Source organism: Acinetobacter sp. V89_7 (assembly GCF_029967895.1).
Lineage (GTDB): Bacteria > Pseudomonadota > Gammaproteobacteria > Pseudomonadales > Moraxellaceae > Acinetobacter > Acinetobacter soli.
On sequence record NZ_JASCAJ010000001.1, the window covers coordinates 1 to 52315 of the forward strand.

At 44.5% G+C, this 52315-nt stretch carries 45 protein-coding genes; 24 read left to right on the forward strand and 21 right to left on the reverse strand.

Features of this window, described 5'->3' with window-relative positions; translation table 11 throughout:
• Positions 1-242: 242 nt before the first annotated feature.
• From QLG00_RS00005 to tyrS, 3 genes are all read right to left on the reverse strand, one after another.
• Positions 243-2177: a 5'-nucleotidase C-terminal domain-containing protein gene (locus QLG00_RS00005; protein WP_282470309.1), complete on the reverse strand. Its 1935-nt coding sequence runs from the start codon at positions 2175-2177 to the stop codon at positions 243-245.
• 230 nt (positions 2178-2407) lie between these two features.
• Positions 2408-2662: a hypothetical protein gene (locus QLG00_RS00010; RefSeq protein WP_004933535.1), complete on the reverse strand. Its 255-nt coding sequence runs from the start codon at positions 2660-2662 to the stop codon at positions 2408-2410.
• Positions 2663-3171: 509 nt separating this feature from the next.
• Positions 3172-4404 carry a tyrosine--tRNA ligase gene (tyrS, locus tag QLG00_RS00015; protein WP_025095821.1) on the reverse strand — a complete coding sequence of 411 codons (1233 nt, stop codon included), beginning with the start codon at positions 4402-4404 and terminating at the stop codon, positions 3172-3174.
• A 61-nt stretch (positions 4405-4465) separates the two neighbouring features.
• On the opposite strand from tyrS, the gene QLG00_RS00020 reads away from it, so the two are divergent.
• Positions 4466-5596, forward strand: a complete 1131-nt coding sequence (locus QLG00_RS00020; protein WP_282470310.1) for an anhydro-N-acetylmuramic acid kinase — start codon at positions 4466-4468, stop codon at positions 5594-5596.
• 60 nt (positions 5597-5656) lie between these two features.
• Here the strand turns inward: QLG00_RS00020 and erpA are convergent, their stop codons facing one another.
• From erpA to QLG00_RS00035, 3 genes are all read right to left on the reverse strand, one after another.
• Positions 5657-5992, reverse strand: coding sequence for an iron-sulfur cluster insertion protein ErpA (erpA, locus tag QLG00_RS00025; RefSeq protein WP_004933526.1), 336 nt, complete (start codon positions 5990-5992; stop codon positions 5657-5659).
• 130 nt (positions 5993-6122) lie between these two features.
• Positions 6123-7130, reverse strand: a complete 1008-nt coding sequence (locus tag QLG00_RS00030; RefSeq protein WP_119025914.1) for a putative solute-binding protein — start codon at positions 7128-7130, stop codon at positions 6123-6125.
• Positions 7131-7375: 245 nt separating this feature from the next.
• Positions 7376-8386 (reverse strand): putative solute-binding protein, encoded by a 1011-nt coding sequence (locus QLG00_RS00035; RefSeq protein WP_004933520.1) that lies wholly within the window; start codon positions 8384-8386, stop codon positions 7376-7378.
• Positions 8387-8764: 378 nt separating this feature from the next.
• Between QLG00_RS00035 and QLG00_RS00040 the strand changes: the two genes are divergently transcribed.
• Entirely contained in the window at positions 8765-10699 is a 1935-nt protein-coding gene (locus tag QLG00_RS00040; RefSeq protein WP_282470311.1) for an ATP-binding cassette domain-containing protein, read from the forward strand.
• Between the two features lie 55 nt (positions 10700-10754).
• Here QLG00_RS00040 and gyrB read toward each other — a convergent pair whose 3' ends face one another.
• The 4 genes from gyrB to dnaA all read right to left on the reverse strand — a co-directional run bounded on the left by gyrB (position 10755) and on the right by dnaA (position 17074).
• Positions 10755-13223, reverse strand: coding sequence for a DNA topoisomerase (ATP-hydrolyzing) subunit B (gene gyrB / locus QLG00_RS00045; protein ID WP_282470312.1), 2469 nt, complete (start codon positions 13221-13223; stop codon positions 10755-10757).
• Positions 13224-13270: 47 nt separating this feature from the next.
• Positions 13271-14353, reverse strand: coding sequence for a DNA replication/repair protein RecF (recF, locus tag QLG00_RS00050; RefSeq protein WP_004944545.1), 1083 nt, complete (start codon positions 14351-14353; stop codon positions 13271-13273).
• Positions 14354-14368: 15 nt separating this feature from the next.
• The gene (dnaN, locus tag QLG00_RS00055; RefSeq protein ID WP_004933506.1) at positions 14369-15517 is read right to left on the reverse strand and encodes a DNA polymerase III subunit beta; all 1149 of its coding nucleotides are present in this window, start codon (positions 15515-15517) and stop codon (positions 14369-14371) included.
• A 162-nt stretch (positions 15518-15679) separates the two neighbouring features.
• Positions 15680-17074: a chromosomal replication initiator protein DnaA gene (gene dnaA, locus QLG00_RS00060; protein WP_048763243.1), complete on the reverse strand. Its 1395-nt coding sequence runs from the start codon at positions 17072-17074 to the stop codon at positions 15680-15682.
• A gap of 662 nt (positions 17075-17736) precedes the next feature.
• Between dnaA and rpmH the strand changes: the two genes are divergently transcribed.
• From rpmH to QLG00_RS00120, 12 genes are all read left to right on the forward strand, one after another.
• On the forward strand, positions 17737-17871 hold the full coding sequence (gene rpmH / locus QLG00_RS00065) for a 50S ribosomal protein L34 (protein ID WP_000831329.1): 135 nt from the start codon (positions 17737-17739) through the stop codon (positions 17869-17871).
• A 23-nt stretch (positions 17872-17894) separates the two neighbouring features.
• Positions 17895-18290, forward strand: a complete 396-nt coding sequence (gene rnpA, locus QLG00_RS00070; RefSeq protein WP_171076850.1) for a ribonuclease P protein component — start codon at positions 17895-17897, stop codon at positions 18288-18290.
• A gap of 10 nt (positions 18291-18300) precedes the next feature.
• Positions 18301-18621: a membrane protein insertion efficiency factor YidD gene (gene yidD, locus QLG00_RS00075; protein WP_004933497.1), complete on the forward strand. Its 321-nt coding sequence runs from the start codon at positions 18301-18303 to the stop codon at positions 18619-18621.
• Positions 18622-18626: 5 nt separating this feature from the next.
• The gene (yidC, locus tag QLG00_RS00080) at positions 18627-20375 is read left to right on the forward strand and encodes a membrane protein insertase YidC (protein ID WP_004933491.1); all 1749 of its coding nucleotides are present in this window, start codon (positions 18627-18629) and stop codon (positions 20373-20375) included.
• A gap of 96 nt (positions 20376-20471) precedes the next feature.
• Positions 20472-21827 carry a tRNA uridine-5-carboxymethylaminomethyl(34) synthesis GTPase MnmE gene (gene mnmE, locus QLG00_RS00085; protein ID WP_004944540.1) on the forward strand — a complete coding sequence of 452 codons (1356 nt, stop codon included), beginning with the start codon at positions 20472-20474 and terminating at the stop codon, positions 21825-21827.
• Between the two features lie 477 nt (positions 21828-22304).
• Positions 22305-23372, forward strand: coding sequence for an HlyD family secretion protein (locus QLG00_RS00090; protein ID WP_282470313.1), 1068 nt, complete (start codon positions 22305-22307; stop codon positions 23370-23372).
• A gap of 36 nt (positions 23373-23408) precedes the next feature.
• A complete protein-coding gene (locus tag QLG00_RS00095) occupies positions 23409-24959 on the forward strand; it encodes a DHA2 family efflux MFS transporter permease subunit (RefSeq protein WP_119690693.1) in 1551 nt (516 codons plus the stop codon).
• Between the two features lie 222 nt (positions 24960-25181).
• Complete coding sequence (locus tag QLG00_RS00100; RefSeq protein WP_227265873.1) at positions 25182-25940, forward strand: hypothetical protein; 759 nt, start codon at positions 25182-25184, stop codon at positions 25938-25940.
• Positions 25937-27541, forward strand: coding sequence for a GH3 auxin-responsive promoter family protein (locus QLG00_RS00105; RefSeq protein WP_282470314.1), 1605 nt, complete (start codon positions 25937-25939; stop codon positions 27539-27541). Before QLG00_RS00100 ends, QLG00_RS00105 begins: the two co-directional genes overlap by 4 nt.
• 21 nt (positions 27542-27562) lie before the next feature.
• On the forward strand, positions 27563-28864 hold the full coding sequence (locus tag QLG00_RS00110; protein ID WP_104125291.1) for a TolC family protein: 1302 nt from the start codon (positions 27563-27565) through the stop codon (positions 28862-28864).
• Between the two features lie 12 nt (positions 28865-28876).
• Positions 28877-30040, forward strand: coding sequence for a hypothetical protein (locus tag QLG00_RS00115; protein ID WP_282470315.1), 1164 nt, complete (start codon positions 28877-28879; stop codon positions 30038-30040).
• A 173-nt stretch (positions 30041-30213) separates the two neighbouring features.
• Complete coding sequence (locus QLG00_RS00120) at positions 30214-30909, forward strand: DsbC family protein (RefSeq protein WP_004944519.1); 696 nt, start codon at positions 30214-30216, stop codon at positions 30907-30909.
• A 33-nt stretch (positions 30910-30942) separates the two neighbouring features.
• Here QLG00_RS00120 and QLG00_RS00125 read toward each other — a convergent pair whose 3' ends face one another.
• The 3 genes from QLG00_RS00125 to guaD form a co-directional block, all read right to left on the reverse strand.
• On the reverse strand, positions 30943-31200 hold the full coding sequence (locus QLG00_RS00125; protein ID WP_004933462.1) for a GlsB/YeaQ/YmgE family stress response membrane protein: 258 nt from the start codon (positions 31198-31200) through the stop codon (positions 30943-30945).
• A gap of 156 nt (positions 31201-31356) precedes the next feature.
• On the reverse strand, positions 31357-31884 hold the full coding sequence (gene hpt, locus QLG00_RS00130; RefSeq protein ID WP_004933458.1) for a hypoxanthine phosphoribosyltransferase: 528 nt from the start codon (positions 31882-31884) through the stop codon (positions 31357-31359).
• 209 nt (positions 31885-32093) lie between these two features.
• Entirely contained in the window at positions 32094-33419 is a 1326-nt protein-coding gene (gene guaD / locus QLG00_RS00135) for a guanine deaminase (RefSeq protein ID WP_282470316.1), read from the reverse strand.
• A 296-nt stretch (positions 33420-33715) separates the two neighbouring features.
• On the opposite strand from guaD, the gene QLG00_RS00140 reads away from it, so the two are divergent.
• Positions 33716-34099 (forward strand): DoxX-like family protein, encoded by a 384-nt coding sequence (locus QLG00_RS00140; RefSeq protein WP_111813015.1) that lies wholly within the window; start codon positions 33716-33718, stop codon positions 34097-34099.
• A gap of 65 nt (positions 34100-34164) precedes the next feature.
• On the opposite strand, the gene QLG00_RS00145 is transcribed toward QLG00_RS00140, so the two are convergent.
• The 3 genes from QLG00_RS00145 to mpl form a co-directional block, all read right to left on the reverse strand.
• The gene (locus QLG00_RS00145) at positions 34165-35130 is read right to left on the reverse strand and encodes a TerC family protein (RefSeq protein ID WP_004933450.1); all 966 of its coding nucleotides are present in this window, start codon (positions 35128-35130) and stop codon (positions 34165-34167) included.
• A gap of 295 nt (positions 35131-35425) precedes the next feature.
• Positions 35426-36022, reverse strand: a complete 597-nt coding sequence (locus QLG00_RS00150; RefSeq protein WP_104125288.1) for an undecaprenyl-diphosphatase — start codon at positions 36020-36022, stop codon at positions 35426-35428.
• 168 nt (positions 36023-36190) lie between these two features.
• Complete coding sequence (gene mpl, locus QLG00_RS00155) at positions 36191-37552, reverse strand: UDP-N-acetylmuramate:L-alanyl-gamma-D-glutamyl-meso-diaminopimelate ligase (RefSeq protein WP_004933445.1); 1362 nt, start codon at positions 37550-37552, stop codon at positions 36191-36193.
• Positions 37553-37750: 198 nt separating this feature from the next.
• Here mpl and QLG00_RS00160 point away from each other — a divergent pair, with 198 nt between their 5' ends.
• From QLG00_RS00160 to QLG00_RS00180, 5 genes are all read left to right on the forward strand, one after another.
• Complete coding sequence (locus QLG00_RS00160) at positions 37751-38332, forward strand: hypothetical protein (protein WP_282470317.1); 582 nt, start codon at positions 37751-37753, stop codon at positions 38330-38332.
• 59 nt (positions 38333-38391) lie between these two features.
• Positions 38392-38736 carry a DMT family protein gene (locus tag QLG00_RS00165; protein ID WP_004933440.1) on the forward strand — a complete coding sequence of 115 codons (345 nt, stop codon included), beginning with the start codon at positions 38392-38394 and terminating at the stop codon, positions 38734-38736.
• 350 nt (positions 38737-39086) lie between these two features.
• Positions 39087-39602, forward strand: coding sequence for a 5-(carboxyamino)imidazole ribonucleotide mutase (gene purE / locus QLG00_RS00170; RefSeq protein WP_004933436.1), 516 nt, complete (start codon positions 39087-39089; stop codon positions 39600-39602).
• Between the two features lie 10 nt (positions 39603-39612).
• Positions 39613-40737 carry a 5-(carboxyamino)imidazole ribonucleotide synthase gene (locus tag QLG00_RS00175; protein WP_282470318.1) on the forward strand — a complete coding sequence of 375 codons (1125 nt, stop codon included), beginning with the start codon at positions 39613-39615 and terminating at the stop codon, positions 40735-40737.
• 534 nt (positions 40738-41271) lie between these two features.
• Positions 41272-42567: a lytic murein transglycosylase gene (locus tag QLG00_RS00180; protein ID WP_004933431.1), complete on the forward strand. Its 1296-nt coding sequence runs from the start codon at positions 41272-41274 to the stop codon at positions 42565-42567.
• Between the two features lie 57 nt (positions 42568-42624).
• On the opposite strand, the gene QLG00_RS00185 is transcribed toward QLG00_RS00180, so the two are convergent.
• The 5 genes from QLG00_RS00185 to QLG00_RS00205 form a co-directional block, all read right to left on the reverse strand.
• A complete protein-coding gene (locus QLG00_RS00185) occupies positions 42625-43029 on the reverse strand; it encodes a hypothetical protein (RefSeq protein ID WP_282470319.1) in 405 nt (134 codons plus the stop codon).
• Positions 43030-43213: 184 nt separating this feature from the next.
• Entirely contained in the window at positions 43214-44434 is a 1221-nt protein-coding gene (locus tag QLG00_RS00190; protein ID WP_282470320.1) for a lactonase family protein, read from the reverse strand.
• 95 nt (positions 44435-44529) lie between these two features.
• Positions 44530-46476: a molecular chaperone DnaK gene (gene dnaK, locus QLG00_RS00195; RefSeq protein ID WP_004933419.1), complete on the reverse strand. Its 1947-nt coding sequence runs from the start codon at positions 46474-46476 to the stop codon at positions 44530-44532.
• Between the two features lie 119 nt (positions 46477-46595).
• Positions 46596-47150, reverse strand: coding sequence for a nucleotide exchange factor GrpE (gene grpE / locus QLG00_RS00200; protein ID WP_004933414.1), 555 nt, complete (start codon positions 47148-47150; stop codon positions 46596-46598).
• Positions 47151-47314: 164 nt separating this feature from the next.
• The gene (locus QLG00_RS00205; protein ID WP_040053956.1) at positions 47315-48208 is read right to left on the reverse strand and encodes a LysR family transcriptional regulator; all 894 of its coding nucleotides are present in this window, start codon (positions 48206-48208) and stop codon (positions 47315-47317) included.
• 107 nt (positions 48209-48315) lie between these two features.
• Between QLG00_RS00205 and QLG00_RS00210 the strand changes: the two genes are divergently transcribed.
• The 4 genes from QLG00_RS00210 to QLG00_RS00225 all read left to right on the forward strand — a co-directional run bounded on the left by QLG00_RS00210 (position 48316) and on the right by QLG00_RS00225 (position 52067).
• On the forward strand, positions 48316-49179 hold the full coding sequence (locus tag QLG00_RS00210) for an MBL fold metallo-hydrolase (RefSeq protein ID WP_004944495.1): 864 nt from the start codon (positions 48316-48318) through the stop codon (positions 49177-49179).
• A gap of 392 nt (positions 49180-49571) precedes the next feature.
• Positions 49572-49808, forward strand: a complete 237-nt coding sequence (locus QLG00_RS00215) for a hypothetical protein (protein ID WP_004933398.1) — start codon at positions 49572-49574, stop codon at positions 49806-49808.
• Between the two features lie 513 nt (positions 49809-50321).
• On the forward strand, positions 50322-51392 hold the full coding sequence (locus tag QLG00_RS00220; protein WP_282470321.1) for an alpha/beta hydrolase: 1071 nt from the start codon (positions 50322-50324) through the stop codon (positions 51390-51392).
• 114 nt (positions 51393-51506) lie between these two features.
• Positions 51507-52067, forward strand: a complete 561-nt coding sequence (locus QLG00_RS00225; protein ID WP_004933392.1) for a peptidylprolyl isomerase A — start codon at positions 51507-51509, stop codon at positions 52065-52067.
• Positions 52068-52315: the final 248 nt, after the last annotated feature.

A 52315-nucleotide genomic window follows, 5' to 3' on the forward strand; every position in this document is an offset into this window, starting at 1 on the left:
ACCACTCAAGCCAAGTTACTGTTTTTCAACAAGTTTCTATCTGCATCACCGCCGATGGATGTGCATTCTACACCATCCCCATTCCTTTACAACCCCTTTTTTAAATTATTTGCCATGATCGTTTGTTTTTAAAACAAAATTGGCTTTTTTGAACAAACAGCAGGCGATTTTAATCATCTGCTGCTGTTTATGTGTGCATGAACACATACTGAATATGTGGATCGAAGCGATAAATATTGGATTTAAAGCGGACGATCTATAAATTGCTGTGTACTGTATTGCGCTGTCGCCAATTTATTTAGGGTTGGGCGTACATCATGGTTGCGTTGTAAATACTGTAAAAATGCATCGGCATATTCAAGCCCCACATCAATTCGATGTTCGCCTTTAATCGTAGCCAGTGTGTGGTAATAATCTGAACCATTGGCGAGAAAGTCTAAAGTAACTACACGATAGCGCTGCTCCATGTGTAATGGCGTATAGTGCCCTGACGGCGTTTGTAATTCTAGATTACCAATACGTTCGCCTTTGTTCTGATTCATATCGACTGTCCAGCGTAGGCCAGCACTATATGGATAGCTTCCTGTGTTGTTAAGGCGAATAACTGCATCTAGTGCATCTTCTAGTGCCGCCTTGATTTCACTTCCGCGCATATTGAGCTGTACTAAAGTGCTGTTATAGGGCAGAACCTGATAGACCCTTGCCACGCTTATTTCGCCTCGATCAAGATCGGTTCGTACTCCGCCACCATTTAATAAAGACAGGTCTGCAGCAAAATAGCTTTTACCTTGCTGTAAAAATGCTTCTGCAACCAGTTGTTGAATATCCCCCCCATATTGGTTCACGTGCGCATCTTGGTTACAGACATCTCCAAGTCCTGAGCGGTTGATATCACGCTGTGTTCCCGGCACACGGCGCAGGCAAAAAATCTCATCGGCATAAGCCACCAAGCTTTGGCTAAATTGAGTTTTCCTTTCGCGATAGGGCTTTAAAATAGACAGCGCCATCGCATCGGGCTGTATCACACGAAAGGCTGGAGCACGCTGCATTAACGTCTCACCGAGTTGCGTTTGTTGCTGTGTCGTCAGTGGAGCAAGACCACGCTGTTTGGGCTGAAAATCATTGCCGATCAGTATATGCGGCGTACCTTGGCAGGATTTAACCCGCCCCTGCGCATCAAAGTTGACGTTCAGTTCCCCAACCACATAGCTATATTGCCACGCCTGTACGATACAAACCGGATCACCATCACCATTGCGAAGCTGCGTTGGATAGGAGGCCTCTGGTGTAATGCCATAGCGACTCAGTTCACTTGGCCCCAATAGGGTATGCGAATCTCCTCCTACGATCACATCGACGCCGCGTAACTGTGTCGCCAGCACTTTATCCATTTCAAAGCCAACATGGCTTTGTAAAACAATCTTATTAATACCCGTTTGCCGTAAATGGTCTATTTCCTGCTGTGCGCTGCTGAGCTCATCTAGAAATAACGTGTCGGCATTGGGCTGCGATGCATTCTTGGTTTTTTGTGCAATGGTGAGTCCAACAAGGCCAATTTTTTGCCCCTGTGTTTCAATTACAGTCGATTTCTGTACACGACTGCTTTGGTACAACACCGAAGAAGGACCAAACTGAACATTTGCAGACAAAACGGCTGTTGGCTTAGCACATTGACCCCGATCCAACGCATCGATAAACGTTTTCAGGCCTTCATCTTTACCATCAAACTCATGATTGCCAATGGTGAAAGCATCAAAACAAACGGTATTCATCAAGTCCGCATCGGCTTGACCCTTACTCAGGGTGTAATATAGATCCCCTGTGGTGGCATCACCTGCGTGCAGTTTCAGTTGTGGTTCAGTTTTTGTTTCGAGCTGTTTGATCAATGCCGCGACACGTGCAAACCCGCCACGACTCACGGTATAGGTTGTACTTTGTCCTTGATCGTTGTCGATGCTGAGTTCCATCTGTTCTTCATCTAAATGTGAATGATGGTCATTGATATGCAAAATTTTAAGTGTGCTAGGTGCTGTGGGTGTGGTTGATGTTGTCGCATCAGATGAATGCTGATCACGGCAGCCGACCACTCCTAAACACATGGTGAAGGCAAGCGAAATAGAAAGCGAAGATTTTGCAGTATAGGAAATCGACTGCACATATGAAGATAAGTTGGGCATAGTTTTAACTTTTATCGATAATCAATGTGTTATGAAGACTTGATCCTGTAATGAATCAGGATTCTGTTTTTATTATGCAATTCTAAAACCATTTTTTAATAATGTTTTTAATTTAACTTCACAATAATAATGATTATTTGAATTTAATAATTTACTTAAAGCTATGTTGTTGAAAAGGCCCAGATCATTCTGATCTGAGCCACTATTTAATGGGTGATCTGGATATAGAGTTAGAATGGACAGCGTACGTCGACTACTTCTCGAATCATCTGCTGTTTACCTTTGTAACTTTCTTCTAAGAAAAACAGTTTCGCGCGCTGTGGTAAGCGTGCAAGTACCATACTAAATAATTGATAATTTTCTGCTATATCAAGCTTATCTAAATAATAATGCGCGAGATGATAGTCTTGCTGTTCGATTGAGTCTGGAGAGGTATTGAATAGGAATGTGATAAGCCAGTTGAGATGTTGTTGATCAAAGCCCATGCTGGTCGCTCCTCTTGGTTTTTAATTATCAAAGTCATGTCAAAGTTAAAATGAAGATGTATAGATTAAAATGTCGATGGCTCAATCGATGCGATATATTTATTTGCGGTGTTTGGCCTCCTGTGAGCTAATCAATCTAAATCAAAAGCGTGTAATTTTAAAAAATATCGAATAAACGTCGTGGGGTGAATTGCTAAAATGGATTGGTACGTGATTTTATCTTGTGGGTGTTATTCACTTATTAACTTAATTTTGCCGATCTGTGTAGCTTTAATCACCATTCAACTACAACCGTTTTAAAATAATTACAATCGCTCAAACACGGTCAGTTTTACAGGCTTAGTTTTAATATGCCTTTGCGTCACTGTTTCCACTTTTATAGCATAAATTGATCTGTTTAGAAGTGCCTTGAAGGGTTATTTTTAGCTTTTAAATCCATAGCGTGGCACCGTAAAATCAACAAAAAAAAGCAGATCCTAAGATCTGCTTTTGTATATGCTTAAATTAAATTAGTCGATAAAGGTGACTTGAGCGATGGCCTTTTTACCTGCCTGAATCAGATAGGTTTTATTTTCTTTGACCGAGAAATTTGCATCAACCACTTGCCAATCGACTTTAACGGCTCCACGTGAAACAGCGTCTTTTGCCTGTGCAGCATTTTTGGTGAGCCCAGCTAAACGCACAATCGAAGCGATAAAGATTTCTCCACCGAATTCGCCACGTGAAATCGTGACTTCAGGCGTACCTTCAGGAATTTCACCTTCTGTGATGATATTGCCTGCACCTTTGTGGGCATTGGCAGCAGCATCTGCATCATGGAAGCGCTCCACCAGCTCGAGTGCCAAGATTTTTTTCAAATCTTGCGGGTTACGGCCATTGGCCATTTCATCGAGTAAACCCTGAATCTCTTCAAGTGATTTAAAGCTGAGTAGTTCAAAATAGCGCTCGATTAAGGTATCTGGCATGGAAAGGACTTTTTGATACATCGCACCTGGTGCATCAAATACCCCAATATAGTTACCCAGAGATTTAGACATTTTGTTGACACCGTCCAAACCTTCTAGAATCGGCACCGTAATACACACTTGCGATTCTTGACCGTAGCGTCCTTGCAGAGTACGCCCCATCAGTAAGTTAAAGGTTTGATCGGTACCCCCCAACTCGACATCGGCCTCAAGCGCAATAGAGTCATAACCTTGTACCAAAGGATACAAAAATTCATGAATGGCAATCGGTTGATGATTGTTGTAACGCTTGGTGAAATCGTCACGTTCAAGCATGCGTGAAACAGTTTGCTGGCTGGCCAGCTGAATCAGATCTGCCGCAGTACGCTGGTTAAACCACTCCGAGTTAAAGCGAACCTTAGTTTTGTTTGGATCAAGAATTTTAAAGACCTGTTCTTGATAAGTTTTGGCATTCGCCTCGACCTGCTCACGAGTAAGTGGCGGACGTGTCGCACTTTTTCCGGTTGGATCGCCAATCATGGCAGTATAATCGCCAATCAGGAACGTGACCTCGTGGCCCAGATCTTGAAATGCTTTTAATTTGTTGATTAGAACCGTGTGACCCAAATGCAAATCTGGTGCAGTTGGATCGAACCCTGCTTTGATTCGCAGTGGGCGATTTTCTTTGAGTTTCTTGAGCAGATCCTCTTCAGAAATAATTTCATGAGTGCCTCGTTGAATGAGGGCAAGCTGTTCTTCAGCAGGCAAGAAATTTGACATCACAAAACCTAAACACATCAGTTATTCAATTTGTGCGATATACTAACACTTTTTCAGCATATTGCAGGCGAAGTTGCTCATGACAGCGATCTATATTGGGGTAATGACCGGCACCAGCATGGACGGTGTCGATTTTGTTGCTGCTTCATTTGATCCCCTTTATCTACATGCGACCCTGACACTGCCTTTTGATCCAGAGTTACGTGATGAACTGATGGCACTCACACTGCCCGACGACAACGAAATAGATCGTATGGGTAAAGCCGATGTAGCACTGGCGACCATGATTGGACATGGTATCAATACGCTGATTGAAAAAAATCATTTAGATCGGAGTCAAATCAAGGCGATTGGCTCACACGGGCAAACCATTCGGCATCGGCCTGAACATGGCTTTACCCTACAGATTGGTGATCCGAATATTATTACTGAGATCACCCAGATTCCCGTGATTTCAGATTTTCGCCGGCGTGATATGGCAGCCGGAGGCCAAGGGGCGCCTTTAGTTCCAGCTTTTCATCAGGCAGTGTTTCAGCATCCTACCATTCATCGGGTGATTTTAAATTTAGGTGGCATTGCCAACGTCAGCTTATTGCCAGCAGGAAATCCGAATGGGGTATATGGTTTCGATACTGGCCCAGCCAATATTTTGATGGATGCCTGGTGCGAGCGCTATACCGGACATCCATTTGACGAAAATGGCAATTGGGCCGCTTACGGTCAACCTATTCGCGGTTTGCTCGAACGTTTACAAGCCCATGCCTTTTTCTCAAAAGAGCCACCTAAAAGTACAGGCCGGGAAGACTTCAATCTGGACTGGCTTGACGATCAACTGGCCGATTGGCGTAATGACGAACTTGAATATCAGGAGCTTGAAGACACACCAGAAAATGTTCAGGCTACCTTACTTAAGCTCACCACCCGAGCCATCAAAAAAGCCATTTATCGTTCAGATTTAGATACGGGTGAAGTCTATGTATGTGGTGGTGGAGCATACAACTCGCATCTTTTAGAACAGTTGCGCTGGCGTTTGCGCAAGCACCACTGGTCGGTACAAAGCACCAGTGTACTTGGACTCTCGCCAACGTGGGTCGAGGCCACTGCATTTGCATGGCTGGCCATGCGCTTTATGCATCAGCAAGCGGGGAACTTACCCTCAGTGACGGGTGCAGAGGACTTTCGTGTACTGGGAAGTATCACCCAGCGTTAAACCCGATCACATAAAAAAATCCCCGTATTGGGGATTTTTTTATGCTGAATCTGAATCGGTTTAAATTGAAAACGATGATCCGCAACCACATGTGGTGGTCGCATTCGGATTTTGTACAATAAAGCGTGACCCTTCTAGTCCTTCAATATAGTCGACCACCGAGCCAACCAAGTACTGATAACTTAGCGAGTCGACCAGCATTTTGACATCGCCATTTACAAATTCGGCATCGTCTTCATTTGGGCTGTCGGCAAAATTAAAGCCATACGAGAAGCCCGAACATCCTCCACCGGTAACGTAAACGCGCAACATGAGATCCTGATTGCCTTCGCTGTCGCGGAGTTGGCGCACTTTATTTGCAGCATTATCAGTGATAACAAGAGCTTGAGCATTCATGACAGGTGTTCCTCAGACTAGATTCAGACATCATCTTTTAAGCATTTGACAGTATAACATATTCAATATGGGGACTGTCTTTGAAGTTTAAACTATATTCTTGCTGTGATGCTATCCTGATCATGCGGGCTTAAGAGCTATAGTTTTCGTCTTGCAAACCACATTCAAAGTTGGCGCGATCTTCTTTACAACGAAATTGCCATAACAGCTTCATCATGCGTTTATCGTAAATGCCGCGTTTGGTAAGATTTATACGCGCCTCTCGCATCATTTTTTGATAACCCGGTTTGTCGGCAGCAGGCACGTCCATCCAGTATTTTTGTGGAATATCGGCTTTCATCTTGCCCAAAATACCAAATGCACGCGGTAACTGCCCTTTTACCCATTCTCGAGATTTTTGGCCAAAGCCATCAGGAAACTTATCTTTACGAATAATAATGTTTCCGGTTACTTGCAAGATCGGGTAATTCACAATTGCGCCCGTGCTGCCAAGCCCCTTGTGTAGCTCAAGTGGTTTAAAGGCCGCCGCCGGGGCGCCAATAATATCCACTTGATGATTATTGAATTTGGCACCAAAGTTGGTGACATCTGCACTCACGGCCTGCGCACCAATTTGCTGCACCATAATTTTTTGAGCTTCGTCATAATCGAGCACTGCAATTTTTTTGCCTGCAGCTTTGGCAACGGTATTGATACTACGGTCATTGACCAGCAAGTACGCATCGCCAACAGGAATCACCCCTGCGACTTCATATTGACCATTCACCATATATTTGGCGAAGGTCGGGCTGGCGAGTCCCTGCATGATTTTAACTGCCAGCTTCAGATCTGTGATTGCCCCAATGGCATCAAGCGAGCCAGTAAACCCGTTAAATTGGCGCCCACGCATGCCGGTAATACTGACTGCATCACACTTGCCGGCCTTAAAATCATCTGCAATCACGGCTTCATTCTGCGCGACTCGAAGTTCAATATCGGCACCCCAGCTTTTAGCTGCCAGTTGGTAATCTTTCATTAGGTTGTATACATCGCCATTTTTTCCGACCAAGTCGAACACACAGACGGTTTGTTTGGCATTTGCTGCACTGACACCAGTCATAACGAGGGCTGCACAGAAGGTTTTGGAGATCCAGTTCATCATCATGTCCTTTGATGGTGTTATTGATTGCTCAAGGCGATTCGGTTTTATAGTCATGTCTTAAGTGGTTGTAGTTATCTGCTCGACACGGTGCAGGCAGGTATGGCACAAATTCAAATATGCGCACGGCACTGGGTCATGATTAAGCTTAGCGTTTCTGTTGTGTGAAACAATGGCTGAAATGACAGCAAAAAATACATAAAAAAAAGCCCGGAAATTTCCGGACTTTCTTTTTTAAATCAAGCTTATTCGCCAGGCATTGCACATTCGAAATTGGCTTTATCAACCGAACAACGTGCTTTTTTCAATACCGACATCATTTCGGCATCGTAAATACCACGTTTGGTGAGATCCATACGGCCATCACGTAAAAGTTTCTGATATTTCAGCTTGTCATCGGCGTTTAGATTCATTTTGTATTTGGCTGGAATTTCAGCTTCTAAACGATTGATCATGGCAAAGCTCTTCGGCAAGCGTTTAACAAACCAGTCACGTGATTTTTGTCCAAAGCCTTGCGGGAATTGATCTGGGCGAATCACCAAATCGGCAGTCACCTGAAGAACCGGGAAGTTCCACATCACCCCGTTTGCACCCAAACCTTTTTGTAGCTCTAATGGCTTATACGCATAGGCTGGGGCACCAATAATATCGACCTGACCATTATTAAATTTAGCCGCGAAGTTTGAAATATCGGAAATTACCGCCTGTGCTCCTACACGCTGCACCATAATTTTTTGTGCATCGTCATAACCGAGTACCGCGAATTTTTTACCCGCTGCTTTTTCAATCGAGTTAATGTTTTTATCACGGACAAAAATGAAAGCCGAACCTAATGGTGAAATACCAGCCACTTCATATTTTTTACCACCCAGATTGGTGGTCATTTTGGCGGCATTACGACCATCGAGTACATAGCTGATCGCACGCTGGGCGATCTGGTTATTCGGAACACCGCCTAGTGAATCGATTGAACCAGCAAACTTATTGTACGGACGCGCACGCATGGCGGTCATGGCCACGGCATCACATTTGCCGGCTTTGAAATCGTTGTCTGCAACGGCTTCATCCTGACGTGGCACCAAATTGATATCGGCGCCCCAGCCTTTGGCAGCCAAAGCCCATTCTTCCATCATTTTGTATGATTCACCCGATTTACCCAGTAAATCGAAGACACAGACATCGACCTTCGCAGCTTGTGCTGTTGCAGATAGGCCACAAATTGACGCAGCGGTGAGCGCGAGTGCAATTTTCTTCATCTTATGATTCCTTTAATTGACTTTTTTTAGTTCAGGGTATCCTTTCACCCCAAATATTAATGTTGTTGTCTGAAAAAAAATAGAGCTTTTACTCCATTTTTTTGTGGCAATATGAATAGTTTTACGAATTAATCGTGTTTTATCGCACATTTTTTATTCATATTGTTTCATTGTCATATTATTCATTTTCTTTAATTATTTGTTTTTTAATGGATAAATAAATTATTTGATCATTTCGATTCTTTTTTCCTATGGACTGCCGAGTCACCTTTTGACTTTAAACGATCTCGCGTATTGTTGTCGAGATGAAATTTTTGTCTTCATCTGCGGATGTCTTTAGAATAGCGCTACTGTTTTCTGCATAGCGTCACTTTCTCCATGATTCAACTTGATCAATTTTCAGTTCGCCGTGGCGGACGCGTCTTATTTCAAAAAGCTTCAATGCAATTGCATCCGGGCTGGAAAATTGGTCTCACAGGGGTCAACGGGGCTGGAAAATCCACCCTGTTTGCTGCGTTGTTAGGCGGCATAGAATCGGACAGTGGCAGTTTAACCCGCCCGAATGTCTGGACTGTGGCGCACATGGCACAGGAAATTCAAGCACTGAACATGAAAGCGATCGATTTCGTGTTGTCGGGTGATGAAGAATACTGGACCATTCAGCACCAACTCGAGCATCCAGATCAACTGAGTAACGACGAGCTGGCACACCTATACAGTCGTTTTGATGAAATTAACGGTTATGCAGCCGCGGCCAAGGCATCCCAGCTTATGGCCGGTTTAGGATTTTTCGACTATCAATCACAATACGATGTTGCAAGCTTTTCAGGCGGTTGGCGAATGCGCTTGAATCTGGCACGTACACTGATGAGTCGCTCAGATTTACTCCTGCTCGATGAACCAACCAACCACTTAGACTTAGACGCGATTTTGTGGCTGGAAGACTGGCTCAAGGCATATGAAGGCACCTTGGTGTTGATTTCGCATGACCGTGATTTCCTCGATGCAATTACCGATCATATCCTGCATATCGAAAATCAACAGCTCACGCTATACACCGGTAATTACTCCACCTTTGAAACCACACGTGCAGAACGTCTCGCGCAACAACAACAAGCTTTTGAAAAGCAGCAAGAAACTCGCGCACATCTACAAAAATATATCGATCGTTTTAAAGCACAGGCCACCAAAGCTCGTCAGGCACAAAGCCGTATTAAGCAGTTAGAGCGAATGCAAGAACTGGCACCTGCCCATGTAGATACGCCGTTTACCTTTAGCTTTCGAGAGCCATCGAAAATGAGCTCACCACTGCTGGCACTTGAACACGCCGATATTGGTTATAGCGATAAATTGATTGTGACCAATGTCAATTTACAAATTACCCCGACCAGCCGGATTGGTCTACTGGGTATGAATGGCGCCGGAAAATCGACACTGATCAAATCGCTGGTGGGTGATTTGGCACTACTGCGAGGCACACGTTATGCCTCAGAGCTACTCAATATCGGTTATTTTGCCCAGCATCAAATGGATGCCCTAGACGGTGCAGCCAGCCCAATGTTGCAATTGTCTCGTATTGCGGATAAAAAAATCAGTGAAGCCACACTGCGCGCATTTCTAGGCAGTTTTGGGTTTAGTGGTGAACGTATGGATACGCCGAGTGAGAGTTTTTCAGGCGGTGAGCGTGCGCGTCTGGCATTGGCATTGATTGTATGGCAGCGCCCTAATGTGTTGATTTTGGACGAACCTACCAACCATTTGGATCTGGATATGCGTCATGCACTGACCATGGCATTACAGGACTTTGAAGGTGCCGTGGTGCTGGTGTCGCACGAGCGTCAATTGATTGCCAGTGTATGTGATGAATTGATTTTGGTTCATGCAGGCAATAGTCGTGATTTTGATGGGGATTTACATGATTATGCCGACTGGCTTCGTCAGGCCCGTAATGATCTGATGAAACAGGGCCAACAGCCGGCAGCGCCAGTTCAATCCAAAGTTGAGGCACAACCGGTCATTTCAAAACTGGACAAAGAAGCACAGCGTAAAGAAGCTGCAAAACGTCGTGAACAGACGCGTCCGATTCGAAAAAATATTGAGAAGCTTGAAAGCCAGATCGGTCGCTTGCAGCCGCGTTTGGCTGAAATTGAAATCGCACTGGGCGATAGCTCAATTTACGATGCAGCACGTAAAGATGAGTTACTCAAACTCATGAACGAACAAACCGAGCTTAAACAACAGCTCGAACAGGCGGAAGAACAAATGCTCGGGCTCATGATGGAGCTGGAAGAACTGGAAAGTTCCTTTGATTAAGCCAAGCACACTGAAATAAAAAAAGGCGCCTTAAGGCGCCTTTTTTTATTGAGCATTAAGCATCGATATCGGCATTTAATGCATTTTCTTCGATAAACGCACGACGCGGTTCTACGTCATCACCCATCAAACAGCTAAACATACGATCTGCTTCAATGGCATCATCGATGGTCACTTGCAGCATATGACGGTTTTCTGGGTCCATAGTGGTTTCCCATAACTGCTCGGCATTCATCTCGCCCAATCCTTTGTAGCGTTGAATCATCATGCCACGACGCGAGTCTTGCAAAATTTGCTGCCACACCTGATGGAAATTACTCACAGGAATGCGTCGCTCACCTTTTTGCAAATAAGCACCCTCTTCGATCAACTTGAACCAGCTTTTCGAATTTTTTAGCAAACGTGCATATTCGGCTGAATTGAGCAGACCGGCATCGAGCAGGTAATGATGCGGTAAATTGTGGACATAGACCGTGATACGTGGCCAGCAATGAATCGATTTTTCGCCTGTTGGAGATTCACGTTCAAAGCTTTCCAGACTCACTTCAGGACGCAAGCTTGGCTGTAATTTTGCAATCACTTGACCGAGCTGCTCAGCCCATTGCTCGACATACGGACGATCATGGCTTTGATCGGCTTTAAATGGCTCTACTTCAAGTAAACCATCGAGTAAGGTCGCAGGATAACGCTGGGTTAAACGTTGCAAGCTCTTTTGCGATACCTTGTAATCGTCAATCACGCTCGCCAAAGCTTGACCCGTAATGGCTGGTGCATCGGCGCTGATGTGTAAGGCCAAGTCATCGATGGCATTTGAAATCAAGAAGGTTTCGAGTGCATCGTTGTCTTTGAGATACTGTTCTTGCTTGCCTTTTTTGAGCTTATATAAAGGTGGCTGCGCAATATAGATATGACCACGCTCGACCAACTCCGGCATTTGACGGAAGAAGAATGTAAGCAGCAAGGTACGAATATGCGAGCCATCGACGTCGGCATCGGTCATGATGATGACTTTGTGATAACGCAACTTATCTGGGTTATATTCTTCGCGGCCAATACCACAGCCCAAGGCCGTAATTAAAGTGCCCACTTCCTGACTTGAAATCATCTTGTCGAAGCGCGCACGTTCCACGTTCAAAATTTTACCTTTGAGCGGCAAAATGGCCTGCATCTTGCGGTTACGACCCTGTTTGGCACTGCCACCTGCCGAGTCACCCTCGACCAGATACAGCTCAGACAATGCAGGATCTTTTTCTTGGCAGTCGGCTAATTTACCCGGCAAACCTGCAATATCCAACGCACTTTTACGACGCGTCATCTCACGCGCTTTACGCGCCGCATCACGCGCACGCGCCGCATCGATAATTTTTCCAGCAATTGATTTCGCCGCTTGCGGATTTTCCAGCAAATAGGCCGAGAATTCCTTGTTCATGGCTTGCTCAACCGCAGGCTTCACTTCACTTGAAACCAATTTTTCTTTGGTTTGTGATGAAAACTTAGGATCTGGCACTTTAACCGAAATGATGGCAGTCAAACCTTCACGTGCATCGTCACCAGTCACACTGACTTTTTCTTTCTTGAGAATATTCTCGCTCTCAAGATAGCTGTTTAATCCACGTGTCAGTGCGGCACGGAAACCCGCCAAATGTGTTCCGCCATCTTTTTGCGGAATATTGTTGGTAAAACAGCGAACATTTTCCTGATAGCTGTCGTTCCACTGAAGCGCAACTTCAACCCCAATACCGTTATCGGCATCGGCAGTAAAATGAAAGATATCGTTGAGATGAGTTTTGCCTTCGTTGATGTATTTTACAAACTCTGATAAACCGCCTTCATAAGCATAAATATGCTCAAAGTTCACACGCTCATCACGCAAGACAATTTTTACACCGGCATTTAAGAATGACAACTCTCTTAAACGACGCGCTAAAATGTCGACACTAAAAATAGTTTGGCTGAACGTTTCCGCACTTGGCCAAAAACGCACTGTTGTTCCTGTGGTGGTGGTTTCACCGACCATTTTAAGCGGATATTTCGGATCGCCGTGCTGATATTCCTGCTCATGAATCTGACCGGCGCGATGAATCGTTAGCTGCAATTTGCTAGATAACGCATTCACCACCGACACGCCTACACCGTGTAAGCCACCAGACACTTTATAACTGTTGTCGTCAAACTTACCGCCGGCATGCAAAATGGTCAGGATGACTTCTGCGGCAGAAACCCCTTCTTCTGGGTGAATATCGGTTGGAATTCCACGGCCGTTATCCGAGACACTGACCGATTCATCTTCATGAATGGTGACAATAATTTCGTCACAATGTCCAGCCAACGCTTCATCAATCGCATTATCGACGACTTCAAACACCATGTGGTGCAAGCCAGTCCCATCGTCAGTATCACCAATATACATGCCCGGACGTTTACGAACAGCATCCAGCCCACGTAATACCTTGATACTAGAGGAATCATACGCCTTTTCAATTGTTTGTTCTGTTGGAGAGGCAGATTGCGATTCTGAACTCATGGTTTCTCCCTAGCAAAAATTAGGTCTATCCAAAGATGGGTAAAAAATCAACGTGAAACAGCATGAACTTGACCATGGTCAACATTGTATAATTGATAAGAAATAGACAGATCATCTAAATGTTGAGTCACAGCCTGATGATCTAAAGTGGTAATAAAAACTTGACTACCCAATTGGCTCAATCGTTCAATTAAACGTCGTTGCGCGTTACTATCTAATTCTGCTGTCAGATCATCTAATAATACCACAGTTTCCTTATTACTCGCATGTAACATTGCAATCTGTGACAGTTTTAGTGCCATCATGAGCAATTTCTTTTGCCCACGTGACAAGACATCATCCGCTGCACCGAGTGGCGTTTTTAAGCGTAAATCGGCACGGTGCGGACCGTATTCGGTGTAGCGTCGTTCAAGATCTTTTTCATGGTAATTGAGCAGATCTTGCCACAGCCCGACCTCAGTATGAAATCCAGGACTGTATTCTAGCTCGATCTCAAGCTCAGGAAGCAAATGCGCAAGATCTTGCTGAAAAAACCCTTTCCAGCGCTCGACTGTGACCAGACGCTGCGAATGCAGCATTTCGCCGTAATCACTGAGCATTTTGTTCCACGGTTCAAGTTCAGCAAGCGTGAGCTGCCGCTTGGTTTTGAGCAGCATATTACGCTGCTTGAGCGCGCGTGAATAATATTGCCAAGCAAAATAAAACTCAGGTTCCACGTGGAACATCAACCAATCGAGTAGTTGTCGACGCGGCTTGGCGCCGTAATCGATAATGTCAGTACTTTGTGGGTCTAGATGTTGTAAAGGCAATAGTTTGGCCAATTGACCTTGAGTGGCTACGGTGTCGCCATTGACCTTGATCAATTGCTCACCCGATGCCAGCTTTTGCATACCAATTTTTTCAGATATCGATTGGGCAAAAACAATGGCATCCTGCGCATCGTGCTGAATATAATGTTTCGGCATATGCGTTCGAAAAGAACGCCCGGTCGCCAAGAGATGTATCGCCTCTAAAATCGAGGTTTTTCCAGAGCCGTTTGCGCCGTAAAAAATATTAAACGGTTGCAATCCACAGAGAGCAACCGTTTTTAAATTGCGCACACGTTCGATGTTTAAACGCGTAATTTGCATCAGCGGATCGGCAGGTTATACGCGCATTGGCATGACCACATAGGTCTGATCAGGATGCGCAGCGTCTTGTACCAAAACCGACTGATTGGCTTCAGTCATACTCATACTCACATCGTCACCATCTAGAACGTTCAGTACTTCGAGTAAATACTGCGCATTAAATGACATTTCGAGTGGCGTATTTTGATACTGAATTGCTAAATCTTCAATCGCTTCATCTTGCTCTGGGTTATTCGCACGCAGTTGCAAAACGTCTGGATTAAAATTCAGAAACACGCCACGCAACTTTTCATTACTCAAGATTGCCACACGCTGCAATGACTGCTTAAAGACATCGTGAGCGATTTGTACATGTTTGTCGCCACCACGTGGAATGACGCGGCGATAATCTGGAAATTTGCCATCAATCAGCTTGGTGGTAAAGCGTACCGTAATCGGATGCTGCTCTTTGTCACGGTTGGCAATATGAATGGTCACATTTAACAGTTCACGCCCAATCAACAGGCTCAGTTGATCATCTTCAATACTCAATAGACGCTGTAACTCACCCACTGCCTTACGTGGCACAATCGCTTGTACCGCTTGAGTCGCTGTTGAGGACGCCTGAACTTCGCATAAAGCCAAACGGTGACCGTCGGTGGTCACTGCACGTAATTGATTTTGATCAATTTCAAGCAAAGTGCCTGTTAAATAAAAACGTACATCTTGCACCGCCATGGCAAAAGATGTTTTTTCAAATAATCGCTTTAATTCACGCTGAGTCACCTGAACCTGTGTGCCCTGACTGCTTTCTGTGGTCAGCAGTGGATAATCTTCAGCAGGTAAAGTCCCCAGCACAAAGCGGCTATTGCCCGACTTTAAAATACAACGCTGATCTTCAGTAATTTGCAGATCAATCAGTGCCGCAGAAGGAAGAGATTTACAAATATCGACCAGTTTACGTGCTGGAACTGTAGTTTCACCGACTTCAAGGCAAGCCCCCTCTGCCAGTGTGGTGCTGGCCACCAATTCCACTTCCAGATCAGATCCAGTGATGGTCAAAGCCTGCGCATTAGCCTGAATTTTCACATTGGAAAGAATATTCAATGTATGGCGACGCTCCACAGCGCCGACCACATGAGAGAGAACATTGAGTAAACTTTCTTTGGCTATTTTTAGTCGCACGTTTTAACCCTTAAACTCAAAAAAACTAAAAAGTATTCTAACCTAAATTGTCTGAAAAGATAGGATGAAAATTGCGATCCGATGTTGACGGTTAACACGATTACGAAATGGCCTGAATCACTTGATCAGGCCATGCAGCGATAAAAAGTGTATGAAGAACATCTAGCTTTGCAACAAACGCAGCAAATTCTTGTAATCTTCATTAAAAATAGGATCGTCCTGCCTTAAGCTCTGCACTTTTTCGCAGGCATGCATGACCGTACTATGATCACGCCCACCAAAAGCCATGCCAATTTCAGGGAAACTGTCGCCGGTGAGTTCACGTGCCAAGCCCATTGCCAACTGACGTGGACGGGCATAAATACGGGTACGTTTAGGTCCAATTAATTCTTTTAAAGGTATACGGAAATATTCACTGACCACACGCTGAATATTTTCCACACTGATGGTTCGCGCACGAATCGCCAGCACGTCTTTGAGTGATTCTCGGACCACATCCAGATCGATCTGCGAGCCTTTAAAGCGTGCAATCGCGACCACTTTATTTAATGCACCTTCAAGTTCACGCACATTGGCCACCACTTGCTGTGCAATAAACAATGCACAGTTACGCGGTAAATCCACGCCGCTGTTCTCTGCTTTTTTAAGTAAAATTTCGATACGTGTTTCAATATCGGGTGGCTCGACGCCCACCGATAATCCCCAAGAAAAACGTGAAACCAAACGCGGATCGAGTTCGGTTAATTCTTTTGGATAACGATCTGAGGTCAGAATAATCTGTTTTGACTCATCAAGCAGCGCATTAAAGGTATAGAAAAACTCAACCAAACTGGCTTCTTTACCGGCCAGCAAATGGATATCGTCGACTAAAAGTAAATCCAGTGAACGACAATTTTTCTTAAATTCTTCTACTTTGCCTTTTTGCAATGAACTGACAAAGTCCTGTACGAAACTCTCTGCGGTCATATACATCACGCGTGCATTTGGCTTGGCTTGTAACAATGCATTGCCCACCGCTTGCATCAAGTGAGTCTTACCCAATCCGGTCGGGCCATACAAAAATAACGGATTATGCTGAGAGGCACCTAACTGTGTGAGCACTTTACGACAAGTTTCGGCAGCCATCTGGTTGGAGCGACCTTCAACAAATAGCGAAAAGGTAAACAGTGGATTGAGTAAACGCTTTTTTGAATTTAAAACTTTCGCATTCGATGCAGGTGCGGTATCGGTGCTGTCTTTTTTGACTTTATTGATTACGGGTGCTGTGGATAACGCTGCCGTCGTGGTTGCGGGTTGTTCAGCTGGGGATAAAATTGCGCCCGGACGTGAGTCGACCAAAATCTCGACCTGACGGATTCGGCCTTCAGACAACTGTTCGGCCAAAATAGAAATTAATTCAAGGTGATGTTCTTGTATATAACGCGTCCAGTAAGGATTTGGCGCGTATAGACGTAGACGATCCTCCGTCTCTTCGGCTACCAAAGGACGAATCCACATCGCAAAGACATTATCAGAGAGCTCTTGTCGCAAGCGAGTTAAGCAGTCCGTCCAAAGCATGTGAATCCCCTTAATTTAAATTCAAAAACCACAATATCCACCCACCCTTCTTGAAAAGGGGTGGCCATTCTAACCAAGTTATCCACATCTGTCATGAAGGATTATCTTGATTTTGTCTAAAAAGAAAACGCTTACGCTATAAATTTAAATTCAATTGACTTGTGGATAAGGTTTTCCACATCCTGTGGATAGTTTTTAGGGATAAGTTATCCACAATCTGTGAATGTGATTAAAACAAGCTTATCCACAACCCATCTTATTGGTTTTTAAATTTAAAATAGGCTATTCCACAGAAAAAGTTATCCCTAATAAGAATAAATTTAAATTTTAAAATTTGAATTTATTTAATAAGCGTTCATGTCTTGTGGATAATTTAGCGAGATATGAATTTAAATTCAAATCAAGAGGATGACGCTATCGATCAAGTTAAAGCTGTTGATAAGGTTGAGAATAAGTACCAAATATACAAAAAAATGCCCTAAATCTAAAGTATTAGTTTGTGTATAACTTTTGTGTGATCTTTCAAGTACTAGTTTTGCCAGATATGATCTGAGCTCTCGACAGACATTTAAATGTAAAGATTCCTGTTTTTCATTGACAGTGTAAAGATTGCACAATACAATCGCGAACCTTTACAGAAAGATCAATATGGGAGTTTCGACATGAAACGTACTTTCCAACCTTCGGAATTAAAACGTAAACGCGTTCATGGTTTCCGTGCTCGCATGGCTACAAAAGCTGGTCGTCAAGTATTGGCTCGCCGTCGTGCAAAAGGTCGTCACAGCTTAACTGTTTAATCACAGTTAGCTGATACGATCGGGTGATGACACTTTATAGCTTCAGCACAGAGGTAAGATTACGCTGTGCTGCAGATTACCAAGGTGTGTTTAATGGTGCGCTTTTTAAAGTGCATCAGCCCCACTTCTTGTTTCTTGCGAAACCGTCCGAGCACGCAAAAAGTCGCTTGGGGGTGATTGTCGCCAAGAAAAAAGTGCGCCGTGCGCACGAACGAAATAGAATAAAACGACTTGCTCGTGAAAGCTTTCGCTTGCATCAGCAACACGTCGGTTTACTTGATATTGTGGTCATGCCTAAGATAGGTATTGAAGCGGTATCTAATGCTGATTTGCATCAGCAGCTTGAGTTTGCTTGGCAAAAACTTTTTCGTCAGGCTAAAAAATATCAAAAAGTAGCTGTTTCTCCTTCTTTGCATTAGAGATGCGCCAATGGTTCGTATCCTTCATTGGTTGATTCGTTTTTATCAAATCGCAATTAGTCCGATGCTTGGTCCTCGTTGCCGGTATATTCCGACCTGTTCTCAGTATTCCCTCGAAGCAATTCATACGCATGGTGCAGTCAAAGGCACTGGACTGGCTATTCGCCGGATCTGCCGCTGTCATCCGTGGGGTGGATCGGGTTATGACCCCGTGCCGTCAAAAGCAATTCATTTTATTTCGTTTCAGCAAATAGATTCTCAAACGCATCACGTTGCTGTACCCTTTCGTGATCGTTTAATGAACCTAAATCACTCTAACCACTTGGGGTAATAGATATGCAACAATGGGCCAGGTTTGCAATTCTCGGGGCCATGTTTGTCACGGCATATTTGCTCATTTTGGCTTGGCAAAAAGATTATGGTCATGCAAATACACCCGTACAGCCACAAACGGCTGCTGCAGTGTCGCATGATGTGTCTGCTGATTTGCCAAATAGCCAAGCAGCTGCTACGTCTTCTGACGTACCGCAAGCAAATATTGCTGCCCAGCAAACACCGACAGCTGCTCCAGCATCTGTAAGTCAACAGCTTATTTCAATACAGACTGACCTTTATCACCTTTGGATCAATCCAAAAGGTGGTGATATTGTGCGTATTGAATTACTTAATCATGATCAAAGCAAAAACAGTGATCAACCGTTTGTAATGCTTGAAAGTGATGCCAAACGTACCTATGTCGCACAGTCGGGTTTGATTGGCTTAAATGGTCCTGACAGCAGCCGTGCAGGTCGTCCGGTCTATGATGTAGAAAAATCTGCATACACCTTAGCCGATGCTAAAGAAGTGAAAGACAAAGACGGCAAGCTGGTTAAAACGCTTACTGTTCCAATGGTCTACAAAACAGCAGATGGTGTGGAAATCATCAAGCGTTTTACTTTCAAGCAAGGCGATTATCCAGTTGTAGTGAGCTATCAGGTGGTCAACCGCAGTCAGCAAAACTGGCAGGGTCAAATGTTTGGTCAAATCAAACGAGACAACTCTGAAGATCCAGGCAAGTCTGATCAAGGTATCTTCACACTTGGCACTTTCTTAGGCGGTGCATGGGGTTCTCCTGACGAGCACTACAACAAGCTGAAGTTTGCCAACTTCTCAGACGAGAAGTTAAACGTAGAAGCCAAAGGTGGTTGGGTGGCGATGGTTCAGCACTATTTTGTAAGTGCATGGATTCCAGGTCATTTTGGTGAGCAGGCGTATACCGCCAAGCTTGAGTCGCGCAAATCTGCCGATAACATGAACATTATTGGTTTTACTTCTCCAACCATTAATGTGCCTGCGGGCAAAACCATGACCGTGGATGCGACGTTCTATTCGGGTCCAAAAATCCAATCTGAACTCAAAGATCTGGCTGTCGGACTCAATCAGACTGTCGATTATGGTTGGTTATGGCCAATCGCAAAACTACTGTTTATTGGTTTGCAATTCTTCCATAACATCGTCGGCAACTGGGGCTGGTCAATCATTTTATTGACCGTTTTAGTGAAACTCATCTTGTGGCCGCTGTCGTCAAAGAGCTATCGCTCGATGGCCAAAATGCGTGTGATTGCACCTGAAATGCAGCGTATGAAAGAAGAGTTTGGCGAAGACCGCATGCGTTTCTCCCAAGAAATGATGGCGCTTTACAAGCGTGAGCAAGTCAACCCGTTGTCTGGATGCTTACCGCTGTTGTTACAAATGCCAATCTTCTTGGCCTTGTACTGGGTGCTCATGGAAAGTGTCGAGCTTCGTCATGCACCATGGATGCTCTGGATTCAAGATTTGTCTGCAATGGACCCATGGTTTATCTTGCCGCTTTTGATGGGCGCGACCATGTTCATTCAGCAAATGCTGAACCCGCAACCGGCAGATCCAATGCAGGCTAAAGTGTTCCGCATTATGCCGATCATTTTCACGGTATTCATGTTGTTCTTCCCTGCTGGCTTGGTGTTGTACTGGATTGTCAACAACAGTATTACCATCACACAGCAATGGTTTATCAACAAAAGCGTTGCTAAATCACGTGAAAATAAAGTTGAAACGACCTCGTAATTGAGCGAGACGCAACAGCTGAATAAATCCGCTTAAGATGTTACGCTTAAGCGGATTTTTTATTGAACCGCCTTCTTTTTGTTTTTAGGTTTTTGTATGCACTATCAAAGCACAATCGCCGCAATTGCCACTGCACCCGGGCGTGGCGGTGTGGGTATGATCCGCTTGTCAGGCCCTAAAGCCTACGCAATTGCCGAGCAGTTGACCGCTAAGGCCTTGCCCAAAGCTCGAATGGCTGGCTTTCGACAGTTTTACGATGCACAGGCACAGGTGATGGATGAGGGATTGCTACTGTGCTTTCCAAATCCTCACTCTTTTACTGGCGAAGATGTCGTGGAGATTCAGGGACACGGCGGGCCGGTGATTTTAAATGCCATCTTGGGCCGGCTACTCGAACTTGGAGCACAAGCTGCCAAAGCGGGTGAGTTTTCCATGCGCGCCTTTGAAAATGGCAAACTGGATCTGGTGCAGGCCGAATCGATTGCCGATTTGATTGATGCCACTTCACAGGCCGCTGCACGTTCAGCAGTACGCTCATTACAAGGCGCATTTTCAGTTAAGATCAATGCAGTACTGGAAAAGTTGATCCATTTACGCCTGCATGTAGAAGCTGCGATTGATTTTCCTGAAGAGGAAATTGATTTTCTGGCCGATGGTAAGATTTTGGGATTACTCGAAGATGTCTGTGATTCGGTGTCTCAGGTTCAGCGTTCTGCACGTCAGGGACAATTACTACGTGAAGGTTTACAAGTGGTGATTGCAGGCAAACCCAATGCCGGTAAATCGAGTCTGCTCAATGCTCTGGCCGGAAATGAACGTGCCATTGTGACGGATATTGCGGGTACCACACGTGATGTGCTGCATGAAAAAATCAGTCTGAATGGATTGCCCATCACCCTCACCGATACGGCGGGACTGCGTGAGACAGGTGATGTGGTCGAAAAAGAAGGGATTCGCCGCGCCATCAAGGAAATCGAGCAAGCCGATCTGCTGTTATTGGTGTATGACTTGAGTCAAGGTGAGCATCCACTGGATTTGGCGCGGGAATATTTTGCTGAGCATTTAGATCCGCGTCGGCTGGTGCTTATTGGTAACAAATGTGATTTGATCGATACCCCTTCGCATGCCGAGCAGTTTGAAGGCTTTCGACATGTATGGGTTTCGGCCAAACAAGAAACTGGTGTTCAGGCGCTCATAGAAGCGATTACAGCGCATGCGGGCTTTCAACCTGAAGAAGATACCTTTATTGCCCGTACCCGTCATATCGATGCAATGAAGCGCACTCAGCTACATTTGCATGAGGCACGTGAGCAACTGGTGGTGTATCACGCAGGTGAGTTGGTGGCCGAATCGTTGCGTCTGGCTCAAAACGCTTTATCGGAAATTACCGGTGAATTTAGTGCCGATGACTTGTTAGGCAAAATTTTTGGCTCATTTTGTATTGGCAAATAATAGTCATTCTCATGTATAATTCAAAGCATTTCCCTTTTTTTAGGGAAATGCTTTTTTAATTTTTTTATCATTGATTTTCAATCATTTTTTTAATTCTTCTTTTTAATATTTTCGCTTAACTTGAGCAAATTGCACCAAAATACTGAAAAATTCGGTAAATCAGTTAATTTTTCATGTAATTGACACGATTCACAATACACACTATTGTTTGTGACCCAGGGGTTTAATGATTATTAATTTGACAATTTACGCACTTCATTTGGGTTAAAGTGTCAAATAGATAATAAAATTTAGATGAAAAATCACTTAATAATAATGTGTAGTTAGCGGGAAAGCATACGATTAGGGCAGCCGCCTGTAGGGGAATCGTGCGACCTGTTTTTTCATTCTATTCAAGCTCCTCACCCATGATGCATTGATGCATGTTGCTGTGTAAAAAATAATCATTTAAATTAAAGTGTTATAAGGTCAGACACAATGGATGAGCTTCCTGTTCCGCATAATCAGCCAGAACCTGATTATGCTCGTCGGAAAAAAATCGCTTGGGGGATTTTCACCCTTTTGTTTTTAGGTATTCTGCTGGGGGTGTTGTATTACTGGTTTGTGTATCGTTTCTATGAGTCGACCGAAAATGCCTATGTTAAATCAGATTTAACTTGGATTATGCCCAAGGTTTCTGGTGAAGTGCTGGCACTTTATGTCCATGAAAATCAAACGATTGAAAAGGGTAAGCCACTGGTTGCACTGGATAATCGCGATTTACAAGCCCGTGCAGATCAAGCCAAAGCGATGGTGAATCTGAAACAAGCTGGTCTTTCGGTACAAACTGAAAATGAGAAATCCGCACAGGCCAGCATTCAAGAAGCCCAAAGTGCACGTGATGCGGCAGCGGCAGATGTAAGCCGCTTGAGCGCAGATTTTCGTCGTTATCAGCAATTACTGAAAGAGGGCGTGATTACACGTCAGCGTTTTGAAGCCACTCAGGCTGAATATTTGACTGCACAGGCACAGTTAAATAAGGCACAGGCAGCGATTCAAGCTGCACAGGCTCAGTTTTCCAGTGTTCAGGCGGGACGCACACAATTGTATGCCGATCTAGACAACGCCAAAGCCACCGTCAAACTTTACGATATCGATTTAAATGCTTCTGAAATTGTCGCGCCAGTATCTGGAAAAGTCGGCAGTCTCGCTGTTCAGATTGGTTCCAGAGTTAATCCACAAACTCGCCTGATGGCGATTATTCCCAAAAATAGCCTGTATGTAGAGGCCAATTTTAAAGAAACCCAGATTGAAAAAATGCGCGCAGGACAACGCGTGAGCTTGATACTCGATGCCTATCCGAGTCTGACCTTTAACGGTCAGGTACAAAGTTTCTCTCCTGCTTCTGGTGCAACCTTTTCTATGATGCCGCCAGATAATGCCACGGGTAACTTTAACAAGGTGGTGCAACGCATTCCAGTGCGTATTTCGATTCTTCCACATCCGCAGATTGATCTGATCAAACCGGGGATGTCGGTGGTGGCCAAAGTGGATTTGAGAAGTTAACGAGGCTCAAACCATGATGCATGAGGATCGAACCACATGACCGTTTCAGCTCAGACTAACCAGTGGAATTTTGAACCTCGCGTGGCGTGGGTGATTTTTGTTGCCATGATTTTTGGCAATTTTATGGCCATTTTAGACATTCAGATTGTGGCCAGTTCACTCAACGAAATTCAGGCAGGCATGAGCGCCAGTCGCTATGAAGTCACTTGGGTGCAAACGGTCTATCTGATTGCTGAAATTATCGCGATTCCGATGTCGAGTGTTTTGTCGCGGATTCTTTCTACCCGTGTTTACTACACCTTGTGCGCGGTCGGATTTACCTTCAGTTCATTATTATGTGCACTGGCATGGAATCTGGAAAGCTTATTGGTGTTTCGCGCCCTACAAGGCTTTATGGGCGGCGGGATGATCCCGACATCTATGACCGCGCTATTTTTACTGTTTCCCGAAGCCAAACGTGCAGTGCCATTGGTGCTGTTTGGAATGATCAGTACCTTGGGGCCCGCGATTGGGCCCACGATTGGTGGCTGGCTAACCACCAATTTTTCGTGGCACTGGATGTTCCTGATCAATATTATTCCGGGGATTATTATTTCGGTGGTGGTGTATGCCAATCCCGCGATTGACCGTGCCAATTATAAATTGGTTCGAGAACTGGACTGGTTTAGCTTGGTCGGCATGGCTATGTTTTTGGGAGGACTGGAGTATTTCCTCGATGAAGGTGGTCGCTATGACTGGTTTGCCGATGTCGGTGTACGGGTCGCGTTTTTGGTGAGTCTGTTGGGCGCGATGATTTTCTTTTATCGCAGTTTTGTAACCCCCAAACCTTTGCTGGATCTGAGTGTATTTAAAAATAAAAACTTCACCTTAAGCTGCATGATTACCTTTGTGATTGGCATGGCCTTGTATGGTTTGGGCTACATGATTCCAGTCTTTCTAGGGCAAGTACGCGAGATGAATAGCAGCCAGATTGGCCACATCATGATGGTCACCGGCATTGTAATGTTCTTCTTCGCGCCAGTACTGGCATGGTTAATTCCAAACTTTGATGCGCGTAAAACAGTTTTTGTGGGCATGTTGATGGCGGCATTTGGTGTCTGGCTGAATGCGCATTTAACCATTCAAAGCGATTACGATTTTATGTTTTGGCCGCAAGTGTATCGGGGAATTGGCCTGATGATTTGCCTGATTGTGATTTCACAGTTGGCCATGAGTACCCTGCCCGAACACAAGATTGCCGATGCCAGTGGAATTTATAACCTGATGCGAAACATTGGCGGAGCCGTAGGGCTGGCGCTGATCAATTCACGTATTGACTGGCTGACGGCATGGCATAGCAATGAACTCAATAGTGGCCTCACTCCAGACAACTGGATTTTTGTCGAAAAGATGGCGCAATTGAAGGCGCAGTATGCTGAATTGGGCGATCTTTCCGAGCAGTTGGCCACGCAAGTCATTTATCAGCAAGTCCATTATCAGGCCCTTGCATCAAGCTTTAACGATTTATTGAAACTACTGGCCATGATCATGCTGGTGATGGCTTTTCTTACCTTTTTTATGGATCGGGGGAAAAAAGTCTCACTCTAAATGTTCAGGTTAGTGACCTATGGGGAAAAATATTGTTGCAGTAAAAAATAAGGCAATCCGGCCACTCGCTCTCAATGCTGGATGCCAGTTTAAACAAGTTAAACAAGAAATGTTTATTCATTATCAAAAATAATAGGGGTCAGTTTGATGTCATCTATCGAATTAACACAAGCCACCGAGGTGGTGAGCACAAAATCTAAAGTAAAACCACGCGGGCGTTATATGAAGCGTGAAGATATCTCTTCAGAATATCTAGACCAGATGTATGAAATTTATTCAGAGTATTATGCCAATACGCGTAAGTCGATCTTTTTGGAGGATTTTAAAAAGAAACACGGCGCTATACTGATTTTGCACCCGAAGCGCAATGAAGTTGTGGGTTTTTCAACAGTAGCGCTCCATCAATTTACCCTCAACAATAAAAACTATACCTTCTTGTTTAGCGGCGATACCGTGATTCAAAAAGAATTCTGGGGCTGCCGCACCCTGCAAACCACCATGATGAAGCTGCTGATCAAACTGCGCTTTCGCTTTCCGTTTGATGAGCTGTATTGGCTCCTGATTTCGAAGGGCTACAAAACTTATCTACTTTTGGCCAATAACTATTTTGTTTACTACCCGCACCATGAGGGTAAGCACGCGCACCTGAAACCGATTGTTGAGCATTACTGCAAAACCTATTTTAATGAGTATTTTGATCACGACAGTGGTTTACTCAACTTTGGTAGTGACTATCAGCCCCTTAAAGCCGATGTTGCGCCAATTACGCAGCAGATGCGTCAGGATAATCCTAAAATCTCGTTTTTCGAGCGTGAAAATCCGACTTGGGTTCAGGGTACAGAATTACCATGTATTGGCCGTCTGGCATGGCAGGATGTACTTCGCTTTCCACTACGTATGCTGACCAAACCGGCCAGCAAGGGCAAACAAAGCAGCAAATCACGCCCATCCTACAATACCCCAGAAGGGGCATCTTCATGATGAAGTCCATGGCAATCACGCCGCTCTCGCATCAAGTGCTCAAGCTGTTCTGTCGTCAGACCGATCAGCGTTTTCAAAAGCAAAAAAATGCGCTTGAACAGGTGCAGCGTGAAAAACTTGAAAAGATTTTGCAGATGTCTACACTCGCCCAGCAGGCGGGTGTGACCGACTATGAAAGCTTTAAAACACGTTTTCCGGTCACGCGCTATGCGCAGTGGCGTGACCAGATCACGGCCTGTCGAAGCAGTAAAACTACGTTGTCGAGTAGCAAGTTGGTGCGTTATCAGCCGACCAGCGGATCGAGTGAGCAGATTAAGTTTATCCCTTACACACAGGCATTTTTAGATGAACTCGATGCCGCAATTGCACCGTGGCTGTCGAGCATGTACCGCAAATGCAATCAACTCGATCGCGGCACGCATTACTGGTCGGTATCATGGTTACCCGAAAGCCAGCGTGAAGTACTCAAAGATGAAAATCTCAATGATGACAGTGCATTGCTTGGTTTGGGAAAACGCATTTTATCGAAATTTACCCAAGCCGTACCGAGTGATGTCTCCTTTGCTGCCCAAGCCGATGATGCGTTATTTGCAACTTTATGCTATTTGGTGGCAGATGCAGATCTGGCCATGATGTCGGTGTGGAGTCCCACCTTTGCGTTGCAATTACTTGAAAAATTAAACGAACAAGCCGAAGAGATTGGTCAGGTCTTACAAAGCGGAACGTGGCAGCAGCGTGCAGCTTCATTGCGTCAAGTCAAAGCACCACACCAGCCGCAGCGAGCGCTGTTGCTGGCTCGCCTGATGCAACAGTCACCACTGGATTATCAGCAGTTGTGGCCAAAACTGAGTCTGGTGTCGAGTTGGGATACCGCAGGCTCAAAACAATGGGCAGCCAGCTTACATGCAGCACTGCCGTTTGCGCAGTTTGAAGGGAAAGGATTGTGGGCCACTGAAGGCGTGGTGACGATTCCCTACGACGATTGCTATCCTTTGGCCTATCACAGTCATTTTTATGAGTTTGAATACTTAAGTGGGCCGCGTCAGGGCGAAATCGTTGCTTCATGGGAACTGCAATTAAATGATCATGTCAGTCCAGTCCTCACGTCGGGTAATGGTTTATTACGTTACTGTCTCGACGACAGCCTGCGTGTGACCGGTTTTTTTGGTCAAGTGCCTTGTTTTGAGTTTCAGGGACGCCGTTTTGGTGTCGATCTGGTGGGGGAAAAGCTCTCTCCAGATGTCGCTCACAGCTTGATTACGCAGCTTAAACAGCAACAGATACAGGCCGTTTCTCTGTTTGCGGTAGATACCCAGCAACAGGCCAAACCGTTTTATTGTGTTTTGGTAGAGGGTGAGACGAGCCAGCAGGTGTGTGTCCAGCAAATCGATCAGGCGCTTCGTCAGCACTTTCACTATGAGTTGGCACGTGACTTGGGGCAGCTCGATCAGCCACGCGTCTGTTATGTCGACAATGGCTGGGAAGGTTATAAGCACGTGGTCATGCGAGAAGGAATGATCGAGGGCAACATCAAGCCCGAACCGTTAAAAAAAGTCACTTTATCGAGCCTTGAACACATGTTATGTGCCGAGCCTGTCTAGCGGGATGTTGTGGAATCTGTCATGAAACAATTACATTGGTTGGGTTTGCTGGGAGTATTGATTGCGCCGAATGTCTGGTGTATGACCCTGCAAGATGCCGTGCAAAGTGCGCTGAGCTATGAGCCACAATTGAAAATTAGTGATTTAAGAGTGGGACGTGCCGAAGCCGAATTACAACAGGCCGAGCGTCGTTATGGGCTTAATGTCAGTGTAGAAGGACGTTTAGGCGTAGGACAAGTCGATAATCCACCCAATTACAGCCCGTTATTTTCAATTGATGAAAGTTTTCGGCGCACCCGTAGCCTGATGCTGAAATTTGATTATCCCCTCTACACGGCGGGACGTGAACGCCTCGGAATCGAGCTGGCCAAAACGCAAATAGCTGCGCAGTCACAGGCCTTGAGTGCACAGCAATCGACTACGGTTTTACAAACTGTGCAGGCCTACAGCGAGGTACTCAAGCAAGAGGCGATCCGTACCCTCAAGCTAAATGTGCAAAGTACGCTGCAACGTTCGTTCAGCGATGCACAAAAGCGCTTGAATGCGGGGGTGATCACCCGTGCCGATCTGGCCAAGATCGAGGCGCAGTTGGCACAGGCACAGGCCGATACCATGCGTAGCGAGGCGCAGCTCAAGATCAGTCAAACCCGGTTTTATCAACTGACAGGTCAAGCTGCAGATCACTTAGAAACACCCATTGAATTACCGCCAATTCCTGGCTCAATTGACGATATTGTCTATTCGATAGAACAGCACCCAGCATTGCAACAAGCCCGCTTAGATGCGCAATCTGCGCAAAAACAATATCGTTTAAGCAAATTGGAACTTAAACCGTCGATTGGCCTGACGGGGCGAGCGGGAATGCAATATGAAGAAAAAGATGGTGAAAGTAAGGGCTATCTGGTGGGATTGCAGTTTAATGTTCCGCTTTATGACAGTGGCTTAAACAAGGCCAATCGACAAAAAGCTACCGTGGATGTCGCGCTGGCCAGCCAAAAAATGAATGCGCTGCAACAGTCGCTTCAGCAGCAGGCACAAACCACATATTTACAATTACAGGCCGTACGACAAAACAAGCGTGCACTCGATCAGGCCATTCAGTCGGCCACGATTGCGTTACAGTTCACCAAACGGGAGCTGGAATTTGGCACCAAAACCAGTAGCGATGTACTCAATGCCGAACAAAGCCTACTCGATGTCAAAACGCAAAAAATCCTCAATCAGCAAGATGAGCTTGTTTTAACGTATCAATTATTGGATCAGATGGGACGCCTCTCCAGCGTGTTTACAGTCGCATCGAATGATGCTCCCCCGATGCCATAAGGACTAAAATTCATGAACAGTGCCGAGCAAATCGTAACCAAAAAGCCGCAAGGAATTGAAGTCCGTCATGTGGCGACAAGTGATGATCAAGAACTACGAAAACTGGTCAGTCTGCCGATGACCACGCGAGGGCTGACACTCAGTTTTCAGCGCGAACCAAGTTATTTTAAAGCCAGTCAAGTGATTTATACCCAAATTGACAGTACCGTAGCGCAGGATCACAGTACTGGTTGCTTAGTCGGGTGTTACAACATTGGTCTGCGGCCCTGTTATGTTAATGGCACCGTAATGCCGTTTCGCTACGGGGGCGATTTGCGTCTTTCACCGCAAGTGCGTGGTAAAGCCGTGTTGAAGCAGATGACACCGCATTTTAAAACCAGTTTAAAAAATCCCGATTTTTGTCAGATGATTATTTTTGATGACAACATTGCCGCGCGCCGTGCCATACAAAGTGGTCGGCTGGGCTTTCAGTATTTTGATGAAGGACTCATTGAAACCCTAACCCTGACGGGCTTTAAACACGCACAGTTTCCTAAAACGCTGCTGCATGCCAAGCAATCGATCGATTTGTCAAAGCTCAAGCGTTGCGTCGCTACAGCGGCCCATATCGAGCAAATGAATGCATTTATCCAGCAGATGGCAGCGCACTATAACTTTATTCCAGCCTATGACTTTGCGCAGCTATTGCACAACGATCCGTATTTTCAGGGTTTAACTTTAGATGATTTTCAGCTTTACTTTGAGCAGGATCGTTTGGTAGGAATGTTTGGTTTATGGAACCAAAGTGGATTTAAACAAAGTAAGGTGCTCGATTATAGTAAAAAAATTCAGACCTTTCGTCCGCTTTACAATGTGTGGGCCAAACTCAATGGCCGTATTCAACTGCCAAAAAAAGGACAATCGTTTAAGTATCATATTTTGCATTCACTGCTGTGTGAACCTGAACAACTCGCGCTACACGACGCCATGTTGCGTGATGCCTTCAAGTTATCTAAACAACGGGGAATCGACGCGATTACCTTTACTTTATCGCATAAAGACCCAAGACAGCGGCTCAACGCCTATTATAAAGGCGATGTGTTGGTTGGCATGCATGGCTTTTTAACCTTCGAGCAAGATCCTCGGGCGCAGTTTGATGTAGCTCGAATTCCTTTTTTGGAGGCAGGACGCATTTAACGACGAAAGCAGTCTTTCGGGGCTGCTTTTTCCAATATAACGAGGCTTAAATCTCATTTCGATGATGATTCACGTGTTCCACGTGGAACCACATCTGCTTCACTATAAATTACAACATACTTTTTTAGCGATTCGACTACACTGCACTTTTTTAAGCAATGAAGGGCGTGGCGATGAAAGTTCGTGTAATGATGGCATTGTTGGCAGCGATGACGGGTGTGGCACATGCCAATCTGCAAAACGTACAACAGCATCTGCAAACTCAATACCCCAAGCTCAAAATTGAAAATCTAGAAAAAACGGCGATGAATGGCCTTTATAGCGGAACCTTGGACAATCAGGTGGTGTATATCGGCGAAGACGCAGAACATATATTTGTGGGTTCAATGATTCGCCTGAAAGACCAGCGCAATCTGACCAAGGATCTGGTGATGCAAAATAATCGCATTCGCTGGAGTGATCTGCCCTTGCAGGATGCGATTAAAACCGTAAAAGGTAATGGTAAACGCCAGATCGCGGTATTTTCAGATCCAAATTGCCCTTATTGCAAACAGCTTGAGCAAAATTTGAGTCAGCTCAACAATGTGACCATTTATACTTTTCTTTATCCGCTCAAAACGCAATCTGTTACACCATCAAAACAGGTTTGGTGCTCAGCAAATCGCAGCTATGCATGGAAGAATTTAATTTCGAACAATGTCGCACCACAGGCCAACGCAAACTGTACTACGCCTGTAGAACGTAATCTGGCGCTGGGCGAACGCTTGAAGATTCAGGGCACGCCGACCTTGTTTTTTGCCAACGGACTAAAAGTGACTGGCGCACAAAGTGCAGCGCAGATTGAACAGGTGCTCAGCGAGATCAAGTGAGGCAAGATGTTGCCTCATCTTGAATCTAACCGTTTAGGCGTTACTTCGTTTGGTAATCAGGTTGTAAATAAACAAGATCACGATTGCCCCAATCACAGAGGCAATAAAGCCTGCACTGGAGTTATTGCTGTATAGCCCGAGTAGTCGGCCGCCATAAGTTGCCAGTAAAGAGCCAGCAATACCGAGTAATGTTGTCACGATGAATCCGGCTTTATCGTCACCGGGATGAATCGCGCGTGCAATCAGGCCTGCGATGAAACCCACGACAATTGCCACAATTAATGACCACATGGATGTTCTCCTTGTTTCTCATTTTTTTGGTTTTACATGATGTTGTTTGATTATGATGAAACGAAACCGATCAAAGTGACAGAGAAACTCAGATACATCCTGTAGGTGTTTTGTGCAGAGTGTAAACAAAAAAATGGTGCGATTGCACCATTTTTCTTAAAGACCGATTTCGCCAATAAACGGCAAATGACGGTATTTTTGATCGTAATCGAGTCCGTAGCCCACAATAAAACGATCTTCAACTTCAAAGCCTAAGAATTTGACTTCAAGCTCGATTTCACGGCGTGAAGGTTTGCTCACCAGCGTACACAGCTCAATAGAATTCGGTTCACGCGTTTGCAAGATTTCCAAAACCTTGCTCAAGGTATTGCCAGAGTCAATAATATCCTCAACCACCAGAACATCTTTACCACGAATTTCGCCGTCTAAATCTTTTAAGATTCTGACATCTCGGCTCGATACCGTGCTGGCACCATAGCTTGAAACCGTCATGAAATCGAGTTCATGTGGTTTTGCAATCGCACGACATAAGTCGGCCATAAAAATAAATGAACCACGCAACAGGCCAATCAGGACCAGATCTTTGTTGCTGTTGGCATAGTGAGCATTAATTTGTTCACCGAGCTGCTTTACTTTGGCTTGAATCTCTTCGGCAGAGATCATTACGCTCATTTCGACGGTCATGTGCAGAAACCTAAAACATCAGAAAGTTTTCAAATAAAAAAGGTGTTGACCAGCAACACCTCAAAATCATAAATCGATGACTAAAGTTTAAAGCAAAAAAGCCTGCGATGCATCATTTGTTGTGTATACATCATGCGTCAGGCTGAACTGACTGGTCCGATCTGAGTAAACATGCACAGCCCAGTAACAGCACAGTCCAACGGACGAGATTACTTCGACGCCGCTTTTTGATAGACTTTTTGTCCGTAAACGTAGGTCGATTCGACATTACGATCGTCTCCCATGGTAAAGAGTGCAAACAAGGCATCTTCAAGCGATTTGGCTCTCGACTGACGCAGCGCCTGCAAAGCGGTAGCTTTCAAATCGAGCACCACAAAATCGGCTTCTTTGCCCAGTGCAAAATTGCCCAGTTTATCGTCTAGATCAAGCGCTTTGGCACCACCAAGTGTGGCATGATAAAACGATTCATAGGCAGAAAGTTTATCGCCCTGAAGCTGTTGGACTTTGTAGGCTTCGTTGACGGTTTGTAACAGACTGAACGATGTACCTGCACCGATGTCTGTGCCTAAACCGACTTTAACCTGTTTATCCCATGTTTTTTTCAGGGGAAACAGCCCACTACCTAAAAACAGATTCGACGTCGGACAAAACGCAATTGCTGAGTCGGTCTGGTGCATGCAGTCCCATTCGTGCTCTTCAAGATGAACACAATGTGCAAATACCGAACGTTTTCCGGTGAGGCCGTAGTGCTGATAGACATCTAAATAGCCCGTCTGCTCGGGAAATAAATCTTTCACCCACGCAATTTCGTCTTTATTTTCGCTCAAGTGCGTATGCACATAGACATCAGGAAATTCTTGTTTAAGCTGTCCTGCCCGTACCAGTTGTTCTGGCGTAGACGTCGGAGCAAAACGCGGCGTAATCGCATAGAGCGCACGCCCCTTCCCGTGCCATTTTTCAATCAGCGCCTTAGATTCATTGTAGGCACGCTCTGCGGTATCGCAGAGCCCGTCTGGGGCATGACGATCCATCAATACCTTACCAGCCACCACCCGCATCTGGCGCGCTTGTGCCGCTTCAAATAACGCGTCTACCGATTCAGGATGTACGGTACAAAACACCAAGGCCGTTGTGGTGCCGTTTTTAAGTAATTCGTCGAGGAAAAATTCGGCAATTTCTTTGGCATAGGCCGCATCTTTAAATTGTAGTTCGGTTGGAAAGGTGTAGGTATTGAGCCAGCTCAGGAGCTGTTCGCCATAGGCACCGACCATTTCGGTTTGCGGGTAATGAATGTGAGTATCAATCATGCCCGGAATAATCAATTGCTCGTGGTAATGGGTGATCTCTACATGGGCAGGCAAGTGGTCTTTTAAATTTGCCCAGTGATCAAAGGCCACAATCTTACCTTGCTCGATCAGCATCACGCCATCTTCAAGATAGCGTACGTGCTCTGCAATTTGATCGGCTTGATTAACGAGAGACTGGATATCCAAAAAGCGACCACGAATGATGGCTTGCGGAGCAGAAAATGACATACTGAACCCTACAACGTGTAATTTTTTCGGTTGATTGTAACGTATTTCATCTACCTTGGCGGCACTATATGTTGATGCGCAACATGATTATTTAAAAATACAGATAAAAAGAAAGGGCCTGAGCAAGCCCTAAAAAATGCAAGGTTTTTTATTTTTTATAGCTGCAAATTTCTTGCCAAGAAAGGCACTTGGTAATGTGCACAGATAAATGATTGATCCTTTACAGGTTTGCGGACTGTGGATGTAGAATATGTGAGCGTATTTATTCCTTTAAGGACGCTCAGAGATGAATCCACGTGCACAATGATCCCATTTGTAAAACCATTAATCGCCTACTTGCCTTTTTTTGGTGCTATCAGGGGATGGTACCGAAATTGATATGGCAGCATCCCGACGAGCTCAAAATCTGGCAGGTTTTAGGTGTTTCTGAGGTATGGGCACTACGTGCTGTCTATGCTTCAGGTGTGGCTGAGGTAATCTTTGGCTTGTTGTTTTTGCTCTATGCCAGCAAGGTCCTGCATTACTTTAATTTGCTGGGTTTACTGTTTCTGTTGCTGCTCGTAATGTTGTTACTGCCCTCCACTTTGGTTCAGGCCTTTAATCCAGTGATTATGAATCTGGCCATGATGGGGCTTTCATGGGTGTATGTGCGCTATGTGGCATCTTTAAGCCGCTCATAAAAGCGTTAATGCTATAAAAAAATGCCTTTGAACAAGTCAAAGGCATTTTTATGTGGTGCTTGAGCTTAAGAGTCAGACAACTCTTGTTTCTTGTTGTGACGCATCGAAAGCCACGCCGTGATTCCCAATACAATCACAATAAAACTGAGCGAGATCCAGATTGGCATGTGGAACACATCCAGCATGAGCATTTTGAAACCGATGAACAGCAAGATGATGCCCAGACCATACGGTAAATAGTGCATTTTAGATGCCGCACCTGCCAGCAAGAAGAACATGGCACGCAAGCCTAAAATCGCCATCAAGTTTGCGGTTAAAACAATAAACGGATCGGTGGTCACGGCGAAGATTGCAGGAATTGAATCGACTGCAAAAATAACATCTGAAAATTCAACCAGAATCAGCACAATAAATAACGGTGTTGCCCAGAGCACACCTTGCTCACGGATAAAGAAACGATCGCCATGGAAGTTCTGGGTAATTCGCATATGCTTACGTAACCATTTCAGCACCTTCATATCTTCGATGTTTTGTTCTTCTTCGCCCTGACCTTTAAGGAACTTAAAGCCGGTATACACCAGGAAAGCACCAAAGATGTACAGCACCCAAGAAAACTCTTGAACGAACCAAGCACCAATAAAAATAAAGATACTGCGTAAGATAATGGCGCCCAGTACACCGTAAAGCAGAATTTTACGCTGCAGTCCTGCTGGCACAGCAAAGGCCGCAAAAATCATTAGCCAGACAAAGACATTATCAATTGCTAAGGATTTTTCAAGCAGATAACCTGCCAGATATTCCATGGTCTTCTGATTGGCGATCGCCAGTGTTGCCGTTTGTTGTAGATAGAGCCAGAGTCCGCCTGCAAACAAGAGTGCAACCGTGACCCATGCAATACTCCAAGTCAGTGCTTGCTTGAGCGGTACTTCGTCTGCTTTTTTTTGTTTGAAGCCTAAAAAGTCAATCAATAACATCACAAACACGATGCCAAAGAAGACCAGATACAGCCATGGATTGCCGATAGAGTCCATTTTTTTCTCCCTATCCGGCAAGCAGTCATAAAAAAACCTCGACCAGCTGCCAGATAACATAATAATCTGAAACAACATGATCAAGGTCTTGCCTACACAGAATAAGTATTCTGTGCTCAGATACCGACTTTTTTCAAAGTGTATTGACGATATCTGACGCGTTTGAGTCATGCTCGAAACGCTTGGAGGAGGCTACTCCCCTTGTCAAACTAAATTTTGCTTTGGATGAAAAGCATCCAATTGTTTGCAAAGCATGCCACAGTCGCGATCAAAGATCAAGCACCGAGTCACAGCTTTATTTCAACCAGCCACGACGCAGTAGCGGATGAAATAACCATGAATACACGGCAACTGCCATGTGCATAATATGCGTTTGACACAGCGGCCATATATATACGCCAAGGCCATTAATTGCCAACGCCACACCAAAGGCACCGAGCATATCCAGCGGGAAATGTACCCCAATATAAATACGTGACCAAGCCACTGCAAACGCCATGAGCAACAAAATGCCGCCAGCCACTCGTCGCCCAACACTCAAGTACGACAATGCGATGGTACTAAAAATCAGCATGTGATTACTTGGAAAGGAAGCGGTAGCGCTGTGCTCAATCAGAGTATGACCAACACCCAGTACAAAGGGACGCGAATGTGGATAATACAGTGAAATCAAATAACCAACACCGAGTGCAATCGAGGTCAATAAGACTGCTCTTAAGGCACGTTCCTTGTTGGCAAGATCGCCAAAGCACCACAAAAAAACCAGCAGACCTAACACCAGATACAGTAAATCATTGGCAATAAAAATAGCCAGATGAATGATCCACGGCTTCGCTTCGGCCGATGCATTGATCAGGCTAAACAGCTCGAGATTGAGCGTTTCAATAGGCATGTGCCCTCCACTCTCAAATGAAGAAAGCACGCATCATAAAGAAATCAGCACAATCTGAAATTGTAAATCCGCACAGTTTTGTAAGAATTGACTGTTTAAGCAGCAATTGAAGACATGACTCGAGTGAAGGCACAGATGAAGCCCCTTCACTCAAGCAGCGCTGCTGAATTAATCTTGTAAAGCAGAAATTAATTTTTGATGCAGCCCACCGAAACCACCATTCGACATGATGACGACCGCATCACCTTCAGCGGCTTCTGAGCGAATTCGCTGAATAATCTCATCCAGCGAGTGACTGACTTGTGCAGAATTAACCGCAGCCTCAATCACGGGCTGCAAATCCCAGTCCAGACCTTCTGGTTGATACCAGATGACTTCATCGGCCAGACGTGCAGCATCTGCCAATCCCTCTTTATGACTGCCCATGCGCATGGTGTTCGAGCGCGGTTCAATCACTGCCCATAAACGGCGGTTACCCAAACGTTGACGTGCACCATCGAGCGTAGTTTCAATTGCAGTGGGGTGATGGGCAAAGTCGTCATACACTTCAATCCCCCGAATGGTTCCCAACAGTTCCATACGACGCTTCACACCGCCAAAAGCAGATAACGCCTCACAGGCCTGTGCAATACTCACTCCGACATGCTGAGCCGCCGCAATAGTTGCAAGTGCATTGGCGACGCTATGCTGACCGGTCATATTCCAGCGAACTTCACCTTGAACCACGCCGTGTTCAAGGACTTTAAAATGACTACCGTCGGCGCTGAGTTGCTCGGCACTGATTTGTGCATCGTTGGCATTTAAGCTGGTACGAACCACAGGCGTCCAGCAGCCCATAGCCAAGACTTCATCAATATTGGTTTCGGTGGTTGGACTAATAATACAGCCTTCACTTGGAATGGTACGTACCAGATGATGAAACTGTTTTTGAATGGCAGCCAGATCATCAAAGATATCGGCATGGTCAAATTCGAGGTTATTTAAAATCGCTGTTTTAGGGTGATAATGAACAAACTTGGAGCGTTTATCAAAAAAAGCAGAATCGTACTCATCCGCTTCAACACAGAAATATTTTCCGCCGCCCAAACGCGCACTTTCGCTAAAACCCAGCGGAACACCGCCAATCAAAAAGCCGGGATTTAAACCCGCCTGATCGAGCACCCAGGCCAGCATAGTTGTAGTGGTGGTTTTGCCATGTGTCCCTGCAACGCCCAACACATGTTTGCCTTGCAATACATGATCGGCCAGAAATTGTGGGCCGGAGATATAAGGTAGGCCCTGATTCAGCATATACTCAATCGCATCGATACCACGTTTCATGGCATTGCCCACAATGACCAGATCAGGGTGTGGTTGTAAGTGGCTTCGGTCGTAACCTTGCATCAATTCGATGCCTGCACGTTCGAGTTGAGTCGACATGGGTGGATAGACGTTGGCATCGGAACCTGTCACTTTATGACCCAGATCGCGGGCCAAAAGCGCCAAAGAACCCATAAATGTGCCACAAATACCCAAAATATGCAGATGCATTACTTGCCTACTCCACTGTCATTGACACATCACTTCATTTGCTCGGTGCTGTTGTCTAAATCGTTAAAATTTGAGTGCAACGATATCAAGGCTGTTTCTGAAAAGATAGTTTTTCTTGTTATCGGCTGAGGTCGTCGCATTCTGGCTAAAAATACGGCATAGTAATGCTTAGCGCGTAAATTTGTAGCAAGCTGAGCAGTGAGTAAAGCATCCATTATACAGACGCAACCCAACCGAATTTTTAGTTTTGAGCGGGTGTATCCTTATTCAGCATTTCAGGTGCTATGGATGTGTGTGCCTGTTTTGCTGGTTTTTGTACTGATCTATGTCTATGTGGTAGGTACAGGCTTTCATTTAGGGCCTGTCAGTCTCTTATTTCTACTGTATTTCGGGACGGTTGCAGGGTTGGTGCGCATGTTTTCAAAGCAGGTTCAGATCTGGTTTGATGCCAGTTGCATGTATGTGCAGTTGGGTCAGGCGCTGCCACAGTGCTATGCCAAAGCCAATATTGTAGGTTTTTATAGTTATGACTATGCCACTCAAGCACCTGCCTTAAAAAGTTCTAAAATTTGCATCCATTTTTATTTGCGAAACGGACAGAAGATTATGTTGAACGATTCGGATTATCGGCGTTCAGTCGATGAATCCTCCCAGATAATCCTCAAGCAATTTCTGCAAACTGCGCAGCGCGAACTTAATTTTTTGCCTGTACGACAGCGCTATAAGCATTACGCCGATGGCGTGTATTGGTATAGTGATGCCAGTCGTGATATTGACTGATTTTACTTTTAAGCATTGCCGTGTACGCTAAGCAGGCATCAATCACTTTTGAGCACATTATGGCCCTCTCCTTTCCTTTATTGCTGCTGATTATTTCCAACTGTTTCATGACCTTGGCATGGTACGGACACTTAAAGTTTTTGCACCACGCTCCACTCTGGCAAGCGATTTTATTTGGCTGGGCCATTGCCCTACTCGAATACAGTTTTATGATTCCGGCCACGCGTTATCTAGATCAGCATGGCTGGAGTCTGGGACAAATGAAAATTACCCAAGAAGTGGTGACTTTGCTGGTCTTTACGCCGTTTATGCTATTTATGTTTAAACAGCCGTTTAAGATTGACTATTTGTGGGCCATGCTGTGTTTGATGGGCTGTGTGTATTTCGTATTTCGTAGTCAGTAGAGAAAAAATCGAGATCATCAAAAAAGCCCGACATCCTGTCGGGCTTTCTCGTATCTTGGTTCCTAGGTATAACGCCTGTCGTACCTCACATCCTGATGCATGAACGTATCATTGTTGTTTTATGTTCTGGAACGTCCTGTTCCTGATGAGTTTAGAATAGGCGATCTGACAGCATCAAAACAGTCGAAAATTTCCTGAAATGCTGTCAGCAAAAGCGTACAAAAGCACCGCAGAATCGATGAAGATTTTTGGAGACGTCGAAAAAAGACGCTATAATGGCGCGCATAATCTTTTTTGTCTTGATGCAAGTCAGGATATCCCGTTTTTCTTATTACTCTCTGGAAGTGCCAATGAACGCGGTCGCAGCGAAAGATGCTCAACCCTTAGTCGGAATTATTATGGGGTCTCAATCGGATTGGGCAACACTGGAACATACTGCCAATATGCTCAAACAGCTTGGCGTACCATTTGAGGCTGAGGTGGTATCAGCACATCGGACACCAGATCGTTTGTTTGAATATGCCGAGACAGCGCGTGATCGCGGGATTCAAGTGATTATTGCCGGTGCAGGCGGCGCGGCGCACCTCCCGGGTATGTGTGCAGCAAAAACCGATTTGCCTGTATTGGGTGTTCCAGTCAAATCATCGATCTTAAACGGTGTCGATTCTTTGCTTTCGATTGTACAAATGCCTGCGGGTATTGCAGTGGGTACTTTGGCGATTGGCCCGGCAGGCGCAACCAATGCAGCGATTATGGCGGCACAGATTTTAGGGCTGACGCGTCCAGAGATTGCGCAAAACGTGGCGGATTTTCGTGCTGCACAAACCGATAAGGTAGCCAGCAATAACATTCCAGGTCAGGCATAACGAGGCGATCATGAATAAAACCATCGGAATTTTTGGTGGTGGACAGCTTGGCCGTATGATGGCACAAGCGGCCCTGCCCCTTAATCTTGAATGTACGTTCTTCGAGTCGAATGCGGATTGTCCAGCAGCAATCCTGGGTCAGGTTTACTCTACCGAGCAAGATCAGAATGCATTGCAGGCATTTATTGAAAGTGCAGATGTATTTAGTCTTGAGTTTGAAAATACGCCATTGGCCGATGTAGACCGTCTGAGTCAAGACAAAGCCATTTATCCGCCACGTCAGGCCTTGGCAACTGCGCAGAATCGTTTGCTTGAAAAAGAGCTGTTTCAGCGTCTGGAGATTCCAGTCGCGCCGTTTCGAGCCGTCGATAGCCTTGAATCGCTTCAAACTGCTGTAGCGCAGCTAGGTTTACCGATTGTGCTGAAAACAGCCACTGGCGGTTACGATGGCAAAGGTCAGTTTGTACTGCGTGAAGCGGAGCAAATTGATCAAGCTTGGCAAGAGCTTGGCCCTGCCAAATCATTGATTGCAGAAAGTTTTGTTCAGTTTTCTCGTGAAGTTTCGATTATTGCAGTGCGTGGTCAAGATGGTGAAGTGAAAACTTGGCCGTTGGCAGAAAATCACCATCATCACGGCATTTTGTCGCATTCGATTGTGCCTGCACCTCGCAGTGAAGGCTTACAGCCTGTTGCACAGGATTACATTACGCGTCTGCTGAATCATCTGAATTATGTGGGTGTTCTAACGCTTGAGCTGTTTGTCACCGAACAGGGCTTATTTGCCAACGAAATGGCACCACGTGTTCATAATTCGGGCCACTGGTCGATTGAAGGTGCGGTGTGCTCACAATTTGAAAATCATGTTCGTGCCGTCGCTGGCTTGCCTTTGGGTTCGACCGAGGTGGTTCGCCCGACGGTGATGGTGAATATCATTGGTCAGCATCCAAAATCTGAAGATGTTTTAGCACTAAACGGCGCGCATTTGCACTTGTATAACAAGAGCGAACGAGAAGGCCGTAAATTGGGACACATCACTTTAATGCCGTTGAATCAAAGTGAATTGACGCATTTATGTCGTCAATTGGCGGAAATTTTGCCAGAACCATTGGCATTAACTCAAGACATAACCATTTAGTTCATTTCAGGTGTATAAATCAAGCGATCAGCAAGCTGGTCGCTTTTTTTTAACTTTTTTTTGGGTAAGATAGCCGCCCTGATTTTGGAACAGTAGATATTCAGCCACTGCAATGAATTTAAAATCGTGTTCAAAAACACAATTAGCCGTGATGAATTCCTGCAAATGATCTGTTTTAAATTCAAATTCTGCGCACAATAAAACTTTAAATTTAAAACAATATGAAAACTTTGAATTCAAAGTTTTTCTTTAGATGCGATTTGAATTCAAAACCAAGTTAAAGTGACTTATCCACAGCTTGAATGCAATAAAAGCGTGAAAAATTTTTGAATTTAAAATGTCTGGATTTGAATTTAAACTTCCCGAACTGTTTTTGAATTTAAAATGAGTGGTGTGGATAACTTTTTCTATACTTTGAATTTAAAGTGCAGAATATGAATTCAAATTTACGAATTCACGCTTTGATTTCGTTGCCATAGTGCTAAGGTAAGCACAGGATTTGCTTTTTTAAATTTAAAACAGGTGATGATAATAATGCGACGTTTGTCTTTTTTTCTTGGTACGTGTTCATTGCTGATGGCGCCCGCGCATGCCGAATTAATTTTGAATGAAAAAGTGGTGAATGGCTCAACCACAAATAAACCTGTCATGACCACAGCCGTTACACCACAAAATGATAATTTTCAGCGTTGTCTTGCAAATCTACGCTCACAGGCGATTGCATCGGGTGTTTCTGAATCGACCTACGACCAATACACACAAAATTTGACTCCAGATTACTCAGTCATAGATAAACTTAATTACCAGCCCGAATTTTCAACGCCGATCTGGGATTATTTGTCTGGTTTGGTCGATAACGAACGTGTAGACGCTGGAAAGCAAAAACTGGCACAGTATCGAGATGTGTTGAACCGCGCCTCGCAGGTGTATGGTGTACCTGTTGAAACCATTGTGGCGGTGTGGGGTGTCGAAAGTAATTATGGTGATATTTCCGGTAAATATCCTTTGTTACAGGCACTGGGGACACTCAGCTGTGAAGGGCGTCGACAAAGTTATTTCCGTGGTGAATTTTTTACCACATTACGTATTTTACAGCGCGGCGATCTGCGTTTAGATCAGTTAAAAGGCTCGTGGGCAGGGGCGTTTGGCCATACGCAGTTTATGCCATCGACTTATGATCGATTGGCAGTCGATTTTGATGGAGACGGGCGTCGCGATTTGGTTTCAAGTGTGCCAGATGCCTTGGCATCGACAGCCAATTTCTTAAAACAGGCAGGCTGGCAAACGGGGATGCCATGGGGTTTTGAAGTGCAATTACCTCCCGGAATGTCTGTCTCGGGCGAAGGGCGTCGTAATAAACGTCCACTGAGCTACTGGTTAGCACAAGGCCTAACACGCGCAGATGGAACGGCTTTAATTCAGGGAAATCTCTCGTCGAATACGCCAGCGGGCTTAATGCTACCTGCAGGTGCGACCGGACCAGCATTTTTGGTCTTTAAAAACTTCGATGCCATTTATAGCTATAACGCCGCAGAAAGTTATGGTCTGGCAATTGCACATTTGTCAGATCGTCTCCAAGGTGCCGGACCTTTTCTAACCGCATGGCCCACAGATGATCCGGGAACCTCACGTGCCGAGCGCCGTGAAATCCAGCAGTTTTTACTTCAGCGTGGCTATGATATCGGGGCGGTAGATGGTTTGATTGGAGATAAAAGTCGTCAGGCGATTCAGCAAGAGCAAACCCGATTGGGCCTAAATCCGACGGGTCGGGCGGGGCAACAAATTTTACGTGCCTTCCGACAAGAGCAAGCAAGACGCATGATGCAATAAAATGAAAAAGGGCGATCAGACCGGTATCGCCCTTTTTTTATGCTGACTGTTTGATAGTTAAAGTTCGATTGGAGGTTGATCCAATTTTACGGCTTCTAAAATATCCATAATGACGGTGGTGACATCTTGGCTGAGTTCACGATCATTAAAAATTTCGTAAGCCGTGATGGTGACATCAGTGTCGCTTGGTAGCAGTTTTTGTTCTTCTTCAATCAAGTCTTTAATTGGTAGCAGCGTTTGTTTAACTTCAAGATGTAAAATATCCTGGTAATCAAGATTTTCATCTTCTAATTCAATAATTTGTTCGTTGAAATACGGCAGTAAAATCGAATGTAAAAAGGGTTTGATCTCAATAATATCAAAAATCTCGATATCACGTGTTTGCTCAATTGTGCTGATGTGATCGTTCACTTCAATCAAAATATGATAATAACTCACTGATATCTCCCGATTGACATTCATCTTCAATATTGTTTATACCGTAGCACGGCAAAATTTTAGATACAATCACCGCCTTTTGTGGGATTTTGAATTTTCTCAGGCCAGTAAGGAATAAACTGAAAGTTTTTAAACCAGATCAACAGGCTTAATGGCAATCAGTTAATCCATTAACTTGAGTAAACCCAGTGCTGATTGTTAGTTTATATTATTCAAAGAACTTAATATCTGTCGGTGTAGATATCTTGGCGGCATCACCAGCAGGCTTTAATGTGCCGTGCTTCGGGTCAAAGTGAAATAAGCTAATGTTATTGCTAAATACGTTGGCTACATACAGATATCGACCTGTGGTATCGAATGAAAAAGCACGCGGTTCAATGCCATTGGCTTTATAAGACACGGGTTGAGCAAGTAAACCATTCGGTTGAACTTTAAACACCAAAAGAGCGTTATGTGAGCCGCGGTTGGCAGTGATAATGTATTTGCCATCTGGACTGAGAATAATGCCGCTGGCACTCTTAAATTTAGGTGTTGCATGCGCTGCAACCAGTTTATTCTGGGCGACTTTTTTCAGATAACCATCTTGCACCTTGAAGGTCACAATTTCACTCGACATTTCTGCGGTCACGTATGCATGTTGACCACTTGCGGAAAAGACCATATGACGTGGGCCAGAACCTGGAGCAAAGGTCACATCTCGGCGAGGATCTGCCTTGAGCGGCTGGGTTTGATTGGGGTGATATTGAAAGGCGTATACTTTGTCATTGCCCAGATCGGCCGCATACAAATACTGACCATCTGGACTAAACGTCGTCGAGTGGGCATGGCCACTGTCCTGACGACCTTTTACTACGTTTGATCCTTCCGAAAAAACAATATTTTGAATTTTTTCACCCAAATGGCCGTTTGGCAAAATTGGAAAAACAGTCACACCACCACGATCTTTATCGATTGCTGAATAGTTTGAAACCACCAGAAATTTATTATCGAGACTGATGGACGCATGCGTCGGGTGTCCACCATGGCTGTCTACTGTATTGAGCACTTTAACTTGATTGGACTGAACTGAAATGGCAGTCACTTCACCTTTATTTTCTTCGTTGGTGGTGTAAGCAAAACGTCCATCTTTAGATTTTACAATCCAAGAAGGACTTTTCATTTTAAAAACATGTGTTGGCGTTAAGGTACCATCCTCATTCATTTGAAGTTGATACAACCCATCGCTGGCCTGAGCTGGCTTTTGCACCAGCGGCGCATCCGGAATAGATGTCCATGTACCCACCAGCGCAATTTGCTGAGCTGCTACATTGGCGCTCGCACACCATGCAAAGGGCACAACCAAGAGTGACAAGATTGTCGCAGACGGTTTAATCCATTGAATGCGCTGTGTGTTTGAATGGCGAGTTTGAATAAAGAGGCTGTTTTTCATTACTGTTCCTTCAGCAAAGTGTTGTTTCTTGGATAATATCAATATACATAAAAAAAGCGCCCGATAAATCGGACGCTTTTTCAAAAAACGATCAATTATTTTTTGTCGTCTTTCACTTCAGTGAATTCAGCATCGACAACGCCATCATCTGCTTTTTGTTGCTGACCAGCTTCGCCACCTTGGAATGCATTTGGATCAAAACCTTGTGCACCACCTTCAGCGCCTTGAGCTTGCTCATAAGCACGTTGCGTGATTGGCATCAAAATGTTTTGTAGCGCTTCAGTTTTCGCTTTGATCGCGTCTACATCATTTTCTTTAGTAGCTGCTTCAAGTTCAGTCACCGCAGTTGCAACAGCAGTTTTTTCATCTTCAGTCACTTTGTCGCCAAGATCTTTCACTGCTTTGTTTGAGCTTGAAATTAATGCATCAGCTTCGTTACGCGCTTTTGCAAGTTCTTCGAACTTACGGTCTTCTTCGGCGTTTGCTTCTGCATCTTTGATCATTGCTTCGATTTCAGCATCAGACAAACCTGAGTTTGCTTTAATCTGGATCGATTGCTCTTTACCTGTGCTCTTGTCTTTTGCAGATACTTTCAAGATACCGTCGGCGTTGATGTCAAAAGACACTTCAATTTGTGGCACACCACGTGGCGCAGGTGGAATGTCACCTAATTGGAAGTTACCCAACAATTTGTTTTGTTGAGCCATCTTACGTTCACCTTGGTAAACCGAGATATCTACAGCAGGTTGGTTGTCAGCAGCAGTCGAGAACACTTGTGATTTCTTCGCAGGAATCGTGGTATTTTTCTCGATAATTGCTGTGAGTACGCCGCCCATAGTTTCGATACCCAAAGTCAATGGGGTCACGTCAAGAAGCAATACGTCATTTTTGTCACCAGACAATACTGCACCTTGAATTGCAGCACCGATTGCCACAGCTTCGTCCGGGTTCACGTCTTTACGTGGCTCTTTACCGAAGAACTCTTGTACTTTTTGTTGTACAAGTGGCATACGAGACTGACCACCGACCAAGATCACGTCAGAGATATCAGAAGTCGAAAGACCTGCATCTTTAAGCGCAATACGGCAAGGTTCAATGGTGCGCGCAACCAAGTCTGCAACCAAACCTTCAAGTTTTGCACGAGTAACGTTGATCACCAAGTGTTTCGGACCAGTTGCGTCAGCCGTGATGTATGGCAAGTTGATTTCAGTCGCATTCGACGAAGAAAGCTCAATTTTTGCTTTTTCAGCAGCTTCTTTCAAACGTTGTAACGCAAGCGGATCATTTTTCAGATTCACACTTTGTTCTTTCTTGAATTCTTCAACCAAGTATTCAATCAATGCGTTATCAAAGTCTTCACCACCTAGGAAAGTATCACCGTTGGTCGATAACACTTCGATTTGCTGGTCGCCATCAAGGTCAGCAATTTCAATGATCGATACGTCAAATGTACCACCACCCAAGTCGTAAACAGCAACTTTACGGTCGCCTTCTTTCTTGTCCATACCAAACGCAAGTGCCGCAGCAGTTGGTTCGTTGATGATACGTTTCACATCAAGACCTGCAATACGACCAGCATCTTTAGTGGCTTGACGCTGTGCATCGTTAAAGTATGCAGGAACAGTAATCACCGCTTCTGTTACTGTTTCGCCCAGATAGTCTTCAGCCGTTTTCTTCATCTTTTTCAAGATTTCAGCAGAAACCTGTTGTGGCGCTAATTTTTTGTCGTTTACTTCAACCCACGCATCACCATTGTCTGCTTTGATGATTTTGTAAGGGACTAAGCCGATGTCTTTTTGTACGGCTTGATCTTCGTAACGACGACCGATTAAACGCTTAATGGCGAACAATGTGTTTTTAGGGTTCGTTACCGCCTGACGCTTTGCAGACTGACCTACCAAGATTTCGCCATCTTTATACGCAATGATCGATGGTGTCGTACGCGCGCCTTCCGCGTTTTCAATTACTTTAACTTTATCGCCCTCAAGTACAGCGACACATGAGTTGGTTGTACCTAAGTCAATACCGATAATTTTTGCCATGAGTTCAATTCCTCAAAATTTTTTTGCAATGTTTTTGCTTGTTATCCGATATGAGAGTGAATTGATTTTTTTCAAGCATTTTCATCAAAAAAAATCAAAACACGTTCCGATTTATTCAATTATTGACCGACAGTCACCATGGCTGGTCGCAACAAACGACCTGAAAGGGTATAGCCTTTTTGTAAGACATTGCCAATCTCACCGGCCTTCGCTGTTGGATCAATCCCGACGGCCTGATGCAGGTCGGCGTTGAAGCCATTCGAGGTATCTACCGCAGCCACTTCAAATTTTTCAAGCGTAGTGGTCAATGATTTCAAGGTCAGCTCAATACCTTCAACTAAAGGTGTTTTTTCGTCACCCGCAGCCTGAATGGCGCGCTCAAGGTTGTCGACTGAATCGAGCAAGCCTTTTGCAAATTTTTCAAGCGCAAATTTTTTGGCACTTTCTGCTTCACGTTCAGCGCGTTCTTTTACTTTTTCAGCTTCGTAAATGGCATTGGCTGCGCGTGCTTTTTCAAGCTTCAGGCTTTCTTCAAGCTTGCTGATCTGAGCTTGCAAATCTTCAACGCTAATCTCAGCGACCTGCTCGGTTTCTTCAGTTTGAGTGTGCTCAGTGTTAAGTGCTGCTTGCTCTGAAGATAAGTCTTGAGCCTGCTCGTTTTGCTCATTAGCCATTGATGATCTCCGTTTAAAAGGGTTCTTAAACATGTACAGTCCTTTGGGCATCAGTGTTTGTAACTGCAAATTCCTGAACTGCCACGAATTTTGTTCATTTGTGAATAATCATAGAGGTATGGGCATTGCTTAAAAATTCAAGTCATAGAAAACAGATAAAAAAATTATTCTTCACAATTCAGGTAATTGCCCAGATGTTCCATTAAAAATGCAATCAAAATCTGGGTCATGTGCGGCAAATGCTGTCGAGAGGCATACACCAGCGAGAGCGATAAATCGATTGCGGTATACTCTGGTAAGACACGAACCAGTCGACCCATTGCCAAATCTTGCTGTACCAATAAACTGGGCAACATGGCAATGCCTTGACCATTTATACACATATCATATAAAGCATTCACATCATTACTTTTAAAGCTGCTCTGGATTGGATAATTTTGCGGATGCTGCTCGGCATCAATGAGCGTCCAGTACTGACTATAATGTTGATGACTGATACACGCGTGTTGCAATAACTGGCTCGGATGGTTCAATTCAGGTGCTTGAGCCAAATAGTCTGGATGGGCACAAAAGGTCGAAGCAATGGTGTAAATGGGGCGTGCAATCAAGCCATCGGCAATTTTCTGCGTAATGCGCAGCGCCAAATCGATATTGCCGTCGATTAAATCCAATGCATTTTCTGTGAGCGTTAAATCAAACTGAATTTGAGGATAAGCTGCCTGAAAGGCACGTAAACAACGATTCAGTCCCAACTGGTACAAAAACAAACCGCAGGTAAGACGAATGCTGCCGCTTTGTTGTTCATGCGCGGCTAAATCATGCAGTAACAACTGCTGCTGTAAAATATTTTCACAGTAACGCAGTGCTTTTTCACCCGATGGCGTTAGTGAGATTTTACGGGTATTACGTTGAAACAAGCGAATCGAGAAGGTGTGCTCTAAATGATGGAGATAACGTGACACCATGGCGCGCGAATAATCCAGCTGATCGGCAGCTCTGGCTAAACTGCCATGATGAGCAATTGCGACAAAAACTCGCATGGCTTTTAAAGTATCCATCATTAACCACATTATTGTTGCAAGATATGCAACAGTTTATCTTGAAAATGCCGATTTATTAAACACAAGTTGCAGCTTAAAGTGTATTCCATCTTTAGGAGACACATATGAATTTTATTAAAAATACCACACTTGCTGCCGCCATAATGACCAGCCTTGCAGTCAGCACGGCTTTTGCTCAAACCGTGACGATTAAAAGCTTTGTGGCACAGCCAGAGCATTTTGGTGTGACCTCGACGCTCATTGAAAATGATAAAGAAGTGATGCTAGTCAATGCTCAGTTTTCTAAATCTGAGGCACTGCGTCTTGCGGCCGAAATACTCGACAGTGGTAAAACACTCAATACCATTTTTATCAGCTATGGCGATCCAGATTATTACTTCGGTTTGGATGTGTTAAAACAATACTTTCCGGCAGCCAAAATTTTAGCTACACCAGAAACAGTGCAGCATATTCAGCAAACTCAGGCCCTCAAAGTGAACTACTGGTCACCTCTTATGGGCGCAAATGCCCCTTCAAAGATCATCGTGCCCGAAATTTACCGAGCTAAAACTTTGAAACTTGGAGATCAAAAGATCGAAATCAAAGGCAAAAATGAACTGACGTATTTATATATTCCAGATGCTCAAGCTGTGGTGGGCGGAATTGCTGTGTCGTCAGGCATTCATTTGTGGATGGCGGATACACCACGCACTCAAGACCGTCAAGCCGTACTAGAGACCTTAAGCAGTATTCAGGCGTTACATCCGAAAGTCGTGATTCCAGCACATATGGCAGCGCATGCACCACAAGATTTGGCTGCGGTTAATTTTTCGATTAATTACATCAAAGATTATGAAAAAGCCGTTCAGGCCAGTAAAACATCGGCCGACGTGATTCAAATCATGCAACAGCAGTATCCCACTTTAACTGAAAACAGCAATCTGGAACTGGGTGCAAAAGTGGTTAAAGGTGAGATGAAATGGCCCTAATCAAGATCTGCAGATGCAGAACTTTTTTTAAAAAAAGCCTGCATGAAATACAACTCACATAGCGAAGGGTATCTGAGCCGCGAAAATCATTGTTTCGCGGCGTAATCTTCTTTGTATGGTTTTTATGAATATATGTGAGAACAGGTTTATGCGCTAAAAAGCATAAAATTTCAAAAAACATCAAAAAGATTAAAAAATTACGAGCTTTTAAAGCAAAACATGAAGGTTTTTATGCAAAAAAATCGATTAATAAAAAATTTCACAATCGCTACTGGCAAGCCTAAAAACTCCAACGAATTGTGCGAGCACCACTAAAAAAAATTGGGAATGATAGGCAGCGCAAAGTTGGACTTTGCATATTTTTAATTTGTCATAGTGAAAGGAAAGATCCCATGAAAAAATTAGCGCTTATGTCGTTGGTGTGTGCCGGTGTTGCGTTAACTGCTGTAGGCTGTGCCTCTGAAGCCGGTTTGAATGCATCTGGTTCTGCTCAAACAACATCTAGTCCGCAAGCCGGAGTACAAGGTGGTGTTGCAGCTGAAGCGGGTGCTTCAACTCAAACTCAACAGCCTGTACAAGCAGCGCCTGAAATGGCACAGCCGTCTACTGACGCCTCAACAATTCAGTAATATCAGCGTACGGGTCACTTAATTAGATCGTTTATTTGCCTTCAGGATGCCACCTAGGCGAAAAACTTAACCTGATCAAAGCTGCTACTGAGATCAAGTGTCTACATAAGATGACAGTCGACGAAGAAATAACCTACAGCTTGCGCAGGAATCTCCTCTGGGTAAGCATGAGGTATTCGATTAAGATGTTTGAAAGCGAACAGGATGTTCACTCTGGTTTGTTTATCAATATGTCACAACGGATTGTGCAGTAACAAACCCATCAATAAACCCCTAAGTCACCCGATGATTTAGGGGTTTATTTTTTGTCGATTGAACGACCACCTCAATTTGATTTGATGTTTATGGGCAAATCATGAAAAATCCGTGTTTCTGCGGTCAATGACATTTAACAAAAACCGTCTACGTTTAATAAAAGCAACACAGAACAGGCTTGATTGCCACTTTTAAACAAGAATATAGTCATACATGACCCACATATGCCAAAAATATAAACATCGAAGGGAGACAGCGGTGGTTGCCATTACTCAAAATATTCAGGAACTACTTGAAAAAGGTCAGGGGCCTGCGGCTCGTGTTCTCGATAAGCTTCCTTCATTTGTGCAGGAATCGCTTGTCCGCGTATTGGGCTATCCCTATCAATATCCGCAGTTAGACAGTTTTACCAAATGCCTTATGGCTGTCCAGCTTAAACAAGGTTTGGTCGGCTTTATTGGTTCCGATGTAGAGCAATCTCGTCAAGCGTTTGAGCTGCAAATGCAAACCATTCGACGTAAACCCACCGCTGTTGCATCTGTCGAGGATATCCGTTTACCTTTGCAAAGCGGAACGATTTTTGCGCGGCATTATCATCCTGCACCCAGCAAAAAATTGCCGATGATTGTGTTTTATCATGGAGGCGGATTTGTCGTTGGTAGTGTAGATACCCATGATGAAGCGTGTCGCTTAATTGCAAAATACAGTCAAGCTCAGGTGCTCAGTATTGAATATCCGCTCGCTCCCGAAGTTTCGCCGCAACGTTTAATTCAATCCTGTGAAGATGCACTGGCATGGGTATATCAAAACAAACGACACTTCAAAATCTTAAAAAATCGAATTGCGGTGGCTGGAGATAGCGCGGGCGGAAATATCAGTACGGTGATCGCGCAGCGTGCAGTGGGTAAAGTTTATGCGCCTGATGCGCAGTTCCTGATTTATCCAGTAGTTGATTTTAAAAGCCGTCACCCCTCATTTTATGCCTATAAAGATGGATTGGTGTTGACTGGAAATGATGTCGACTATGTGACGGACTATTATGCGACCCAGCATGACGTTCGTCTGGATGATCCAATCATATCGCCAACTTATGGCAATTTTAAAAAACTGGCGCCTGCCTATATTGTTACGGCCGGGCATGATGTCTTGCATGATGAAGGTGAGATTTACAGCCACAAGCTACGTCAAAATGGCGTTAAAGTACATTTTGAAGAGTATCTCGATCAAACACATGGCTTTATTAATCTAACGCCAGTATCGCATCAAGCCAAAGCTAACCTGATTCAGATGAGTCGCGGTTTTCGTAAGTTTTGGAACAAATATGCTTAAATGCTGAATCCGCTTTATGCCTTAGGTCAACAAGTCTGGTCTTCGCTGATCATCAGATGAGTTGATTAGATGGGTGCCTAAGGCTTTTTTTTGAATGATGTATCAGGAATTAAAATGCTCAAACAATCGTTATGTTTATCTGCTGCTTTGCTCATGAGTGCGCATGCGCTTGCTAATACTCAGGTGGAAATGAAAACCACACTGGGCAATATTGAAATTGAGCTATATGATCAAAAGGCACCTGTTTCAGCAAAAAACTTTGAAAACTATATTAAGAGTAACTTTTATAACGGCACGATTTTTCATCGTGTGATTCCAGGCTTCATGATTCAAGGCGGTGGGCTAGAGTCCAACATGAAAGAAAAACCAACGGCTGCTCCCATTAAAAATGAAGCATCAAATGGTTTGAGTAATACACGCGGTACACTGGCAATGGCGCGAACCAGTAATCCAAATTCGGCCACCAGTCAGTTTTTTATTAATGTGGCAGACAATACCTTCTTAAATGCATCATCGCGTGATGCAGGTTATGCAGTGTTTGGTAAAGTGACCAAGGGTATGGATGTGGTCGATAAAATCGCAAATGTACCTACTGCCAATGTGGGAATGCACCAAAATGTACCTAAACAAGCGGTAAAAATCTTGAGCGTTCAAATAAAAACCACACACAAATAAAAGCAAATAAAATAAAAGAGAAATATTTATTTCATATTTCTCTTTTATAATTAGAGGTTTAGGTTGTTATTTTGCAATTTTTGCATCAAGTTGGTGCATAAAAATAGAACACTCGGCAAAACAAAGGTTTAAAAACACTTGCGTGCCAAAAAAAATCTCCTATAATGCACTCATCCCGACGCGATACACGAAAGCAACTTAGCTTACAGGGTTAAGTTGAAAGAAAGTGTTTTGCGTTGAATTTGTCT

Coding starts and splice junctions, on each gene's coding strand:
- QLG00_RS00005 (WP_282470309.1), bottom strand. CDS start 2,177: ATGCCCAACTTATCTTCATATGTGCAGTCGATTTCCTATACTGCAAAA.
- QLG00_RS00010 (WP_004933535.1), bottom strand. CDS start 2,662: ATGGGCTTTGATCAACAACATCTCAACTGGCTTATCACATTCCTATTC.
- tyrS (WP_025095821.1), bottom strand. CDS start 4,404: ATGTGTTTAGGTTTTGTGATGTCAAATTTCTTGCCTGCTGAAGAACAG.
- QLG00_RS00020 (WP_282470310.1), top strand. CDS start 4,466: ATGACAGCGATCTATATTGGGGTAATGACCGGCACCAGCATGGACGGT.
- erpA (WP_004933526.1), bottom strand. CDS start 5,992: ATGAATGCTCAAGCTCTTGTTATCACTGATAATGCTGCAAATAAAGTG.
- QLG00_RS00030 (WP_119025914.1), bottom strand. CDS start 7,130: ATGAACTGGATCTCCAAAACCTTCTGTGCAGCCCTCGTTATGACTGGT.
- QLG00_RS00035 (WP_004933520.1), bottom strand. CDS start 8,386: ATGAAGAAAATTGCACTCGCGCTCACCGCTGCGTCAATTTGTGGCCTA.
- QLG00_RS00040 (WP_282470311.1), top strand. CDS start 8,765: ATGATTCAACTTGATCAATTTTCAGTTCGCCGTGGCGGACGCGTCTTA.
- gyrB (WP_282470312.1), bottom strand. CDS start 13,223: ATGAGTTCAGAATCGCAATCTGCCTCTCCAACAGAACAAACAATTGAA.
- recF (WP_004944545.1), bottom strand. CDS start 14,353: ATGCAAATTACGCGTTTAAACATCGAACGTGTGCGCAATTTAAAAACG.
- dnaA (WP_048763243.1), bottom strand. CDS start 17,074: ATGCTTTGGACGGACTGCTTAACTCGCTTGCGACAAGAGCTCTCTGAT.
- rpmH (WP_000831329.1), top strand. CDS start 17,737: ATGAAACGTACTTTCCAACCTTCGGAATTAAAACGTAAACGCGTTCAT.
- yidD (WP_004933497.1), top strand. CDS start 18,301: ATGGTTCGTATCCTTCATTGGTTGATTCGTTTTTATCAAATCGCAATT.
- yidC (WP_004933491.1), top strand. CDS start 18,627: ATGCAACAATGGGCCAGGTTTGCAATTCTCGGGGCCATGTTTGTCACG.
- mnmE (WP_004944540.1), top strand. CDS start 20,472: ATGCACTATCAAAGCACAATCGCCGCAATTGCCACTGCACCCGGGCGT.
- QLG00_RS00090 (WP_282470313.1), top strand. CDS start 22,305: ATGGATGAGCTTCCTGTTCCGCATAATCAGCCAGAACCTGATTATGCT.
- QLG00_RS00095 (WP_119690693.1), top strand. CDS start 23,409: ATGACCGTTTCAGCTCAGACTAACCAGTGGAATTTTGAACCTCGCGTG.
- QLG00_RS00100 (WP_227265873.1), top strand. CDS start 25,182: ATGAAGCGTGAAGATATCTCTTCAGAATATCTAGACCAGATGTATGAA.
- QLG00_RS00105 (WP_282470314.1), top strand. CDS start 25,937: ATGATGAAGTCCATGGCAATCACGCCGCTCTCGCATCAAGTGCTCAAG.
- QLG00_RS00110 (WP_104125291.1), top strand. CDS start 27,563: ATGAAACAATTACATTGGTTGGGTTTGCTGGGAGTATTGATTGCGCCG.
- QLG00_RS00115 (WP_282470315.1), top strand. CDS start 28,877: ATGAACAGTGCCGAGCAAATCGTAACCAAAAAGCCGCAAGGAATTGAA.
- QLG00_RS00120 (WP_004944519.1), top strand. CDS start 30,214: ATGAAAGTTCGTGTAATGATGGCATTGTTGGCAGCGATGACGGGTGTG.
- QLG00_RS00125 (WP_004933462.1), bottom strand. CDS start 31,200: ATGTGGTCATTAATTGTGGCAATTGTCGTGGGTTTCATCGCAGGCCTG.
- hpt (WP_004933458.1), bottom strand. CDS start 31,884: ATGACCGTCGAAATGAGCGTAATGATCTCTGCCGAAGAGATTCAAGCC.
- guaD (WP_282470316.1), bottom strand. CDS start 33,419: ATGTCATTTTCTGCTCCGCAAGCCATCATTCGTGGTCGCTTTTTGGAT.
- QLG00_RS00145 (WP_004933450.1), bottom strand. CDS start 35,130: ATGGACTCTATCGGCAATCCATGGCTGTATCTGGTCTTCTTTGGCATC.
- QLG00_RS00150 (WP_104125288.1), bottom strand. CDS start 36,022: ATGCCTATTGAAACGCTCAATCTCGAGCTGTTTAGCCTGATCAATGCA.
- mpl (WP_004933445.1), bottom strand. CDS start 37,552: ATGCATCTGCATATTTTGGGTATTTGTGGCACATTTATGGGTTCTTTG.
- QLG00_RS00165 (WP_004933440.1), top strand. CDS start 38,392: ATGGCCCTCTCCTTTCCTTTATTGCTGCTGATTATTTCCAACTGTTTC.
- purE (WP_004933436.1), top strand. CDS start 39,087: ATGAACGCGGTCGCAGCGAAAGATGCTCAACCCTTAGTCGGAATTATT.
- QLG00_RS00175 (WP_282470318.1), top strand. CDS start 39,613: ATGAATAAAACCATCGGAATTTTTGGTGGTGGACAGCTTGGCCGTATG.
- QLG00_RS00180 (WP_004933431.1), top strand. CDS start 41,272: ATGCGACGTTTGTCTTTTTTTCTTGGTACGTGTTCATTGCTGATGGCG.
- QLG00_RS00185 (WP_282470319.1), bottom strand. CDS start 43,029: ATGAATGTCAATCGGGAGATATCAGTGAGTTATTATCATATTTTGATT.
- QLG00_RS00190 (WP_282470320.1), bottom strand. CDS start 44,434: ATGAAAAACAGCCTCTTTATTCAAACTCGCCATTCAAACACACAGCGC.
- dnaK (WP_004933419.1), bottom strand. CDS start 46,476: ATGGCAAAAATTATCGGTATTGACTTAGGTACAACCAACTCATGTGTC.
- grpE (WP_004933414.1), bottom strand. CDS start 47,150: ATGGCTAATGAGCAAAACGAGCAGGCTCAAGACTTATCTTCAGAGCAA.
- QLG00_RS00205 (WP_040053956.1), bottom strand. CDS start 48,208: ATGGATACTTTAAAAGCCATGCGAGTTTTTGTCGCAATTGCTCATCAT.
- QLG00_RS00210 (WP_004944495.1), top strand. CDS start 48,316: ATGAATTTTATTAAAAATACCACACTTGCTGCCGCCATAATGACCAGC.
- QLG00_RS00215 (WP_004933398.1), top strand. CDS start 49,572: ATGAAAAAATTAGCGCTTATGTCGTTGGTGTGTGCCGGTGTTGCGTTA.
- QLG00_RS00225 (WP_004933392.1), top strand. CDS start 51,507: ATGCTCAAACAATCGTTATGTTTATCTGCTGCTTTGCTCATGAGTGCG.